Here is a 57671-nt window from a genome sequence, read left to right as displayed (position 1 = left end):
AAATAAACCTCTAGTATTTACGAACCTTCAAAAGGAGCATGGATTAGATGAAGTCATTGATTGGATTTTGAAGTCATCTTTTTTGGACAAAAAGCATGAGTGTTAAAAGAGGTGAGTTGGAGCTGTTTTTTGAGAAAAAGAAAAATAAAACGATAGCTTCTCATGTGTATTTTCACGGTGCTTTAAAGGTTATCAGACCACAATATGATAGAGGTAGTGGTCGAATCAAGTATATACTAGTTAATCTGGGTGGGGGTTATTTACAGGGAGATCAGTACACGATCCGTCTTTCATTAAAAGATAACGCGGAAGTGCATTTAACTACCCAAGCTGCAACAAAAATATATAAATCAGAAAGAGACAGTGTATTACAACAAATTGCGATACAAATGAAAAATAGCAGTATTTTGGAGTATATACCTAATCCAATTATTCCTTATAAAGATTCACATTACCGGCAGCTACAACATATTGAAATGGATCATAGCAGTGCTTTATTTTTAAGTGAGATCTTGACCAGCGGGTACGATCCAAATAATGCGAAATTTTCATTTAAACAAGTTGATTTAACGACAAAAGTGATTTATGACAACCAGCTGAGCGTTTTTGATCGCTTGCGTTTTTTTAAAGATGATCCTTTGACATCAAAGGAATTAATGGGAAACTTCACTCATTTGGGATCAATCATTGCTATATATCCCTCATTTCACAATGCTGACCTAAATGTTTTACGTAAATGGCTTCCATACAATAAGGAATTAATTAGCGGTGTGACCAAATTATCAATTCCAGGATTAATGATTCGGTTCTTAGGCTATCGGACACAAGATATAGAAGAACAAATTCAATCTGCATTAATGTTTTTTCGTCAAAAATCAGAGAAAATCAAGCAACAATAAAATATTGAGGGAAGTGGCAACAAGTCGATTTTGCTCAGAAATAATGAAGGGAAGAATAAACATGTTAAAAAAGTGTCTGCCTTATTATATAGGATCTCTAATACTGCATGTTGTTGGTTTTACGTTTCTTTTTCTCGCAGCCAGAACGAATCCGGTCATGCTTGGTCTCGGCCTTATGGCTTATACGCTTGGGCTTCGGCATGCCTTTGACGCAGATCATATTGCGGCCATTGACAATACCGTGCGCAAGCTGACCCAACAAGGACAAAATCCGATGGGTGTCGGCTTCTATTTCTCAATAGGCCATTCCTCGGTCGTATTTCTCATGGCGACTGTTCTGGCTTTGTCTGTACGCTGGGCGCAGCAACATTTGTCGCTGTTTGAGCATGTCGGCGGCTTCGTGGGGGCGACGGTTTCCGGCGTTTTTTTGATTGTCATTGCAATTATTAATTTTTTGATTTTAATGGATTTGCAAAGGTTATTTCGCCGATTGAAAAAACATGAATTCGATCAGGAAAGATTTGAACAGTTGCTTCAATCGCGCGGATTCTTGGCACGCACGTTTAAGCCTCTGTTTGCGTTTATTACTAAAAGCTGGCATGTACTGCCGCTTGGATTCCTATTTGGGCTTGGTTTTGATACTGCGACGGAAATCAGCTTGCTGGCGCTCTCGGCAGAATCCGTAAGGGCGCATATGTCTTTCCTTGCAATTATGGCGTTGCCAATTCTTTTTGCTGCAGGTATGAATGTCATGGATACGACGGATTCAGTGATGATGACACGTGCCTACCGCTGGGCGCTGGATACACCAGTTCGCAAGATCTACTACAATCTTACGGTCACGACTGTTTCAGTACTGGCGGCACTGCTGATCGGTGCTATTGAGCTTGGTCAGGTTGTCGGTGAACTTTTTCAGCTTAAAGGCCATTTTTGGAATTGGGTGCAGCAGATCGATTTGAACTGGATGGGCTATGGTTTGATTATCCTTTTTATTACGGTATGGGTGCTCGCTTACCTCATTTGGAAACTTTTCCGCATTGATCAACGATGGAGTAAGGCGATGTAAAAAGTAGTGAATCAAATAAAAATTCCGTTGAATCGTTACTTGATTCAGCGGGATTTCACTTTGTAAGTCCAAGGTTAACGGACTTTCTTAAATTTATGTTGCTTAGGTAATGATCTAAAATTTGGAGTGCAAACAGCTAAGCACTGTTCTGTATTTAGATCGACTATTTCTAATTCTGATATTCCAGTATAATTTATAGGAGAAAAATAAGGATGAATAGGAAGGGAATGTACCAAAAAAAGAGCAGCATTCTACTTGAATGAAAAAATTATTAGTGTCAAATAGCCCGCATCATTGACTAGATGTGAGCTACTTGACACTTACTTTTGAACATTCAAAGATAAAATTCCTAAAATAACAGATTTTGATGTGAACCCCAAAAGTTGGACATAGTTTTATACCATGATGGACCACACCACCATGGTTTAGTTATTAAGTTTATCCTTATATTTTTTTAACAGCTTAGTGTTTAAGTCACTAATTTCTGAGAAATGCCATTCGTAAGTGGTCAATAATCTGTGAATATCAAACAAAACTTTTTCAACTTCATCCCCATTTTTGGTGTTTATATTAGTGATTTTTTTTAATAGAGCATCGAACTGGTTTGTTAATGATTTGAAATCATCCAGGTTATCGTACTGTTCCTTTATGTCGGCTTTAGAAATAATCTCAGTCGTGGAATTAAGTTTTTGAATTAGATCAAGTACTACTTTTAATCTTTGGTACATATGTCATTGCCTCCATTTTTTATTTCCAGTTTCCTATTTTACGGCCTAATGCTTTTTTGGTTTTATCTATATTTACAGTTCCATCCAAATTCAAAACGTATTTTACGTTGCCTTTCTTGTCTATTACTTCTAGATGATCATGATGTAATGCGTCTAGATAAATGCCATACCCTTTTTTAAGATAATCATTATCAACTTTTTGAGTTATTTTATATATCGATTGTCCATCATAGTTAATCTTGGTTTTTGAGATACTATTAATAATGGATTTTCCGAAGTCTGTTCTAAATAATTCATTCATATTTGAAACAGAATTAACAAGTTTTCCATTTCCTGTAATATGTTTTTTAATTGACGCTTGCTGAATCAAATCCCGCACATGATCGATTTGATTGGAGAGCGGATCATTACGGTCGGGTAGCTGCTGCAGTTTGTTTCTTAATCCCTTGGTATCGATCACATTGTAAGGGATCGGATCGTTCGCAAATTGTGTGCGGGGGAATAGAGGCGTGCTCCACCGATTAAGTTTATTATTCACTGATTCAGCGTGTTTTGCCAGTGTTGTTTTTGTTACCATGCGCGCTTTGCTGGCGGCTTCGCCTATTTTTTCGCCTTTGGTAACTTTACCAAGTTTATCAACGCCTTTGGTGCCGACAGCACCAGATAGCAGCGTGGCGAATGCGCAGACAATCCATCTTGAGCGTGTATAGGCATTGCCGTGTATGATGTCTTTATCAAACGACTGAACCAATGCGTTTTTGATAACGTTAAAGGTTTGAATCGGGTGAGTAGATGCATACCAAGTGCTTTTAAACGTCTCGACTGGATTTGTCGTTGCATCCCATATGCCGAGGACGGTGTCTTTGACCATATCTTTTGCTCCATCACGTATGCCATACTGGATTTCTTGATCGATGATCACCGCTTTGGTTATATTTTCCAGTAAAGGATTGATGGGCTGTGTATCTTTTTTCGACACGTGACGCGCCTGTTCCTGCTGCTTTTTGATCTCCAGATACTGCTGTGTTTGCTTCCGCATTTCATCCTGAACTTGATAGATTTTGCTGTCGTGATAGGCGGTCGCGTTGAAATGCATTGGCTGTACGTCCGCACCTTGACGAGTCGCGTGAATCAGCTCTTCGTACAGTGCTTGGATGTGCGGCAGGTCTTCAGTAATTTGACGGTATTCATTCGTCAAGGATTGATCGAGATCCTGAACATCGAGTGCCATTTTTGCTCGCTTTTTGTCAGCAGCATCTAATGCTTGATCGACGTCGTGGTTGGAAAACACATTGATGGGGACAAGGTCGGAAATGCTGTTCAGAATCTTGGCGATGTCATCACGCTGCTCGCGCACCATTTCCTTGGAACGCGCGTAGCCCATGGACAGGTCCTCATTCAAAAAAGGGACGTGAACCTGTGTATCTCCGTCGAGGTTCCTGTAATCAATCGTACCAGAAACGCCCTGAAAATAAGCGGTTTTTTCATCAATCAGCCGCAACCAGGCATCGACGACATTCACTTGAGCAGCGAAAATCAGAGCCAAGTCCTGCGATCTGCTGGAATGCGGTGCGCAAGTTATGGAATTGATCACGTAACGTTTGGTAGTGTTTGGCGTACGCCTTGGCGGCTGTGATCAATGACTCGGCATCGTAGGTTTGTGTATCACCGGCTGAGCCAGAGCCCATGTTTATTCTCATTTTATCACCTTCAGATTAGGAACTAGTCAATGGGATGGAAATGCGAAAATGTGATGTGTTTCTAGAAGGAACAGGGGAAAGTCTTTTGGTTTGTTTCTAGTGTACAAAATGTGGCTAAGTGTTGAACACAGTCGAAACTCCTAAATAAGCATAGGGAATTTACTGGAAAATGGTCTGTCGACAACATTCGATATCAAATACCCTGCTGTTGGGAATAGAGACTCAATACACAATAAAATCGACTGGCTCAGCATTGTTTATGCTGCCAGTCGATTAAATGAACATTGACAAAATAAATCGTGCACTATACAATTAACTTATGAGTTAAATTAACATAAACGTTAATCAATGTGCGAGAGTAACTTGCAAAATAAGTATATTTTTTTCCTCTGGAGGGCAAGATTATGCCACTGGTTTTCAATGAGAATGGAGTTCTTAGTCCCGGAGATTATCCAATGACCATAGAGCAACTAAAAAGTTCTCTATTGGTTCAAGGACCTGGCGGAGGGGTACCTTGGAATCAACAGAAACGTTTCATGTTAGTCACTAATTTATCTATTCTTGTTGATCAATTGCACCAAGTCGGAATTGACGAAATTTTTATTGATGGTTCATTTGTTGAAGATAAGGCTAACCCAAGCGACATTGATGGTTATTTTGCAACGAGCCCTTATTATCTATTAGATATTGTGCGGGATTTAAATAAAATAGATCCTCACAAAATTTGGACGTGGGACTGGAAAAGCAGAGTATACGATCGTAATTCGTCTAAGCCTCAACTTCCTATGTGGTATCGATATAAAGTAGAATTATATCCTCATGTAGGGCAAGAGAGCGGTATTCTTGATGAATATGGACATCAGCAAATGTTTCCTGCGGCATTTAGAAAAACACGGGATACTTTTTTACCGAAAGGCATTATCAAAATTATCAAGTAATTTAGAACTCCTGGTTTTGATTGTCAATGAACAGCAGTTTATACCGATTTCAAGCAAAGGAGTGAACGAGTATTATGATTAAAAATGAAGCCGCATATCAGAAGGCTGTTGAGAAGCTGAAGCAAGATCAAGACTATATAAAAAGTGAAAAAAGTCGATTTGAGAAAATGGAGCTTAATGCCGAACAAGTTGACATGGCCGTGCAGCCGTTGATCTCATTTCATGAACAATTAAAGGCAGAAGTCGAGTATTATGAGCGAATTAAACGTGGTACCTTTAATCCGGTATATAAATTCACAGACATTGGTAAGACATTAATCGCCTATAGAATTTACTTGAACTTACCACAAGTTGAGTTGGCTCATCGGCTGAAGGTAAGTGAAGCTCAAGTCTCTAGAGATGAACGTAACGAATACTACGGTGCAACGACTGAAAAACTTGAAAACGTTATGAGAGCTATGGGAATGAAGGCTACGATCAAAATCGAGATTACCGACGAAGTAGGGGCATAGTTGCCGATAAAGTGTTCTTTGGTTTACCAAATTCTTGATGGACATAGAGCGTGTATGGATTACACGTTCTGTGTCCATTTTCTTCTTTAGAGAAATGTAACGAGTCATCCATGTTTGTACAGCTTGAATCGGTCCCGAGAGAAGCTATATAGCATATGAACAGTAAGGACGAGCATTAGGAATGACAAAAGATACCAGATGATCCAATAGGTGAGTAAAAACAACACCAAGGCGAGCGCAAAAACGATGAATGAGCAACAGTAGCAATCAAAGCTCGATAGAGAAATGAGAACAATACAGAAGTCTAAGCTTTGAACATGTAGGCATTGAAAAAGTTTCATAAAGGAAACGTCTATTTTTCCGACCATTCAGTTATAATAATAGGAAGAATAAGAAGATTGGAGGATTTGCTTGTGCTGACCAATCTATATATTGATAACTTTAAAGCGTTTAATCGGTTTAAAATTCATTTTAAACAATACTTAACGGTCTTGATTGGAACCAATGCAGTTGGAAAAAGTTCTGTTTTACAAGCTATTGATTTATTGTATTATTTTGCGACAAATAATCTTGATGGTTATTTATCAAAACATAATTGGAAAGCTTCGGAGCTTAAGGGGAAAAGTTCAAGGTCAAAACGTAATATTAATTTTTCTGTCCATTTCCGCGTTGATAATCATGAGTTAGAGTGGTCTTTTACACTTGTCGCTCGTAAAGATGAGCTTATCTGCATGAAAGAACGAGTCCTGGAAACAAAAACAAATGCAGTTCTTTTGCTTAAAGATACAAAAAATATGCGTTGGTTTGATTCTGCTAAAGGTGACTTTCAGGAATTTCCGGAAATTCAGTTGAAAGGATCGATGCTGTCTTTAATTGGTTCTTCTCAAGAGGAGTTTGTCCATCGTTTTCCACAACTCAGCTCTTTAAAAAAAAATGTACTCAGTATCAAATCCTTTGAATCGTTGTCCCCGGAGCACATGCGAAAAACAAGCAGATATGATGCAAATGATCTGGGGCTTGGCGGCGAACGGCTTGGTGCTTTTTTGCATACACTGCCAAATGAAAAAAAGTCTTTGATAAACAAGAAATTAAAGAACTACTATCCCTATTTCGAAGCCATCAATACTAAAAAAAGACAATACGGACATGTTCAATTAAACATTGGTGAAAAATTGCCAAATATCAGTGCCTATAATGTTAATGCCAATTATATTAGTGATGGTTTACTTAGAATTATTGCGTTAGTCTCCCTAGAGGCGTTGGATGATGATCACCGTATTTTGTTACTTGATGAAATAGAAGACGGGATTAATCCAAATCTAGCAGCTGAGCTCGTAGATAATTTGCGTAGGATCGGAAAAAATAAACAAATTATTGTAACAACGCATAGCCCAGTCATTTTAAATTACTTTGATAAAGAAAGCATTGTCTTCTTGTGGCGAGATCGCGAAGGGCGTGTTAAGTCTCAAAATATGTTTGAGAGTCCCAAATTATCCGAGGAATTAAAGTTTATGAATGCGGGTGAAATTTGGCTCAACTTTGATCCTGAGGAGATCGAAGACGCTTTAGAGAAGACATTAGACGATGGTGAAGACCATGACGACTAAGTGTCTAAAGGTATTGATTTATGGTGAAGGACCAACAGATATCGGCACTGTTGACCAAAGTGGCGTTTGGAAAAAAGGATGTATCGTCAAACTCATTGAAAAAATTAACTCTCATGTTCAACTAGATTTTATTAATCCCCCAGGGAAGAAAGAGATAAGCCGTATTCCGATTATACCCACAAGAGGGCGGAAGAAATTTAGAGGACACGGTGCAATTATTAATAAGCTTGTATTATACGGTAGAAAAAATCATTTTGACTATGATCTCGTAATCTATTACGGAGATACGGATAAAGAGACGGGTTCGAAAAACTCTCGATTGAATGCTAGGAGGGAGTCTAAAGAAGCTTACGATCAAGCCTTTGAAGCTTTTGAGTTCTTTCATGTGAATGGAATTCCGGTGATTCCGCTTAGAATGCTCGAATCTTGGCTGTTAGCAGATCCGAGTTCATTTGCACAGGCTTTTGGCCGGTGCATTCAATTGCCAAGTGATCCGGAATTCTTATGGGGAGACAAACGCGATCCGAGTAGCAACTATCCGAAACATGTATTAAAGAGAGTTCTTTCCCAGTTAAATCAAATCCCCTCAAATGAAACGTATTGCCAAATTGTAGCGCATTTAAATTTAGATACATTGCAAAAAAAATGTCCGATCAGCTCTTCTCCCTTTATTGATTGTGCTCAAAACAAAATAAGATGAATTGATAAGCTGACTTGACGACTTACAAGATTAATAGAGTCGTCTACAAGAGACACTAAGAGAAACAGTTGTGGTACACCGCTCTTAAATCCGTTTTTTTATCCTTGTCTATTGTTTTATAAGCAAGCACATTGATCACTTATGGACGAACAGGTGCGTCTTTTATTTCTGAGAATGGTCAGATTTCCTTGATTCATTTGGAATAGGACAAATTGGGTGCCACATAAAATCTTCCAGTAGCAATTTGGGAGTGGCGCAGATGGTGATCACATTTTCCATGATTCAAGTACCTATCGAAATGATTTATCCGACCTACTCTACACAGCCGTCAAAAAGTGAATTAAAAAAAATTGCTAAGAAACTTCGGGCGGATGTCGCACTCCCCAGAATGATCGTTGTTGAGAAGAAAGAAAACGGGGACGGGTACTGGCTCGTTGCCGGTTATGAAATTTATCTTGCCTATCAGAAGTGCGGCTATAAGTGGATCAGTTGTTTTTGCCAGTCTAGAACGGATGCTACCTATAAAAGGCTGGAACAACTGCAATGGATGTATTTGGGCAAGTCCGGATGGATGGATAAGCATTTAAAGATTGTGAGTCTTATGAGTAAAGAAAAATCGATTTCTTCTATTGCTGATTCAATCGGCGTTAAGGAATCGGATATTAAACGGTACTTAATTAATCCTGCTATTCCGGAACGTATCGTAAAAAAAGCATTAGCGAATAATTCCAGCTTTCCGCTTCTAAATGCCATCATCCGTTTGAACGTATCATGGCGGATTCGAAACCAATTATTCGAACGAGCCGTTCTCCTCAGGGGACAGCAAAATAAGTTCACACTAGATAAAATGAAAATACTGAAGTGGCTGCTTCATATTAACCGATTTGCTGAATTGGAGAAGGAAGAAGATCGCTGGGCAGTGATTCAATTAACAGTTATTAACTATAGAGAAAGACTGACTGACGCGATGAAAAAAGAGATTGATAAGCGTTTAAAAAAGAAAAATAATGACTAATTCATCTTCAAGCATTGCAAAAAACTATGTAGAATGATTTTTATGCCTAGAGACTGAAAGTAAAAAAGTGTTAATACAGCAGGTTTATACAGGAAGACCAGCCTGGAAAACTTGCAGATGGCGCGATTCATTCGAAGTCAATGAATCATCTTCCAGATGCAAACGATCAGAATCGACGAAAATTGACATTTTCCAATTTATAATTATATAATAATTCAAGTAGTTATTACCTCTCAGTCTATTTTTTTTTGAGGTAGAGGTGCGATTGTTATTAGTGTGTAGTGGAGTCCGAGAAGACGAGGAAGCTAGTACAGAAGGAACGATCGCCGAAGTAACTAATGCATTCTCACCATTAGTTGCTGGGTCTGTAATCAATAATTACAGGACTGTCTTAATAAATTTCACCGAATTTATTAAGTTGCGCTCGCTCAGGAATAGGTAAGATGATGGATTTGGGATGACTGTATGATTTCCGGGTTCTTTGTCGGAAAAGGTATATGATCTTTTATTTTTGCCTTTAAGAGATTCCTAGCATTTTGGGGGATCTCTTTTTTGTGCTGATAAGAAAGTGTATTAAAAATCAAACATTAGCAGAAATGAGTGTAAGGATCGGGAGTAGCCCTGTTTTTTATTGGGAAGGTAATGGAACACTTTTAGTGTTCGGCTTATTTAGGGGTTACGCAGTGACCCCTACTTATTTATTCATTTGCAGCCGTTGACGTTAAAAGTAGGCTTTATATGGCTTGCCATTAGCGTTGTCTATGCACTGATTACAACCAAGGGCTTTAAAAAGTTGCCGCCAAGCTTTCAAGATTTATGATTGGTTTGGTGATTAAAAGGTAAGGCATAAGGACATGAACTTGAGAGAATCTTAGGTTCATGTCTTTTTTGTATGTTCATGGCATTTTAAGTGACTAAAAGATGCCTCCTGTAATGAAAAGGAGCCATCTTTTTTGTTTTGAAATCCCTAGGATGTTTAGCGTTCAGTAGAGATTTAAAGGCTGGCGAGAATTGGCACGTCCTCACTTTTTACGCCAAACTTTTAGGCATGATGCAGAAACGTTCCAATCTTTGCGTGCGTAAAAAAAGTGCCACATACAGAATTTTGATTTTTCATTTGATTTAGAATTTGGTAAAATAAGAGACACAGAAGCATCCTTTCTTTTGGGTGGTGTTGTTACCTATATTTTTCCAAAGGAATGGGTGTTTTTTCATTTTTAATGATAACCATTCTAATCCAAACTTAGGTTCAGCAAGAGATTAAACGTTTTTTTTAACTCCGAAACTTGAGTACATAAGTGATTGACAAAATAGTGAGAGTGAGGGATTAAATCTTGGATCAACTATGGTTAAAGCGAAATGGTACATACACTAAAAGTGTTTGGGGTGGTGGTGAAACCACTGAGATCTTCATCTATCCTGAAAAGGGTGATTATCGTTTGCGCAATTTTGGTTTTAGGATCTCGTCGGCTACGGTTACTCAGGCTGAATCCTTGTTTTCAAGTTTACCTGGATTTTATCGCTATCTGATGCCCCTTTCAGGAACAATTGAATTAAACTTCGATGGGAGCAGCACGAATAAAAGCTTATCCCCCTTTGAGGTTGCCGACTTTGACGGAGGGATTGCAACGAAGTCCTATGGTACGTGCCGCGACTTTAACCTCATGATCAACAAAGATCAAGGGTGGAGCGGACAGATTGACTTGATCACAGAACCTTCGAGTAAACAGGAAAATAAATTATTTACGGGTTATTTTGCTTTGGAAGGCAAAGCTAAATTGGAAGATGCAACCGAGGGATTATCGTTAGTTTTGAATCAAGGAGACTTTCTGATGATCAAATCGGAAAGTGATTTTGAACTGTCCGTATCCAGTCTGCAACCAACGCTGAAACTAATCAAAGTAACCGTAACTTCAGATAAAACAAACTAACAGATTCGTGATTTCTATTTCTATGGATGAGGTATTTAGAATGCACAGCATGAATATTCAATCAGTATCTTAAACACACCGAAAAGACAAAAGTGCAGTCAGGCTTAATACCTGGTTATACGGTCTGCTTTTTTACGTATATAGGCACAACTAGGTGTGACGAAACACCTCATTTGTGAAAACGCTGACAAAATTAAGTGACTAAATGCTCATTTTCGTAAAGTATAAAGGATTCAACGCTATTTTTGTGGAAAATCTAGTCAACAGCCTGTCGATTAAACTCGATTGGTTGAAAACTAAAGAAGGTGAACAATGTATGCGTCGGTTTTTTGTAGTGTTTAAACGCTTTTCTCTTGTTGTGTTAATCTTGGCGCTTTACGTGTCGATGTCCGGGATCAGCCCAAGGATTGCAAAGGCTGATGGAGGTGCTGATTCTACGCCTGATTATAGCGGGCATAAATCTTGGAATCAGTTGACGACGTCGAATGGTTTGTCGGCTGCGATCTATTCTGCAGGGCAAAGAAAGCTCGTTCGGTACCAACCCCATATTTACAGTCACTATGATGATAAAAGTACAACGTTGAACTATATGTGGGACAGTTACTTTGGGTACAGTCTGAACGGGGGAAAGGGGACCTGGCTGAGTGATGTCCATTTGGATTCGGCCAAATATGTAAACGGTACCAATATTATAAACGCTGTTCAAAAAGACAACGGCTTGGCGTTTAATAGCTATTACTTTACACCTTTTTCCGGAGATAACCAAAATCAGTCAAATATGCTTGTGATGCTGATGAAGGTCACGAACACATCGGATGTGGATAAAGAGGTTTCTGTTTTCTCAACGCAGAACATGCATCTGGGGACTGATTACGGCACAAATGATGAACAGACCTCCTACAATTCAAACAAACAATATATTAAAGAGTTCAACGGAAGCAACGGGAACATCGCGATTTACAAGAATTTGAATCGCTATGGTGCTCATTATGAGACGGGTTCTTCTGATCAAACACCATGGGCAGATGTGAGAAGTAATGGCAAACTCTATGACCGCACGCAAGATAAAGGGAATGACCTTTCCGTTGGATTCGAGAACCGGAGCAATGATCTTGCGGCAGGCGAATCCAAATGGTATGGCGTAATTATCGGATTGACTGAGAAAGGTAATGAATCACAATTAGGCGATGATGTGGAAGCCTTGGCTGAACCGGCGCTCGACATCAGTCCGGAAGCCTTGTTAAATCAAGAAAAGGATTGGTGGGCTAATTGGCACAGCAAGGAGAAGATGCCGGCAGGATTATCTGACCAGGAGCAGCAAGTGTACAAACAATCAACGGCTGTCCTTAAAATGGCACAGGTTAGGGAGTCTGGAAAAGGGTATGGCCAGGTTCTGGCAAGTCTGATCCCTGGGGAATGGAGCATTGGCTGGGTTCGCGATGGCATTTATTCGATTCAGGCGCTTATTGAATCCGGTCATTATCAAGAGGCAAGAAATGCGCTCAAATTCATGTTTGAAGCGGACATGCGCAAGACTGAAGATGGGAAAGACAACTACTATCAGAAGCACTATATTGAAAGTACGGACAAGTCTGTACCGACGTACGGGCTAGGTGTTGATCTTTCCGATGACTACCTGATCTCCCTTTGTCGTTTCTTCGGTAATGGTACGGAAGATTCGGACCCTAATGAAAACGGATACAACATTGAGTTTGATGGCTGGGGTCTCGCACTCTGGGGCGCGGAACGTTATGTTGCCGAAACCGGAGATACCGCTTTTCTAAATGAATTTTGGCCGAAGCTGAAAGCACGAGATGCTAATCTGCTTGAGGAATTGATCGATAAAGATACCGGACTGATGCAACCGGATTCTTCAATTTGGGAGGAGCACTGGACACCATTCGATGTGCGGGGGAATGCGCCGGCTCGTCAGCAGTTTGCCTTTACAAATATAACGACGTATCAAGGTTTTAAATCTGCCGCCCGCCTGGCAAGCCTTGCAGGTGATCAGGAAGGTGCTGCGCGATTTACTGAAGATGCGTCCAAATTAAAAACAGCCATTTTGGATCATCTTGTTGTGGATACAAATGGTGCCAAGACCATTGCATCCTCGCTGGAACGAAAGAGTGATCCGGCGAAATTCAATGATGGGTCGACCGTTGAAGCGATTCATTTCGGCCTCGTCGATCCGTCCAGCGATCTGGCTAAGGGCATGATCAATGCTTATGATCAAAACCTGAGAATAAAAACGGGAAGTACGCCCGGCTATATGCGTAATCAGGATGGAGATACCTATGATTCCAGAGAGTGGGGCTTTATTGACTTAAGAATTGCGGGTGCATTAGCCAAGATGGGTCGGGATGACCAAAGTAAGGTCTTGCTGGACTGGATGACGAGTACTGCGACCGCAAACTATGATCTGATTCCGGAACTTTTGGACTGGACGACTCAGGATTATGCAGGGTCCGTGCCAATGGCTGGTTTTGGATCCGGATCTTATGTTCTTGGGATCAATGACTACTACGGACAACAGACAAGTAAACCTGAACGCGCAGCAACAGATGCCGTAGAAAAAGCGGAAGCAAGCAAAACTCAAGCGGATGTCGATGCCGCTCGTGCGCTGGTGGATAAACTGACCGCGGGTGATGTCAAGACCGATCTTGAGAATCGGTTAAATGCCGTGCAGAAATTAATCGATCAAGCGAAGGCTGAGGATTCAGCAACGCATGCGGTTGAAAAAGCAGAAACGAGCAAGGATCAAGCAGATGTGGACGCAGCACGAGCACTTGTTCAAAAGCTTTCTGATGGAACGGTGAAGACGGAGCTGACGAAGCGTCTCGACGTTATGCAGAATCAAATTGACGAAAGCAAGGCAGAGAAGGCAGCTGCTCAAGCGGTTGAAAAAGCGGAAAAGAGCAAAAATCAGACTGATGTGGATGCAGCGCGAGCGCTTGTTCAAAAGCTTTCCAATGAAACGGTAAAAACGGAGCTCGTGAAGCGGCTTGATGCGGTGCAGCAACAAATTGACGGAAGTAAGTCCGAAGAAGCAGCCATCAAAGCGGTACAAAAAGCAGGGGTTGTCAAAACTCAGAAATCAATTGATCAAGCCCGAACCCTGGTCGAACGTCTTCCGGACGGTAAGCTGAAGTCTAAACTAACAAAAAAATTGAACAAGATCCAAAAGATTGTCGATCGTCGTCATGGGATTGATCAAGCGACCGATGCTGTGCAGGTCGCGGCAAAGTCACTGTCCCAGAAAGATGTGAATACGGCGCGCAACCTTGTCAATCAATTGCCGTCCGGAGCTGTCAAGAAAGCACTGCTTCAGCATCTGAGCGCTATTCAGAAGAAAATTGATCGTAAAGCTGTTCTCTATACCGGTTATCTCACTAAGAAACATGCGTTGTACAAAGGCTCTTCCGTTCATGCAAAGATACTGAAAAAGCTTCCGGCAGGAACAGTGGTAAAAGTACTTAAAACCGGCAAATGGACGAAAGTCCGTTATCAAGGCTTTGAGGGCTATATTTGGGGCAAGGATGTCAAGAAGGTTGTATTTAAAGGAAAACTTGTGAATCCGTCCGCCTTCCGATCCGGCAGTTCAAAGAAGGCTCATATCATTAAGTATTTGAAGAAAAACACCCACGTAAATGTTCTGGTAAAGGGGAAATCATGGGATCGGATTGTTTATGGGGGAAAGATCGGCAGTGTCTGGAGCAAAGACATCAAGAATAAGTAAGCTCGGTGATTCATTCGCTCTTTGTACTCGCTTTTTAATTATGAACATGTGAAGGGAGTCACAATATGTTTGGGAAAAAGTTATTTAAAAGCCTGCTTTCTTTAACGTTGAGCGTTGTTCTGTTGTTACCAATCTTACTGAGTCCGATCCAGGCACAGGCTGATTCGCCTGCCGATGGCTTGTCTTTGGATGGACGGACGCCGCTGAGTGTGTCGGGTTATACCAAGGAGAATAATGGGATCAAGCTTGATCTCGGGAAAAAATATGTCGGGTATATCCGTCTCCTTTCATCGACGATGTCTAAAGTGTCGATTCTCAAAAAAGGGGACGATGAGTACAATTCTCCGGGGATTGCAAAGAAGGACTGGTCCGCGCCTGACTTTACCATCAGTGAGCAAGCGGACACTTATGTGCTCTCCACTGACAAGCTTGATATCTATATCCATAAAAAACCTTTTGGTGTGAAATACACCGATAAACAAGGCACGGTGATCAACGAAGATTACCTCGATCGAAGCAGCGGTTATGATAATGATGGCAAACCGTACGTTTATAAGAAGCTGACTGTGGGCAACCGAGAAAGCTTCTACGGTTTTGGCGAACAGGCCCGCGGATTGAATAAGTATGGAGAAAAAATGACGCTGTGGAATACGGATGCTTATGGTTATGACAACAATACAGACAGCCTCTACACCTCAATTCCGTTTTTTATCGGTTTGAAGGATCAGAAGGCATATGGCATCTTCTTTGACAACACCTACAAATCGCATTTCGATATGGCCAAGGAGAGCGGTGACTATTATTATTTTTATGCCGATGGAGGGAAGCTGACCTACTATTTCATCTATGGTCCAAAGGTGCAAGATGTATTGGCCAGTTATACCGAATTGACAGGGAAAATGAACAAGCCGCCGTTATGGTCGCTTGGCTTTCAACAAAGCAAGTACGGCTATACGCCGGAACAGCTGCTTGAGGTGGCCAAGACCTACCGTGAGAAAAAAATTCCATTAGATACGATGGTATTCGATATTAATTATATGAATGGATACCGCGTGTTCACATGGGACAATCAATACAAAGATGCATTAAAAGCATTGAAAGCCCAAGGTTTCCGGACGGTCACGATTGTCGATCCAGGCGTGAAAGCAGAGAATGGTTATTCGATTTATCAGGATGGCACAAACAAAGGCTACTGGGCGAAAAATCCAGACGGAACCGCTTTTCATGGAACGGTTTGGGCCGGGGATTCTGTTTTTCCCGATTTCTCCCGTGCAGAAGTACGTGACTGGTGGGGGGAAAATCAGGGCACCTTGCTTTCTGAAGGTGTGGATGGCATTTGGAATGACATGAATGAACCTTCTATATTTAACGGACCTGGTGGTACAACCCCGCTTGATGTGCAGTTCGGAAATCAAACGGCAGCTGAATTTCATAATGTCTATGCACATGAAGAGAATCATGCGGCTTATGATGGCTATCTCAAGCTTAAGCCAAATCAGCGCCCGTTTATTCTGACACGAGATATGTATGCAGGGACACAACGGTATGCGGCAATTTGGACAGGTGATAATCAGAGCGACTGGGAACATTTGGCCATGACCATTCCGATGAATGCGAATCTGGGTCTGTCTGGACAGCCTTTTGTCGGGAATGATATTGGCGGATTCGCCGGGCCACGGGCAACACCGGAATTGTTTGCGCGATGGATTGAGATCGGATCTCTGGTACCTTTCTCAAGGAATCACTACTCGATTGACAAACAGGATCAAGAACCTTGGCAGTTTGGCAAGCAAGTTGAGAATATCAGCCGCAAGTACGTTAGTTTGCGTTACCAGCTGATGCCGTATCTCTACAATGCGTTCATTAAAGCATCTGAGACCGGAGCACCTGTTCAACAGCCATTGGTTTATCAGTTCCAAAACGATCCGAATACGTACAACATTAATGATCAGTACATGTTCGGTGATAACCTTATGATCGCACCGATCGTCTCCGAAGGGAAAACCAGTCGCAAGATTTATCTGCCGAAAGGAACAGACTGGATCGATTATTGGAGCGGCAAGTCCTATAATGGCGGGCAAACGCTGACCTACAAAGCAGACCTGTCAACAATGCCGATCTTTATCAAGGATAATGTGATCATTCCAACGCGTGAGGTTCAGCAGAGTACGGAAGAAAAGCCGTTGACTAATCTCATTCTTGACAGCTATCTTTCATCAGAGGCTGAAAATACTTTTTATGAAGATGACGGCGAGTCGTTTAATTATGAAAAGGGTGCCTATAACACTACTCAATTTGAATTGAAGAAAAAAGGAAACACATTGACCTTTGATCAAAAGCAAACCAAGCAGGGCTATGATTCAAAAATCGCAGCCTACACACTGAAATTACATGGGGCGAACGCTCCGCACGCCATCGTTTCAGCGGGCAATCATTATAAAGCCGCTGATCATCTCGATGGTCTCGGTGAACGTACTTATTATTTTGACGCAGACGCAAACACGCTCTATGTCAAGGTTCCCGTTGCTGACCAAAAGGTGCACATCACGTATGCTTCATCGGTAAAGGAAGCCACAGATGCCGTTTCTAAAGCAGAGACGAGTAAAGTACAGAGTGATGTGGATGTCGCGCAAGCGCTCGTTGATTTGCTCAATGACGCTACTGTTCAGACTGAATTGAACGGAAGATTAAACATCGTTCGTCAAGCCATCCATACAGCGAAAGCAGAACAGGCGGCAACGGATGCGGTCAAGAAGGCGGAATCTAGCAAAACGCAGCAGGATGTTGATGCCGCGCGTGTATTGGTTCAGAAACTGAACAACGAAACGGTAAAAAATGATTTGAACTGTCGATTGGATGCTGTTCAGAAAGCCATCGGTGCAGTGGACGCTGAACGCACGGCAACAGACGCCGTGGTAAAAGCAGAAAAAAGTAAGGCGCAAAGTGACGTTGACGCTGCACGCGATCTCATTGATCCATTGACGAATGCTCGTGTGAAAAAGGAACTGGAAAAACGACTTGCCCGTGTCCAGAAAAAGATTGATAAGGCAGCGAAACAAGAAGTTGCTGTTGCTGTACGAGCGGTGGCGAAGGCGGAAAAAACAGAAAAACAGCAGGATGTTGATGCCGCACGCAGACTGGTCAATCTATTGCCTGCAAACAGCCTAAAAGCCGAGCTCTTATGGCACTTGTCTCAGGTTCAGAAACGTATTGATCGAAAAGCCGCTCATTTCGTCGGCTATCTGACGAAGAAGCAAGCGGTTCGTGTCCGGCCATCGGCACACGCGAGAAAAGTCAAAATGCTTCCGGCAGGTGCATCAGTTAACGTACTGAAGGCTGGCAAATGGATAAAAATTAGTTACAAGGGTGCAACGCGCTATGTTCAAGGCAAAGCGGTCAAGAAAGCTGCATTTACGGGCAAACTCAAAAATAAGGAGGCTTTCCGTTCCGCCTCGTCTACCAAGGCTCATGTCATCAAGCGCCTGAAAAAGAATACAAAAGTGATCGTACTGGCTAAGCAAGGCCAGTGGTACCAAGCCGTATATAAAGGAAAACTGGGCTATATCCGGAATCATGCTGTTGTGAAAATGCATCGTTCTGCTAATCACGATTGAACGATTACTAAAGCACAAAAAATCGAGAGGATGATCCCTCTCGATTTTTTTGTGCTTTTAGGAGATTCGTTCGTCAAGCGACCGGGGTAAAACGTCTGGAGACTTAGAGGGTATGTGTGGAACAGTAGAGCTAATGGTAAATCGCTTTTAAAAGATTTGCTGTAGCATTACTCTTCTTATTCTTAATGCTATAGTCACTTTTGTTCTGTCCTGCTGGGTTTACAAAAAATAAGGGTAGAAGATTAAGAAATATTTATATTTGCCAGTATGGTTTTTTTGAAAAATCACGGCAGATACTTATTCATCATTTTTGGAAGGAACAGCACTCGGCTTTGAACCGTTCAGCAAAAAGATCGGTTAACGGTATGACTGTGGAACTCCTTTTGGGGAGTGATATAGATCTATATGTTTCAGCAGTATTTTGAATCGTTGCTTGACAGTTTAACAAAACGCAGGATAAGAGTAAATAGCTGCTCCCTATATGTCTGATTCCATTTTTGATCATCAACTAGTGATCGAATTCGTGTTTCTTGTTTGTTAATAATACCCCAAAACAATGGATCATCCTCCCTCACTTTACCTACTCGCTATTAGATGGATTTCAGTTTTCTATCTGTTCTATATGAGGGGGACATCTATTACGGAGTGGCGGTTTATTCTCATTACTGAGCAAGAAAAATGGCATCCTTGGAAAGGAAGATGGAGACATGGGCCATTATTGCAGAATTTGCGGGCGAACGCGACCAAATGAAAAGTTTTCAGGGAAAGGGCATCGGAAGCATATTTGTAAAGACTGTTCGCGCAAAAAGCCTCTGAAAAAGAGTAGGAAAGAGGACGATGCTTTTTCATCCGAACTGATATCGTTGTTCGATACGATGCCGCCGCGCATGCAAGATGGTGACGACGATTTTAATTGTGATTTTGATAAACATGACGCAGATAAATCGAACGATGAGGATCTGCCTTTTTGAAAGGAGAAATTTTGAATGAGTGACAAAGTTGATCAGGAAACTGAAAAGGCGCTGCTTCATGCGGTGGAAAGTGCAAAGAATTATTCGCAGAAGCTGCGGGAGGGCAGAGATAAGCGACTGTGGCAATCGGTTGATAGTCCCATGCAGTCTTTTAGATGCGTTGAATAGGCTAACGAAGAATGAGCTGGATGAGATACGTAAAAATTATATGTTTAAAGGACTTAGTGCGCTTAAGAAAGCTGATTTGGCAGCAGAACTTGCTCGCGGCATTTCTATAGTCTTTCACACTGTTCTCAATACATTGGATCAAGGGAGATATGACCTGATTAAAGACATCGTGAACCATTCAGGCATGGTTGCTGATCGAGGACTGTCTCCCTCTAAGATCGAGACATTGATGAAGTATAGTATCCTCTTTCCCGGAAGTTATGAAAATAAAAAGGTGCTTTTCATGCCCAATGAGTTAATCAGTATTTTTGAAGCAAATGATAACGACGCGCTGCGGCAGGTTTTCCGCCGCAATACAGAGTGGATTCAAGTGACACATGGACTGCTTCATTACTTTGGCGTGATGGATACAATGCGCATCATGGATAAGCTTGAGCGTCTGATCGGTCATTCCATTGGCAGCCATGATTATCTGAGTGTGATGACTTTTGCCTGTGACTTTTACGGACAGGCAAGCTTAACCGGTACGGGTATGCGTGATTGCAGAGCCTTTGATGCAGGAAAGATTATCGAAGAATACCTCATGCGCCCGGATATCGAGGACTATCCGTTTACGAAAAAACAGCTCATAAAGGCTACTGATCCGGATTACGTTGAGCGTTCTCCACAGATGAACCACTTGATGCACCTGCTGTCGCGCAATTATCAATTATCTAAGGAAGAAATTGATGATCTTGAGCTGCAGATCAGCGCGATCCTTCAATGGTGCAAATCCCTCAAAGGTCATTCAGTTTCTGCAGATGCGGATGGAACTTCCTTCGTTTGATTTCGTGCAGCAGTTACTGGCCGAAGTAACCGAGGTTTACAATCATACACGCCAGTGGGCGCTAAAAGGGCATACACCGCATGAATTATTTCAGAACGAAAAGCGGCACCTGAAACCAGTTCCGGATCATCCTTTTGCGCCGGTTCGGTCTCAATTTTCGGCTGGCGGTAGCTCGGCAACCCACCCCAAAAAGGTCGGTCGCAATGACCCTTGCCCATGCGGCAGCGGCAAAAAATATAAGAAATTGCGGGAGGTGAGGGAACGAATTGAATATTCGGTTGTACAAAAGCTTAAATGGTAAACCATGGAATATATTGGTAACTGTTTATAACCAGTAAGCCATCGAGGCAAACATCGAAGATGTGAGCATTAAGGCTCGTGGAGGAAAAGTAGGGAAAGGCGTGTCTGGCGGAGAAGAGTCGCTCAGTTCTTTGCTCTTTGCTCTCTCACTTCTGCAGAATCTTGAGACCGTCCCTGGATTTATCTTACTCGATGAATTTGACAGTGCATTGGATGAGCAGCGCAAGTCAAAAGTTTTTGATTTATACGTTCAAATGCTTAATCGTCGGCTCATTGTGTTGACGCCAAAATCACATGAGAAAGCTTATATTGATCGATTTAAGAAAGCATTTATTGTGCAGCATGATCCGCGAATTCCCAAGAGCAAAGTTATCGGAATTAGGATGAAGGATATCGGTAACTAAGCTTTCCAGGAAAAATCGAAATGCGATATAACAAATGTTTACTACTTCTTACAGCTGAGGTTAACAATGATTAAAGACATTTCTCATTGGGAAAAAGATGAAACATTAGGCGCATCAGGAACTAAAGAAAAGTTTTGGCCCGTTCAACCGAATACAGAAGAACAATTTTTGTTTAAACTGCCGAAAGAAGGAACCGGTGAGTTTTGGGCTGAAAAAATAAGCTCGGATATAGGAAAGTTACTTGAATACGATATGATGGATACTACAATAGTGGATGCTGAATTAGGCTGGTAAAAATTCGGCACCTTCGCATGATTTATAGCTAATGGTTAGGTATGTATCCTTGATTTGTACGACGAGTAAAAGGGCAAAAGAAAAAAAGCGTAGTACCGTATCGATGTTCGCCATCGTGATCCCCATATCAATGGTGACCGCAATCGTTTCAGCGGTTTTGGCGCGCACTAAACCAAGACCGCACTTTTGCTTGATAAAAGCAAAACGACGTTCAATTTCCCCTCGACGATTCTCAGCGTCTCGTGCTGCTGCGTTGTCGGCGCGTCGCTGCTTTTCATCAACGTTCTTGGGCTTGCGCCCGAGTTTGGGTCCTATAATCGAAATGCCTCGCTCTTTGGCAAACGCGATGTTTTCACGATTGCGATACAGTTTGTCGGCCAACACTTCGTCGGGGTAATGATCGTGCTGTTCTTTATAGCGCTCAATGGCCTTTTGGAAGTCGGTACTTTCATTAAATGCGTTGAAATCAACACGTTCGATTTCGATGATCCCATCTTGAATCGAGGTATCGATTTTCGGACCAAACTCCGTGTTTTGTTTCGCCTTGCCCCGCTTGATTGGGCGTACGTATGGCTGAGACAGACTGACAATCCGATGATCCACTCGATGGGTCTTATTTCGATACATGAACTCCTGCTGCGTAAACAGATGCTGGATCGTGGTCAGTCGGCTGTGTTGCTTCTCAGTCAATTCACCGCCTTTTGCGCGCAGCTCGTCGACATAACGCAAGTCACGTCGCACGTATTGCAGTTGTGTTTTGACTTGGTGGCGCGTTTCCTTAGCGGTGCGACGGGGCTTCTTGGTGAAGGTGACATAGGCTTTATGGGCTTCTCGTTTGTACGTCCGTGGAATGGGGACGTGGAGCTGATGAGCCAGTTCCGTAATCATTTTTTCAAGGAAGGTGCGGGCTTGGTTGAGTAGCGAGTAGTCTTGTGGAAAGCGGATGTTGACCGGCATGACGGTGGCATCAAGGATCATCGTCTTCTGCTCGTCACCCAGGCTGTCTTGAAGCTGAGTTTTACACCAGACGCCCATGATTTGGCGCAACTGGGTGCTAATGGGGGCGATCCGTTTCCGAAAATGCGTGAGGGCAGAAGGGTCAAAGGGTCGGCTGACCACGTATGTGGGACAACCGATGAAGTACTGATAAGCGGGCGTATCCCGAATGGCCGTGACCAAATCAGCATCAGAAAGGCCCGTGGACTGCTTAATGAGCTGGGCGCCAAAAAGAAGCCGAAAGGGTTTGCCCGCTCGGCCAAGTGGAGACGGAAAAACGACACGATAAACCTCCTCCATCTGGGTCCATGGCAACTGATCCGCGAGCTGAACCCATTTATTTTCCGGGCTTAAGGAGACACCCAGTTCCTGACCGAAAGACTCAATTGAAAGTTGAACCGTTTTTGTCCGATAAACCATTCCAAGCACCCCATCTATTAAAAAATGCATAGAAAATCGCGTCACAGCGTATTATCCCATGCATTTATTATACAATAAATAGGGTATTAATGTTTTAAATATAAAACTTTTATAATTATTCAGTATCCACTAAATAATGCCAATTTATCTAATGAATTGCTTATTATGACAAAATACTACTAGGTCAAAAACAAAATAACAAATATGAAAATCGTATCTAAATGCATTTAAGCGAAGAAGTTTTAATTTTGATTTGCTCTGATCATGTTTCATTTATTATCCAAAATGTTCCGGGAATTTTGGTATAATTTATACAAATAGAATTCTTGGAGTGGTGACTTCAAATGAATCTAAGAAAACCTGTGGCGAAAAATAATACAGAAAAACCAGTCATTATTGGATGGCTATTATGCGATCGTCACCAGTGAAATATCAGGAAACGGACGAACAGATTATCAAGCTCTATCGAGGTTTATGGAAAATCGAAGAGAATTTCAAGGTGACCAAAAGCGATCTTGAAACACGGCCCGTTTATCTGTCGACACAAGAACATATTGAGGTGCATTTTTTGACCTGCTTTGTATCACTGGTGATTGCCCGAATTTTGGAAATCCGTCTCCACGGGACTTACTCAATCTCCACCTTGATCGAAAGTCTGAAAAAAGCATCCTGCAGTCACATTCAGGAAAATTATTACCTGTTTGACTATTATGATGACGTACTCACCGACATCGGCAAAGCATTCGGCATCGATTTTGGGAAAAAATGTCTGCCTCTCCAAGAAATTAAAAAAATTTTAGGACAGGTGAAAAAAGGCTAAATTCCCCTACAACTTTATGACAAATAAAAGCAGCCATAAACCGTATAACCGTGCGGGTTCATGGCTGCTTTTTAGTCCATTTAGCTGCAAAAGTCAGGATACAATACGGAACTGATGTAATCTCTAGAATGTGGCGTGACTTTGGAGTGAACATTCGAATGAAGAGGTGAACCATTTTGATTTGTTTCTAGTGGATAGATTGTGATCAATTGATGAACACGGTCAAAATTACCGAAAACAGAAAAAACGCCGCCCAATTCATATTTCGGTCGTCGGACGATGTTTTTTAGATGAATAGTGGGTTCTTTACCGTATCACTTTTTCTTCATCAACTCCTCTTTCAGCGGTTCTAGATTTTTCCGCAACTCTTTCTTCCACAAGCGTACGGTGTGTTCGGAGACTTGGAAGGTGGCAATTTTTTGGTGTCCCAATCGTTTAATAGTGGTTAGACTCGTTTTTGGTTTGTCAGTTATTGTTCAGAAGATTTGATTGTTAGTAGATTAAATTCGGATTTTCAAAATGTCATAAGAGTCATTTCATAATGTCGCACACTTTTTGTCTGAATAAATAATCTAGAGATTACTTGTATTTCATACGCTCACTGTTTGCTCATTTTAATGGTTGTGACAGGTTTTGTATATTTGTTATCAGTCAGTTTTTCGAAGGTGTTGGCGATCTTTAAAAGTATGTCTTCAGCTCCATGTTTGCCAATGAGCATCATGCCAACAGGTAACCCATTTTCAGAATAACCGCACGGAATGTTTAGTGCGGGATGGCCGGTTACATTAAACACACCGGTATTTGTATCCACACCAAAGGAAAGCTTAACTTGTTTTTCCAGACTTGCATCTTCGCTGGGAAGTTTGGTAGCTTTGAACGGAACGGTTGGCATGACTAAAGCATCCCATTTGCGTAAAGCTTGATCAAATTCATTTCTTAATTTCAGCGCAAGATTTTGTGCTTTGGCATAATATCTTCCGTGATAGGCTTGTTGCATATATTGCCCCGTTAAAATCGTGATCTTAGCGGCTGCTGAGAGTTCATTTGCATAGGCTTTCATCCCTTTTGCAAATGAGTCAAGCAGTTGTGTTTGGTGATAGCCCCTCCAGCTTGTTCCAAGTGCATGCCCGCGAAACATCTGAATTGCGGTTCCTTCAGTATTAATAATGTTTGCCAAGTGGATACCTTGACGGTGCATAGGTACTGAAAGATGACCTATGGTTGCTCCTGCATTCTGGAGTAAATGGGCAGCATTCAATACGGTCTGATCAACATCTTTTTCTGATATTGGCCAGTTGAACCCTTCGTCCACAATGCCAATGTGCATACCTTCGATACCGGCGGTTAAATCTTGTGTATACGATTTCTTTTGAATCGAATATTGACGAGGATCAAGTCCATCTGATCCCGCAATCACTTCAAGAAGCAGAGCTAAGTCATTAGATGTTCTTGCCATGGGTCCGACATGGTCTAACGTAACATCAACGGGAAAGATTCCCGTATAAGGGACCAATCCCCACGTTGGTTTTAAACCAAGAATACCACACCATGCGCTAGGCATTCTGATTGAACCGGTCTGATCGCAGCCGATGGCCATATCTACCTCACCTGTTGCGACTAAAACAGCACTGCCACTTGATGATCCGCCAGCGGAATAGGCGGGATTGTAAGGATTAAGAACGGATCCGGTATCAGATGTAAAACTGCTGCAGTCACAGCAGAAGCTCTCGCAAACGGCTTTTCCAGATATTTCGCCTGCTTGATCAAGGATACGCGTAACAATGGTTGCATCCACTTGAGGAATAAATCCTTCCAATACTTTAGATCCATTCATCATCGGCACTCCTGCTAGACTTATATTGTCTTTGAGTGCAATTCTTTTACCAGCCAATTTTCCATGTTCCGCATGTTCAACACTTGTTTTCCAATACCATGCATTAAGTGGATTTTCCTGCTTGGTGGGGCGATATCCTGGTGTTCGCTTATAGTTGACTTGCAGGTCCTGATCTATCATCTGATCAACGATTTCATAGGACTCAAGCATATTTTCTGTGATCAATTTCTGATAGCTCTTAATTTCTTCTTCGTCCATCGATAGATGATATATCGGTAAGATGTTTTTCAATATCCCAATGTCTGGATTTCTCAACGCTTTATCCTCCCCTAATAAAAACAAACCAGGCTGATGGCACCTGGTTTGTTTTGCTCATTTGATCTGATCAAGAAAGATCGTCCGTTATTTCTACACTTTTCCCAAATATTTTAAGAAAAATAAGGTAAACAATACCTATTGCCAGCCAAGTAAAGCCAAGCGTCTTGGCTAGAGAATCCAGGTTCCACCAAACAAAACCAATGATGAGAAATCCAATAATTGGCATGACTAGATATTTAAAATACTGTTTGCTTTGTTTCTTTCTTAAATAGAAATTGATCACTGCGATATGAAGGATCAAGAAAGAAGATAAAGCTCCGAAATTTACAACAGATGCAAGTTTGCCAATTTGTGATGCAAAGATTGTCGTTACAATGAGTGATATCACTGCAACAAGAATTGTGCTGACATAAGGTGTCTTATACTTTGGATGCACCTTAGCGAGAATGTGAGGGAGCTTCCGATCGCGTGCCATACTGTAAAGAATTCGCGAGATCGCTGTTTGTGCTACCAGTGCATCAGCAAGTCCCCAAGATACTGCTGTTGCAACAATTGTTACAATTCTCAGCCAATCTCCGCCTGCAATGCCCGCAACTTGATAAAATGCAGTATCTGGATTTTTAAACGCATTATAGTTCGGAAATATAAGTGCGGCAACCCATGTTTGGACAATAAATAATACACCAACGAGAATAAGTGAGAGGACGGTTGCACGCCCAACGGCCTTTTTTCCACCATTTGACTCTTCAGAGAGTGTTGAGATCGCATCAAAACCAAGAAAACTCAGTACAGCAATAGAAACAGCACCCATGACTGTTGGTATTGAAAATTCTGAAGGATTGAATAATGGATTAAAGCTGAACGACGCACCATTCACATGTTGCGTAATTGCTGTAATTCCGATAATGATAAAAATGGCCAGAACGATAAATTCCAAAAAAAGTATTATTTTATTGGTTTTCGCGGTAAAAACAATCCCGCGAATATTGATTAATGTATTACATCCAATAAAAATAATAAGCCATATAATAATTGGAACCTGCGGAATGATATCTGCGAGTGCAACGGCGCTGACGAGATAAAGAAGTGCTGGAATAAAAATATAATCGAGCAAAATCAGCCAGCCGGCGATGAACCCTACATTATCATTGATCCCTCTTTGTGCGTATGAATAAACGGAGCCTGCAATAGGAATTGCTTGTGACATTTTGGAATAACTCAGTGCGGTAAAGAGCATACCGATCATTCCTATTGCATAGGCAAGCGCAACCATACCGTGTGATCCTATAGCAATTTGTCCATAAATGCCGAATGGCGCAATTGGAACCATAAAAATAAGTCCATATACTAATAGATCGGTAAATGAAAGCGCACGATTCAATTCTTGTTTGTACTCGGTTTTTGCCTCAATGTTTGCTGCCAATGTATTCACCTCTTGATTTATATTGTTTTAATGCCGTATGCGTCAAGAAACCATCTAGGGACTGAAAAACGCGCTGTGCGTTTTGGATCGACAATCTGAGAAATCTGTACATCACCGATCGCGCTCATCAACATGGTTAAATCGGGAAGACTGAGGTCGACATAGTCTGAGAGAAAATGAATCATTTTCTCGACGCTTTGTTGTGCAGCCGAGTCTAAAGTACTTTCTGATGCAATGATTGCAATGCCTTTCTCATTTGAAAGCATTGGCGTGCTGAGACTGAGATCATCTCTGATTTCAAAGCGAACAGTTGCTGAACCGGCGATTTCTACTCCTGAAACGCCGATTTCACCGTCCCCCATAGCCGCATGCATATCACCGAGACCAAACAAAGCACCTTGATGGTAAATCGGGAAGTAAAGCGTTGTGTTCTCAGTAATCAGTGTTGTGTCCATATTGCCGCCATGTGCGCCCGGTGTTCCGCAATTTATCGCACCTTCTTGCGGAGCTACGCCAATGACACCAATCATTTTTCGAAAAGGAATCTTGACTTTATCATTGAAAATGACATGATCCCCTTCAATAGGAGCAATCTTGAAGGAAAGTCCGTCCAAACGGTGTCCCATTGTTCCTAAATCTTTGCCTGTTGCTAGAACGCCCTTGCTTTTTACTGCTATATTATCTATATGGACGGCCAATACTTTTCCTGGTTCTGCCCCATCAATATAGATTGGTCCGGTGGCGGGATTGACACGATCCCAATCAATTGAATCGTAACTTGTATTTTCTGACGCTACTTGGTCTTCAAAACAGTCATAGGTTTCAATGATTACTTCCTCACCAGGCTTCACATGCGCAACCGGTTTGTTATCTTTGCTGAATGCATAAATCGGTTTTCCTCTTTGAATCTGAACAACCATGAATACACCTCCAATCACTTGATACTTAAAGTATAAGAGTACAGAAGTGAGAGAAGTTACGATATATTATTCAGATTTTATAAAAATCTATCATTTGTGTAACAAAACCTGACATAACCAAATGATAGATTGCAAACAACCACTGAGAATCAAACAGGACAATATACTGATCAATAGCGATGTATGAGCGATAATCAAACAAAATCCACCAAGGAATCCAATGAGTAGGGGAGTCAAGGTCAGCATTGTGATCTTTTTTCTTGATAAGATAAGCAATGAAAAGCAAGGGATGGATACGATACATAAAATGGAAAACAGTTTGATGCTGACAAGCAGTGTGTCGTAGGAAAGCCGCAATGTGAAACATAAGAGTAAAAGGACACCTAATGTTGTCAGATGGACATTTTTAAAAAATGCAATACCCGGATGTTTCTGTTCGGGAAGTATTAAAAAAACAGCATCCATGATTGCTTTCATGCTGACCATCAAACTGATTAGTCCAATTGATAAAAGTGCTGAAATTAAGAATGTCATCGCGATATCTGAGTAATTGGATAATACATGTAAAACGCTAGTGAATGGGTACGGAGGTATGACTGCGATACTTTGCGTAAAGACCCCAATGAATAATAAAGCAGTCACTAAGCTTGTAAAACAGAAAATTGCATTTCGATAAATGCTTTTTATTCTGTTCGCTTTCATGGAAAAGTTGAGATGCCAAAGAGAAATATTGGTGAGCATATAACCGAGATAGATAAAAATCATGATAAGAAACCAAATTATTTGCTCAAGGATGTTTGAGAAAAGCTTCTGATGCAAATGATTTTGTTGAACCGTCCATACTTGATAAACCGTTTTGATCCCGTTGGTAAGATAGATATACAAGAGCAAGCAAGCAACTGTACCAAATGCAAATACAATCAGCACTCTGCTGATTTTTGATATGGCACCATAACCGCCCATTACTGAATAGACATACACAAGAAAAATCAAAGCAATGAGAATCACTACAATAGGAATCTGAAACGCATCGGAAACGATCAAAGTGATCCAAGTAAGTTCGGAAATAAATGAGAAAAAAGCGATCAATGCCATAACAATGAGCAGACTGTTATAGGCACGCCAAGTGCTCCGCTCTTTAAAAAAAGTAAGTGGAGTATGATTTGGATTACTTAAATGATCAGTCATATGGTGGTGGATCCACTTTTGAAAGTATGTAGTCACTAAAATGAGTGCAAAACAAAACCCAATAATCCAAAAAATCATTTGTTTCGAAATCATTTGGAACAGGATGAGAAAAAGATATCCTTTGAGTAAATGCGACAAAAGAAGCAATGTTCCTTCATTTAACCCGATTTTTTTTCTTGTGATTAGGTAACCTGAAATTGAATTGTTTTTTCTCAGAAATGAAAGTGAAAATATAAGCAGTAAGAGATAAACAAAAAATAGATCATTTATAGTCATTAGAACCCTATCTTTTCTCGTTTGAATTGTGTCGGTGTCATTTGTTCGTATTTTTTAAATGAGTTGGTAAAATAGTTTTGGCTGGAATATCCAACTGCATCTGAAATGTATTGTAAGGAATATTCCGGATGCTCAATCATCAAACTTTTTGCCTGATTAATTCTTAATTGTGCTAGGTAATCATTAAATGAAGCATGCAGCTCATCATTAAATTTTTTGCTTAAATAGTTTGCTGAAACATGAATATGTTCCGCTACGTCTTGTAAGTGAATATTTTTGGCATAATTATTTTGAACAAACTTCATGCCTTTTTCTAAAAGTGGGGTTACTGATGGTGAACGGCTTTTCTTTCCTAATGAATCAAGCACTTCATAAAGTTCTTTTTGAATGATTGGTTTGACAATGTAATCAATCGCATTAAGCTTAATCGCTCTTTTGGCATATTCAAAGTCTTGATAAGCCGTGATAATAACAAATTTAATGCCTTTGGATAAACTTTGAAGTTTATCGGCGAGATCCAGCCCGGATTCTCCGCTTAAATGAATATCAAGTAATGCTAAGTGAATCAAATGCGTAGAAGCAATGGAAGTCGCTTCGGTACCATCTTCGGCAGAAAAGACATTCCAGTTTGGATAGCGCTTGTAAATGAGCTGAGTCAGTTGTTCCAGTTCGAGATATTCATCATCTACCATTAAGACATTCATTGCTCACCCTCCATTGCCATATACGGCCAAACCACTTGGACAACGGTCTCGTTCTGTTTGTTTTTAGCGATGCTGATATCTGTGTAAAGATCGAAAATAAGGCTTAATCGTTTACGAATATTTTCTAGTCCAATGCCGCTGGATGCATTTACGTTCAGTGTCGTGCTCCCGTTGTCAATAACCTTTAGTTGTACCCAGTTCCCGAGCCGTTCAAAATAAATGGACAATTGTTTTTGCCCTTTTTTCTCATCAAGTCCATGCTTAAACGCGTTCTCTACAAGGATTTGCAGTGTATATGGCGGTATACCCGCAGGCATATCAATTGCTTCTACTTTAATTTTGATATCTAGTTTCTTCCCAAACCTAAGTTTTTGAATGCTCAAATAGTTCTTAACATGTGCGATCTCCTCATTGAATGAAATAAGATCCTGCTTCTCTGTATACTTATACCTCAGATACATTGAGAAACTTTCAATACTTTCAATCAGTTCTTTCTGTCGATTTAGTCGGGCGAGTGAGAGAACAATATTCAGCGTATTAAACATAAAATGAGGCTGAATTTGCCTGCTTAACTGCATTAATTCACTCTCCTGCAGACGGTTCTGTAAATGTATTTGCACATTTTCAAGTTCCAGAATATCGATTTCTTTTTCAAAAATAGGGAGAGAGAGCAACAAGAAAAATGAGAGAAAAATAATCAAGACACTCATAAAAACTAATCCCTCGAAAATCGAAAGATTCATGACACGCCTTCACCTACCCTTGTTTCTATGATAGCATTTAATAAATCCAAGGAGTAGCTAGAGGTTTGAAAGAAATGGAGAAATGGCGTTTGTAAGTCTGTGTGAATTAGTACCTTCTGTTGCGTTTAGTTTACAGGATAGGAGCGGATTTTTGTTCATTATTTTAACATATAAAATTAATGCGATTAATTTGTTAAGTGGCGGAGGGACTGGCTAAGTGAAGCTCGACAACCAGCATCTGTAATAGATATAACTTAGTATAATATTTCTTATATGCTACGATGACAAAATGCCACTGTTATTTCAATCAGATAATTTCAAAATAGCTAAAAAAGAGGCTATCCCAAAAGGTGCCTCATCGTCATTGTTCGATTCTTTCATTATATTTATTGTTTTCTCTGTTCTCGTTGCTTAAGGATGTAGCCCATAAAGTTCAACATTGTAATTGCCGCAATTCTCGTGGTGGTGCCTGTAGGATCATATTGAGGGGCCACCTCGACAAGATCGAAGCCGACAATTTCGCCTTTTTCAGAAAGGGCTTTTAAACAGTCGTCAATCTGTGTGAAGGACAATCCTCCGGGCATGGGTGAACCGGTTCCTGGAGCTGTTGAAATGTCGAAGGCATCGATGTCTATGGTTACATAGTATCGATCGGAATTTGGTACTTTATCGATAACCTTCTCGGAGCCTAGTTGATTTACCTCTTTTGCCGGAATGAGCACACTTCCATACTTTCTTGCGTCTTCAAAATCGGATTTCTTGCTGCTGCCTAGACCTCTTAGGCCGATTTGTGCCATTCCTTGTATATGTTCCATTTCGGACATACGTCGCATTGGACTGCCGTTGCCGAAACGTTGCCCACCGGGTGCGTCTGACCAGTCAAGATGAGCATCGATTTGAACGACGGTAAGCGGTCCAAGGGAATCTAATGCTTTGGTAACAGCAATAGAAATCGAGTGATCGCCGCCAATAACGACTGGCGTTGCGCCTTGAGTAAGAATTTCTCTAACTGCTTTCTCGATATTTTTTTGTGAAGCTTCAATATTTCCGTTGATGATATCCGCATCACCGTAATCGACAATTTTCCATGGGGCAGCTAGGTAGACCTCATCTCTTTCAGGATCATAAAAACCCGCATCTCCTCGGCCGTATTGTGTTGATGCTTCACGGACACGCCTCGGTCCAAGGCGTGTCCCGGACAGGAAACCGACGCCTAGGTCATAGGGAACACCTAGTATGGCCATGTCGGCATTTAATTGGTTTCGATTGGTACATATAGGGTATTTGGCAAAAGAACAGATACCGGTGATTGGTAGATCTACAGTATTGCTCAAAATAATCGCCTCCTAATTAAACATTCTCGCTCTCAAAGACTCTACTTAAGAAATCTTTGGTGATCTGCCGCGTTGGACTTTGAAAAATTTGGGCGGGAGTGCCTTGTTCTTCAATAATCCCATTGGCAAGCATGATCACTTCGTCAGATACGGCTTGTGCAAATCTCATTTCATGTGTCACCACAACCATGGTCATGCCATCATCTGAAAGCTGCTTGATGACTTTAAGAACTTCGCCAACCATCTCCGGATCAAGTGCAGAGGTGGGTTCATCAAAAAGCATGACTTTTGGATTCATGGCAAGCGCTCTGGCAATCGCAACACGCTGTTTTTGACCGCCTGACAGACTGTGTGGTTTCGCCTTTGCTTTATCAGACAATCCGACTTTTGCAAGAAGGTTCATGGCGAGATCAACGGCATCCTTTTTTTGCATATTTCTTAATGAAATAGGGGCCATAATGATGTTGTCGAGCACTGTTTTGTGCGGAAACAAATTGAATGACTGAAAAACCATGCCGACTTCATGCCTCAGCTTATTCAATTTGCTTTGACTCACTTCATGATAAACTCCATTGACTTTTGTTCGTCCCATAGGTTGTCCTTCGAAAAGGACTTCCCCTTCATCATACTGCTCAAGATAGTTCATACATCTGAGCAACGTACTTTTTCCTGAACCGGAGGCACCGATGATGGTGTAGACCTTGCTTTTCTCAATTCTTAGATTAATTCCTTTCAGGACTTCTGTACTGCCAAAAAATTTGTGAAGATTATTAATCACAATCATCGCAGTTCCTCCCCCGTTCGAAAGTGTTTCTCAAACCAGCTACCGACGAACCCGATCAGATTATTAAAAATGTAATAAAGGATCGAAGCAACGATGAGCGTTTCAAGTGTTCGATAGGTACTGCTCATGATCAAATTTGCTTCGCGGAATAGTTCAACGACTGTGATTGTCGAAAGCAAGGCAGAATTCTTGGTAACCGAAATAAATTCATTAGTCAGCGGAGCAAATGTCCTTAAAGCGGCCTGTGGCAAAATGATTTTTTTCATGGTCTGTGCATAGGAGAAACCTAATGATCGACCTGCTTCCATCTGTCCTTTTCCGATTGATTGGATTGCTCCTCGAATAATTTGGGAGGAATAGGAGCCACTATACAATCCAAGACTGAGTATTCCTGAAACCCAAGGCACAGTAGTGATCCCAAGTAATAGAGGAAGTCCATAGTACATTAAAAAAAGCTGTACGAGAAGTGGTGTTCCTCTAAACCAAGAGAGATAAAAAACAGATAACCCATGGATGACTTTTATTTTTGACATCTGACCGAATGCCACGATGACTCCGATGATGATACTGAGTGCAAAGCTGACTACTGAAAACAAAATGGTATAGCCAAGTCCACTTAGCAAAAGCAGCAGATTGCTTTTTGTAAGAATGACTGAGAAGTCCATCATATTCCTTCCTTCATTAAAAAAATAAAATTCATCTTTGATTGATTTAGAAGAATAGACAGCTCCAGTCAAGAGGAGCTAGACTGAATGCTGTCCTGTTCAAACGTTGCATCTTTTATTTTGTCTCATTATGAATTACCTATTATTCAAACCATTTTTTTTCGATTTTGCTGTATTCTCCATCTTTTTTCAGGGCCTTCAATGCTTTATTAACCGCTTTGGTCAGTCCTTTATTGTCTTTTCGAATGCCGTAGCCGTAATTTTCATTTGTTAGAGTTTCCGGCAGCACTTTGACACTTGAGTGAGATTTCGCATAAACTTTTGCAGCCGGCAGACCAGTAACAACGGCATCAACCTTCTTGGTTTGAAGTTCAAGGAACATCGCGTTATTTGTGTCTACCTGGGTAAGATTTGGCTTTTTTAAATTTTCTTTCAGAAAATCTACAGATTTCGTACCGACTTGTACGGCAATCTTCTTGCCTTCTAAATCCTTCAATGTATTAATTGATGTATTGTTCTTATTGACGAGAATGGATAATCCGCCTGGGTAATAGGAATCTGAGAAATCAATGGCTTTCTGACGTTCTGGTGTAATGTACATTGCGGAAACAATCATATCGAACTTCTTCGCCTGAAGTCCCGGTACAAGACCGTTAAATTCTGTATCAACAAATTTAACTTTATCAGCACCTAGCTTCTTTGCGACTGCTTTGACCAGGTCAATATCAAACCCAGTGTATTCTCCATTATTTTTGTACTCGAATGGAGGGAATGTCGCATCTGTACCAACGGTGAGCACCTTTGTCTTTTTGATGTTTGCGATGATTGGATCTTCAGCTTTTTTACTACTTGAAGAACCGTTTGAGCATCCTGCGAAAATAACCAATAATGATAATAAACTCAATAAACAGATAATTTTTTTCAAAGTAATACCTCCAATTTTTTATCTAAGTTCTCTCAGTGCTCGTTTGAATAATAAACACCATGAGTTTGTTCTAATTGTTCAAGTTTATCCAGTCGTATGGAAAGACCTTTTATTCGCTTTGCAACATCTCTGAGCAGCAGATTTAGAAAAATAATCGGTGCTCCGTAGATATCAAAGATTGAAGATTTTGTAAGTGGTACGGTAACAACTAAATCGGATAAGTTGGTCACTGGAGAGACAACCTTGTCTGTTACCGCAACGATTGAGAATCCTGCGTCCTTGAGTTCCCGAATCTTATCAATCAAATCAGACGGATATCTTGGGAAAGCAAGCGTAAAAATAAGCGTCCTATGTGGCTTTCGTAAGGGAAGCAGTTCCCAAGACGGATCATTATTTGTGACCACTTCTATCCCATCTCTTATTTTCTTCAATACATAAGAAAAGTAGGGCAGCAGGGTTTCCGAAAGTCTTGATGACAGTAGAACGATCTCTTTTGCCGAAACAATTCTTTCGACAAGTTCTTCATATATAGGTTCTTTGACAATGGCCTTAAGTGCCTCAATATTTTGGATTTCGCTATCGATGATATCTGATGTTTGATGGCGATCATTCCTTATATTGTTTAGTCGTTGCGGTGCGGTAATTTCGACTTTAATCATTTTCTGCAAATATTGTAAAAAGTCACTGTAGCCATCGAATCCCAATGCAACACAAAATCTTGTAACGCTAGCCTGACTTACCTGGGTATGTTTTGACAATTCAGTTGCAGTCATAAAAATAATACTTTGATAGTTCGCATCAATATATTGAGCGAGTCGATCATAAGTTAGTGACTCTTGTGCGACCAACGAAAGATTCTGACGAAATTCATATAGTGTTGATCGAGATGGTGGATTGCTATGAGTGTCGTTCTGGTTCATTTAAATAAATCACCTCACATATTAATGGAATATTTCATGAATTATATTTTATAAAATATTTAATTCATAGTATAACAAGTATCTATTCGTTCTGCAACAATTAATTTAATTGATATACACTAGTGTTTACTAGTTTTCATGAACGTTTAGAATATTTGACAGCGTACAATTTAGTGAATATAATTATTCACAATAAGTATATTGTGAATGAAGTATTTCTATTTTGGATGAATAAGTACATAGTCGTTTCATAGTAAACTCGAAAAGCGAATGGAGAAATGTTGTATGGGGAAACTGATGACTAAAAATTTATCTCCCATCTTTATAAACAAAGAGAGACTCATAAGACGATTCCATCAATTAGAAAAGTATGGTCTTAATAGGCATGGAGGAATTGATCGTTCTCTTGGAAGTGATAGTGATATACACACAAGAAAATGGCTGGTCGAGGAATGGGAAAAGGCATTTTCTGAAAAAGCATTTATTGATCCTGTAGCAAACTTATGGATCGGTGTAAGGGGGAAACAAAATTTACCTCCATTAGTTATGGGTTCCCACCATGATGCAGTGCCTAATGGTGGAAAGTTTGACGGTGCTGTTGGCGTTTTACTTGCAACGGAAGTCATGCAAACAATTGGAGAGTCAGGCCTTTCTTTGCGTCACCCACTTAAAATCGTGTCCTTTTCAGCCGAAGAACCCAACCCTTATAATGTGTCGACCTTGGGAAGCCGTACAATTACAGGAAAATTAACGAAAGAGGATATACTCCGATCTTATCATGATAAGACGCACGAACCGTTAAGTGATACATTAAAACGGTTAGGCGGAAACATTGATTATTTAGAGAATCATGTGCTTCATCCTCATGACTTTAGTGCTTTTCTAGAATGCCACATTGAACAAGGCAGACATCTCTATGACAATAGACGCTCATTGGCCGTTGTATCGAACATCACAGGCATTTATCGTGAAAAAATACAAATTATAGGTGAAGCTAACCATGCTGGAACAACACTGATGAATAATCGGCACGACGCATTGTTAGCGGGTTCAGAATTAAGCCTTTCGCTTGAAAAAATAATTAATAATGCTGGTTATCCTAATACGGTGGCTACTATTGGTAAATTTGATGTATCGCCTAATTCAGCAAATATTATCCCAGGAGAAGTGAATTTAATTGCAGAAATTCGTACCTCGGATCGCGCGACATTGGAGAATCTACTGTCTTCTTTGACAGAAGATGTATCATCCATTGAAAAGAAACGAAAAGTCATCATTCGAAGAACTTCAATTTTAGATCAAAATGCCGTTCCAATGGATGAGAAAATTAAAGAAACACTTCGCTATGTCATGAATTCTTTATCCATTCCCTTTATGGATCTTCCAAGTATGGCTGGTCATGATTCAGTTCATATGGCATCAATTGCAAAGACCGGAATGATCTTTGTACCCAGTATAAATGGCAAGAGTCATTGTCCGGAAGAAAAGACGGACTTCTCTGATATTGAAAAGGCGGGAAATGTATTAATACAAACCATTCTTAGATTGGATAAGGAGTTGGACTAAATATGGGTCAGTTATTTAAACCAGATTTTGTTTACCAAAACGGACAGTTTGTATCGAATCTAGCAGTAGCAACATCTGAAGGGAAAATATTAGCGATTGATGCCTATGATCGTCTGAGCAAACGTTATCCTGACTATGAATGTGTCGATTGGAAGGGAAAAATACTACTGCCAGGGACGGTGAATGTGCACAATCACTCTTTTCAAAGCTTGCTTAGAGGTATTGCCGTTGATAAACCCTTTCTGGAATGGCGTGATCAATCACTTTATCGCTATTCGCCTCAATTAAGTGCTAAGGATGTTTATACCGGCGCTGTTTTTGCTTTTTCAGAAATGATGAAATATGGCGTTACAACAGTTAGTGACTTTTTTTATGTGCATAACGAAGGAATTGAAAGCGATGAAGCGATTATTCAAGCAGCCAAAGATGTAGGCATTCGCTTTGTATTGGCAAGAACGATGTACGACTGGACAGGCGCACCCGATGGTTATGTTGAAGGTGTTGAAGAAGCGACAGAAAATGTAAGAACCCTTTCACTGAAGTATGCGGGCGACGAGATGACAAGTATTGTTCCTGCACCGCACAGTCTGCATGCTGCATCACCTGAAATGGTTCAGGCAGGATTTAAATTGGCACAAGAATTTGATACCAAATTTCATATTCATGTTGCAGAAGAACCGTTCGAAGTCGAACAGGTCTTGAAAGAATATGGCATGAGACCGGTCGAATTATTGAATAAGCTGGGTGTGATGAATGAATCGCGAATGGTTGCTATTCACTGTGTGTGGCTGGATGACCACGAAATTGAGTTAATGGGCAGTAATCATGCGCAGCTGGCTTACTGTCCTTCAAGTAATATGTTTCTGGCAGACGGAGTGACGAACATTCCAGCATTACTCAAAGGGAAAGTGAACATAGGTCTTGGTTCAGATGGTGCGTGCAGTAATAATCGCATTAGTGTATTTGAAGAAATGAGAGCATGTGCGCTTCTCCAAAAAGTTGATAAATTAAATTCACTTGCTGTCAACTATCGACAGGTTTTTGATATGGGAACGCGTAATGGCGGGAAGCTGCTCGATTTGAACATTGGTGAAGTGAACGTTGGTTATAAAGCCGATTTTCTTGCCATCAATAAGAATGATTTGTCTATGCAGCCAATAAGCCGTTCATTAGAACAGGTTTTGCCGAACATCGTTTATTCCATGCAGCCTAATGCCATTAGTGCAGTCGTAGTAAACGGTCAGGTGACTGTGGAAGATGGCCGAATTTTGACTGTAGCGGAAAGCAAGACCGTCAACGCAGTCCAAGAATTGATGGAGAAGCTAGAAAACATATGATCTAATTGACGCTAAGTAGATTGTTTTAAAAGTACAAAGCCTGGTCGAACGAACATTTCTCCGTTGTCGATCAGGATTTATTTATCTAGAGGGAAATGAGCTCTTATAAGGGGGATGTGTCATACATTAACGCTTGTTGTGGGACTAATGAATCTTTTGATTCAAGAAGTTCAAAACAGTTGGGAACATTAAAATTGTAGTTTCTGTGCAGTCATAAATATCCTTGTGATGCAAAGTGTTTGCATACGACGTATTCATCGAAACCTTTTGTATCCGAAAGATTTCTAAATTAGGCATTGGAACAATCTTTTCTCGATCCACTTCTCTAATTATCAAGTTGTACTCTTGAATACCTGTCGAATTTGTTACTAAACGCCCTCCCGTTAAAGCGGATGGGTGTTAGACCCATTGCAGGAAACTACAATTTAGTTTTATGTGTAATAAATAGACAACATAGTGAGAGTGGGTGATTGAACTTTGGATCAATTATGGTTAAAGCGAACCGATGCATACAGTAAAAGTTTCTGGAGTGGTGGCGAAACCACTGAGATCTTTATATATCCAGAAAATGGTGACTATCAATTACGGGAGTTTGACTTTAGGATATCTTCGGCTACTGTTACGCAAGGTGAATCTTTGTTTTCAAATCTACCTGGATTTTATCGTTTTCTTATGCCCATTTCAGGAAGTATTGAATTAAATTTCAATGGGAGCAGCACTAATAAAAACTTATCCCTCTTTGAGTTAGCGGACTTTGATGGAGGCATTACAACTAAGTCCTATGGTAAATGCCGGGATTTTAATCTCATGATAAACAAAGAACATGGATGGAGCGGGCAGGTTGAATTGATAACAGAATCCTCTATTAAACAGGAGAATAAATTATTTACTGGTTATTTTGCTTTGGAAGGTAAGGTTAAATTGGAAAATTCGACAGATGGGTTATCATTAGTTTTGAATAAAGGAGACTTTTTGATGATCAAATCCAGAAGTGATTTTGAAATGTCTCTATCTAGTTTGCAATCAAAGCTGAAACTAATAAAAGTGACCTTAGCTTTAGAGGAGAAAAACTAATACAGGTCCTTTTCGTCTAATAAAACATTTAGTATCATTATGTACGCGATTTCCCCAAAAAAGTGGTGCCTGTGCCTCCGTCGTCGGTGATCGGCATTGATGAAATTGTAGTTTGGAAAGAGCATTGCCATGAAACCGTGATTACAGATACCTTCACTGGGGATGAATGCCTTGCTTAAGCGTTAAAGCCAAAGAAGCGCTTGAGCCTTGCACCCAATCCGTAATGAGGTAGTGAGGCGAAGTTAAAAGATTGTTTGAGCTCTTTTCAATCCATCCATAATGGTTCTAGCCTCTCTAAATCGCGTACTAATGACTATAAAACTCAGTCACTGCATGATTTACGTATGGTGACTGAGTTTTTATTTATAATGGTGAAGTATGAGGAAGAACAATAGATGAAGGAATAGATTGGATAAAAAATATAGAGCCATCACTGAAATATGATGACTATGTCTATAGTAAAACCGCTTTTCGGAAGGAACTGAGAAGATACAGGGATAAAAAGTGACCACCTGATTGCAAAGATTCAAAATGGGTTATTGATCAGGAAAAATATAATGCATCTTGTTAAAAATAGATGGAGCAGAATTCAAAAAATATTTTGTCTTCAATTACCATTTGTGCGTCCCAACTTTTGGGGGAAAACGTAGAAGTTCCATTAATTAGAAAGTTTAGGAATTCCATTAACTTCGACCTTCGCCTTACAAACACCAACCTTATTGGTCAATGATTCGGATCCTTCTATTACTTTTCCATACTCTACTTAAAAGCATGGGGATTTTACTGACCAGTGGGTTGTCGACAGTATTCGACGAAAAAGCTCCTGCCGTTGGGACTAGGGGCTCAACAAAAAAATTGACCAGCATGCTTCTGCCGATCGACTTTTTTAACTTTTATGAATTCTTCTATAACTGATTAATGGATTCAAAAGAAGCCTGGGAAGAAGACATGTGACACTGCTGGTTAATCCCCTGCTTGCAAGTACAATAAAAGTGGAAATTATGATCAATAAATCCAGTATGGCATACGTGATGGCGCAAAAGAAACGATCAAAGACACCGTTGGCAATACTTACATGCGTACAAAATGGGTCTACTATGCTCTAATCATGGCGCATACCATACAATCCGCCAATCGACCGATGTCCCTGTTGTTTTTGAAGTGCCCTCTTTCTCATAATAACAGAGGACATTCCACATATATAATTGCAGTGCTTGATGATGAATCAGACATTATTTTTCTTTTTTAATCGCTTATCAATCTCTTTTTTCATTGCATCAGTAAGTCTCTCTCTATAATTGATGACCTGAAACTTTTTGTATAATAAATAAACGTTAAGCATCCCACACCCGGTCTCTTCGAAGGGGATGTTAATCGCTTAAAGCTAATTAAAAGATTAATGTACGGGCGAGCTAAGGAAGTTATTTTTGGTTTCCAAAAGGGGATAAACTCACCACCATTAGTCTATGTATCTAATACACGTACAGTTGTCAAGTTGTGTGTGCGCTAGTGACATTATTATGAATGCCGTTATTGCATCCCTTTCACTTGAGTCATTATATAATTTTGGTGAATGTGCTCTAGGATTTCTGTATGTGTAGCAGATTGTATTTAACAGCGATTTTAAACCAAAATATTCATTCCTATCATTTTGAGATTCGAGATTGTTATCTTTGATAATTATGCTTAATGATTTAAGATTAAATGCTTCATTTACTAATGAGTTTCCGTCTTTTGTTGAAGTTGTCATCATCCTAAGCCGGTCAAGTACACCTTTGCTTGCTTCAAAGATCGCATGAAAATAATTATTCTGAAGCAATTCTGGTCTACAGTATCTTAATACATCTTCATGAATAGTGAAATAATCCAACCGTTCTTTTAAATAATCACATCTTTTCTTTGCTTCAGTAAATGACTCTGCAGCTTTCACTTGCTGAATGTTGCCTCTATCATTTAACTCGTAACCATAAAATATAAGAATTCTATTTATTTTTTCACGGTTATCATACCAGACGGTGTTCGTTTCGTTTATGTAGTTTACAGGATTCATGATATCTTCAATAACAATGAATAGTGGTTGATCTGAAGAATGATCTCTGTATTCTTGATTAATTGATGCATTGAGTCTTTTCCATTTTGTACTCAATATTGGTCTTCCTGCTTGAGTATCGTGGTCGATCATCTTGTGCTTATTGAAAAGTTTTGTGATTTTACTACCGGTCGTTAGTTCCCCTAAGATCTTTGACAATTTTTCTATACAGATACTATCTATCGGCTTCATGAAAATTCCTCCCCCTTCTTAATAGGAATAGTATAATGGTTGCGAATAGGTCATGAACATACGAACAAGGTAGGGAACAAGGAGAGAATTACTATGACAAATTATAACGAACTTTGTTATTGAATATGCAGCTTATGTACTTAGCTTCGTTTGTTTTTGCTAGTGTACTTATTTTCCTTGCTGATTTGTCTATTTTTATTTAGGTTAGTCACTTTGCTGATTTAACCGTTGAGTGCTGAAATTTGCTTCTAATTTCATAGTGCAGTACTGTGCTTGTCGCAGTTTTTAGGGATCTTGAGCCATATCAATAAATCCATAAGTCATATCCTTGCTTGTATCAATTAAGCCTTGCCGTAAGCCCATGGTTAATTGGATCGTTTAAATATGCATATGAATATCGGGTGGCAGGTTGACTTCAGCATGCATTGAGTTATTGCTCGACGATTGACCTATTCCAAATTGGTCGAAATGATTTAAAACAAATGGGTGAACCCATAAAAAATGAGCAGTCGTCTCATAACAAGGGACGGCCGCTCTACTATTATTGATCCGTCGAACAAAATGTTCGTTTGAGAGATGCGTACGTACCGTGTAGATTCGGTCATTTTAGTAGAAGTGGAGGATTTTTAGATTGCTATATACAGCTTTATATCTCAATCATCTAACAGGGGGGATCAATCGCTTTTAATGAATTCGATTGATTATAACATTTCATGTGATATTTTATAACGGAAAATTCAGAAAAGTATATGGGAATCCATTGAAATATAGACATTTTGTATGATGATTTAACAAACTAAAACTATTATGATGTGAGAAAGGAGGAGAAAGAAAACTTTTTTGTTTTGCCGAGACTCAACGACAATTCGCTATAAAATAACTGAATATTCAATTGAGATTGAAAAAACTAAATTGGGGGATTAATCATGAAAAGGGCTTTTTTAATCCTTATGCTTATTGCAACCTTGGTTTTGGCATCTTGTGCAAAAAATTCTAATTCAGGGCCAAATGATGGACAAGCAGCAAAACCGTTGTATATCGCTATTGCTTCTGATCCCGGAACAATAGATCCTGCGGTATCGATGGATAACAGTTCGTGGAAGGTGGCTTATCCAGCTTATGAACGGCTTGTTGATTTCAAAGGATCAAGTACAAGCGTCAAGCCGGCACTCGCCAAAAGTTGGTCAGTCAGCAAAGATGGCAAGATATGGACATTCATTTTGAATAAAGGTCATCGCTTTGCCGATGGTTCGAAAGTAGATGCTCAGGCAGTCAAATACAGCTTCGAACGCGTTTTGAAAATCGCTAAAGGGCCTGTTGCTGTTTATGGGATCATCTCCAAAGTTGAGGCCGCAGGCTCAAGTAAGGTGATATTCACCTTAAAACAAAGCTTTCCGCCCTTCCTGTCAACGCTTGCAGCTGATTATGGCAATATTGTCAATCCTGCTGTTGAGAAGAAGGCAGCGAATGGTGATAGGGGTCAGAGCTATCTTGCTACGCATACGATGGGAAGCGGCTCATATCAACTGACTCAGTGGAAAAAGGGACAGTATATTCGGCTGAATGCCAATAAATATGCAGCAAAAAAACCAAAAACGAAGCAGGTTGTCTTTAAAATCGTTAATGATTCTTCTGCTCAGAAACTGCAGTTGCAAAAAGGTGAAATTGATATTGCAGAAAGTATTCCGAACGAACAATTGAAAGATTTGAAGTCGGCAAAAAATGTGACGATTATGCAAAAGCCCAGCTTCCTTGTTGATTATGTATACATTAACAACAGCAAAGGCAATCCGGCTTTGAAGGATGTTAAAGTCAGACAAGCGTTGAATCATGCAATTAATTACAACACATTAATTGATGCTGTTCAGCAAGGTTATGCGACTCGGCTCACCGGTCCTATTCCTAAGGGCATGTGGGGATATGATGCAACTAATCAAACGTATGCTTATGATACAGCCAAAGCAAAGGATCTGCTTCAGCAGGCAGGCGTAAAAAATCTGAAGCTTAACTTGCTTTATTCGGATAATAATCCATGGTGGTCAACTGAAGCGCTGACGATTCAATCGGATTTGAAGAAAATCGGCGTACAGGTAACCTTGAAGAAAGTTGCCTATGCGACGTCTCGCGACATGATGGACAAAGGAAAATTCGATTTAGCATTAGGCGTTTGGAGCCCGGATTTCGCTGATCCGTTTATGTTTATGAACTACTGGTACGATTCAGCAAACTTTGGACTTGCCGGGAACCGCGCGTTTTATAAAAATTCTCAAGTAGACGCATGGCTTCGCAAAGCAGCGGTTTCAAATGACCATGCGGAACGTCTGGCAATCTATGCACAAGTTCAGGAGAAAGTCATTCAGGATGCACCATATATCTTGCTCTATCAAAAAGATTTCTTGCTTCCGATGAGCACGAAGGTGAAAGGTTTTGTATTTAATCCGATGCTGCAGGGCATGTACAATCTGGCAGATATGACAAAATGATTGCTTTGAGGGTGGTTTCTTGTTAAAGATTATTCTCAATCGTTTCGGTTTTCTTATCCTTGTTCTCTTTGGGGTCACGTTAATCACATTCTTGCTGTCTCATGTCATTCCCGGGGATCCGGCAAGCTTAATTGCGGGTCAGCATGCAAGCAGTGCAACCGTTCACCGAATTCGCGCGCAATTGGGCTTAAATCAGCCAATCTGGATTCAGTATACCGATTATATTCGGCAATTGCTGGTTGGGGATTTTGGTACGTCGATCCGAACACAAAATCCTGTTCTATCTGATCTGGAGAACTACTTTCCGGCAACGCTTGAATTGGTGATCGCAGCTTTCGTTTTTGCCATTGCACTTGGCATTCCGCTTGGCATTCTATCTGCTGTAAAGAAAGGCACATTTTGGGATCAGCTGACGCGCGTCTTTTCAATAGGCGGGGTGTCGATTCCCGTTTTTTTCAGTGGTTTGCTTGTTATATTAATCTTCTATGGTTATTTGAACTGGCTTCCCTCAGGAGGGAGAATCAGTACCGACATTAATACACCGACTCATATTACCGGTTTTTACATCTTAGACAGTCTTCTCAGTGGAGACAGTATTGCTCTAAAAAGTAGTCTCAATCATATCATTTTGCCTGCAATGGTGTTATCGTATGCCCAGCTTGCAATCATTACACGTCAGGTTCGGGCGAGTATGTTGGAAGAGATCGGCAAGGAATATATCCGAACCGCAGTAGCCAACGGTATTCACGGACGCTTTTTACTCGTGAATTATGCGCTCAGAAATGCGTTGATTCCGACCATTACTGTGATTGGTACTTCATTTGGCTCATTACTTGGCGGTGCGGTGGTTACAGAAACCATATTTGGCTGGCCGGGCATGGGGAAATATGTCGTTGACTCGATCACCTATTTAGATTTTCCTGCGATCATGGGTTTTACTTTTTTTATATCGATCGGGTATGTGCTGATCAATCTTGTGGTTGATTTACTCTACTACGCGCTCAATCCGCAATTGCGGGAAAGAGGGTAAGGGGAGGCCTTTTCATTGGAACTTCAAACAGTTCAAATTCAGAAGAAATTAACGGTTAAGAAGAAGTTAAATTATGTTTATCTAATTCAAAAAAATAAAATGACATGCATTGGTCTGGGGCTTTTACTGAGTATTGTGATGCTCGCGCTTCTGGTTCCGCTAATCTCGCCTTATGATCCGACAAAGATTGATGTGATCTCTAAGTTCCAATCGCCATCGTGGAAACACTGGTTCGGAACTGATGAGGTCGGTCGTGATCTTTTAACTCGGACATTGTATGGTGCACGGCTGTCGCTCGGCGTCGGTATTGTATGCATTGCAATTGCAGGAACTGTTGGACTGATTGTCGGATCAATCGCCGGGTATTTCGGGGGATTGATTGATCAGACGATTATGCGGATTATGGATATGATGCTTGCGTTCCCGATGTTGATTTTGGCGATGGCACTAACAGCGGCGCTAGGACCTAGTCTGCAAAATGCGCTGCTTGCTCTGGCCATTGTTGAGATACCGATCTATGTCAGGCTTGCACGCGGGCAAGCATTGATGCTGCGCCGGACGCTATATGTGAGGTCAGCGGAAACTTTTGGTATACACCCACTTCGAATTATTGGGCGCCATGTGATCCCAAATGCCGTGTCACCGTTAATCATTCAGGCAACGCTTGATATTGGCGATGCGATTTTAATGATCGCAACACTTGGATTTTTGGGACTCGGTGCTCAGCCGCCGACTCCGGAATGGGGTGCAATGATCAGTGTTGGGTGGAAGTATCTGCTGGATTACTGGTGGTATCCGGTTTTTCCAGGGACTTTCCTGTTTCTGTCATCCATGGCATTGAATCTGATTGGTGATGGAATCCGTGATTGGCTGGATCCGAAAGCCAACCGCTGAGGGGGCGAAGAAAATGCTTGAAGTCAAGGACTTAAGTATCGCGTTTGACAGCATGGAGGGAACAACTCAGATTTTAAACAAAGTTCACTTCTCGCTCAAAAAAGGAGAAATTGTCGGCATTGTTGGCGAATCAGGATCAGGAAAATCGGTAACTGCCCTTTCTATCTTAGGATTACTTGATGAAAATGCAAAGATTTGCGAAGGATCCATCGTTTATAAAGATAAGCATATCCTTTCTTTAAAATCGAAAGAGCTTCAAGCTTTGAGAGGTAAAGAAATTGGTATGGTCTTTCAGGAACCGATGACCGCTTTACATCCGACGATGAAAATCGGCCGGCAATTAGCGGAAGTGATTAAGCGTCATCGTCACTTGCCGATGAAGGAAGCGAATCAATTGGCCATTCAGGCTCTGGACGCTGTCCATATTCATCAACCGGAAAAAGTGGCCCGGCAATATCCATTTGAATTGAGCGGCGGGATGCGGCAGCGCGTTGTCATTGCACTTGCAATGGCCAGTCCGCCGGAATTGCTGCTGGCTGATGAACCAACAACTGCGCTGGATGTCACGATTCAGAATGAGATTCTTAAATTATTTCAAGAATTGAATCAAAAGAAAGGGGTATCAATTATTCTCATCACGCATGATCTGGGTGTTGTCTCTCAGATTTGCGAGCGAACTTTTGTGATGTATGCTGGTGAGATTATTGAGTCCGGACCGACAAGCGAAATACTCAATCATCCGAATCATCCTTATACCCGAGCATTGCTCGATGCATTACCAGAAAATAAAGACCCAGGCTATCCTTTGAATGCGATTCAAGGTGAGGTTACTGATTTGAAACACAGACCCAAAGGCTGCTGTTTTGCTTCTCGATGCATGTATCGTATGGCGATCTGTGAACAGAGACAACCAGAGCCGGAAGAAATACAAGCGGGTCATCACTCTTCCTGCTGGATGGGGAGGAATGATTAAAGTGAAGACACTCATCGAAGTCAAAAATGTCAGTAAGGAATACGGCAAAAAAAAGGGCGGATTCAAAGCAGTCAACAACATTAGTCTGAGTATTTGCCAGGGAGAAATTCTTGGCCTAGTCGGCGAGTCCGGTTCAGGAAAGAGTACGTTAGGAAAAATGCTCATTGGTCTGGAGCAGCCGACTGATGGAACCATCTACTATCGTGGTCATCCGCTTTGGAACCGGAACGGTAAATTCAACCGTCCGGAATCTGGAGAATGTCAGATTGTTTTTCAGGACCCGCAGTCTTCGCTTGATCCGCGTATGAAAATTAAGTCAATCATACAGGAGCCATTGAGCGGAATTCGCCACAGAAAGAATGGAAAGCAATCCCTTTTTGAACTGATTAAAAATGTTGGATTAAAAGAGGATCAGTTGAATCGATTACCAAACGAATTCAGCGGCGGGCAAAGGCAGCGGATCGCAATCGCACGTGCATTGATTACCCATCCTTCATTCTTAATTTTGGATGAGCCAACTTCGGCACTGGATGTTTCTGTGCAGGCGCAGATTCTTAACCTGCTTAAATCCCTTAAAAAGGACAAGCAGCTCACTTATCTGTTTATATCGCACAACATGTCGGTCATCCGCTATATGTGTGACCGAGTAGCAGTCATGTATAAGGGGCAGATTGTCGAGAAGGGCGGCGTGCAGGAACTGTTTCATCATCCCAAACATCCGTATACGAAAATTTTGTTATCAACACTGCCAAGCGTTCATACGGTCAAGCAGATGGAATTAAAATTTGCCGAACCGGCTACGAGCATTCCTGATTCATCCTGTGTGTTTTATGATCGTTGTCCTTTTCGTAAGAAAATCTGTTTACATGCACCGGAATCTCGTCGTGCAGATCAGGAGTCTCACTACTTTTCCTGTCATTTTTCACTTTAATCGAAAGCCTAAAAGAGGTGTCCATGATTGTCAATTAGGAACAAAGATAGTGGTCGAATCTTTTTGGCTTTACAAGGTGAGCAATTGGTTTCGATGTCCGGCCGCTCTAAAAAGATTGAAATATATCCGTCCTATTTTTTGCAGGGCATGCCTGGAACGTTATCTGATCTGTTTTTACGAGAATCTGTAGCCGACAAATTAATTCGGATCGCGAAAAAATTGCCTGCGGAGATGCATCTGATCCTTATTGATGGTTGGCGTTCATTTGAGACCCAATCCTTTATCTATAATGAGACTATCAATAGGTTCGAGCACGATGGTTATTCCCAACAAAAAATTGAAGAAGAAATTGTAAAGTATGTGGCTTTTCCTGCGAGAAGCCTGGAAAATCCGGCTCCCCACTATTCCGGAGGTGCTATTGATTTGACATTGGCTGACGAAAACGGGTGGATCAATATGGGCACGAATTTTGATGATTTTACCGCCATGGCGAACTCAGGTTACTTTGAAAACAAAATGGGACTAGATACTATGGAACGTCAAATCCGTGATCACAGGAGAAACTTGAAGAAACTAATGGAAAAGGAAGATTTCGTCAACAATCCAACCGAGTGGTGGCATTACTCTTTTGGTGATAATTCCTGGGCAGTAGCCAAGCATACACACCAACTATACGGCGGAATCGAACGGAAGAAATAGTGAAGCGAGATGACCATTGAAGAAATGACTAAAATTAAGAAACACGAGCGGGTACCAAAACGAATAGTGTCTGAGATTCTTCAAATTTAGAAATGGCCTGAAACTTTTTGTATAATAAATAAATGTTAAGCAGCCCACACCCAGAAGGTGTAGGCTGCTTGCGTTTATAGAGAGAATCAGGCGTTCTTGATTATTTGTGCAATTTCCTCAATACAATCTTCTGTTTGCGGATTTTCACCGAGTCTGTCAAAGAATCCATGATCCATGCCAAGATACCTGATGACATCGATTTGTTTTCCTGCTTCTGTTATTTTCTTGGCTAGTTGATCATTGCTTAATCGAAAGTAATCAAATTCTGCTTCGATGAGCGTGACTGGCGGCAATTGATCTAGGTTATCAGCGTAAAGGGGGCAGATATCCGGATGATTTACTGAAATATTGCCGGGTATATAGAGTGCTCTCACTGCATCTGCTAAAATCCTGAAACGATTCAGGCGCGAGTGGATGAATGAACGCTGCTTGTTATCCATAGTATAGGCGCTGTAATCCCATCCGCCATAAGATGTTTCCGGTGGATTGATGTCAAAAGCACCGTAGAGCGATATGACTGATTTTATCCGTTGCTTTTGATCGTTTAGAGCACAGACAACAGCGAGATTGCCTCCTGCACTGTCTCCAATCAATACGATGTGATTTGGAACGCTATGCAAGTCCTTATAATTGCTGCTTACCCAATTAATAATGCCTAAGCAATCCTCCAGTCCACAAGGAAAGGGGGTTTCGGGAGCGAGCCGATAATCAGGCGATAGGACTAGCGCATTTGATTTTTCAGCGATTAGTTGACACTGATGGTCCAGCATGGCTGCGCTACCGCCGAAGAACCCGCCCCCGTGAAAATAGATCGCCACTTTTTTGGTTTCATTAGTCTGATTTGAGTTTGAATAGATACGGGTGTTGATATAGTGAAGACCGACCGGGATTAACTTTTCAGTAATTGTGATTTCTTGAGTAGTCAGGTCACAGCTTTTTGCACCCATTTGACTTCTCATGGAGTTCAAATGGATGGAATCACGATCAATTTCATTTTTCACTTCACTGTCTTTATACTGCTTTTTTTGTTTAATTCTTACTAAAACTCTCGGATCAAGAACACCTGACCGGTGATCATCGGGGATAGGTTTTATTTTTACAGCAATCCCGTTCTCATGACTGACTCTCGTTTTCTTCAATTCAGTTAGCAATTCCAACGGATAGCTTCTCATCATATTCCTCCTGATTATTCAAGCGTCTTGCGTGATTAATGGACAGACTCTTACATGACGAACTGCAGTAAAGGTTCCTTAGCCTTGACGTGATCATTAGTTAATATGGACAGCTTTGTATTTGCAGTGGCATTGGTCAGAACGACGATGACCGTTGGATCAAATCCGGCTGCTATGATTCCGTCAAGATCAATGTGTGCCAGTATATCACCCTTCAGGACAACATCTCCCTTTTTCACCTTAGGGGTAAAATACGTTCCTTTCAATTTTACCGTATCGATTCCTATGTGAACGAGCAGATCACTACCATCATTCGTCCTGATGCCATAAGCATGTCCGGAATCAAATGTGGCCGTCACGATGCCGCTAGTCGGGGCGACAATCTCTTCTCCGCTTGGGACAATTGCCAAGCCCGACCCTAGAGTGCCGGAAGAAAATACGGAATCATTAATTGTACTAAGGGCTTCTACTTTTCCATCAACAGGGGCTTGAATGGTCAAAGATGGATGTGCAATTGAATCATCTGTTTTCGCCGGATCCTTTTCTGTTGCTTCAATCATATCATCACTATAGCCGAATAAGTAAGTGAGTACTGCCGATATCACGAAGGCTCCGAAATAGCCGATTAGGAAGCCTACAAAGCCCTTTCCGAAATAGACTGGGAAACTTGGGACGCTTGCGACGGCAACCGCGATGGCCCGGCTTCCGGACGCACCGACAATAGCACCGCCGATACCGCCGCCAATGATCGCCATAAGGAACGGTTTTTTAAATCTCAGGTTAATGCCGTAAATAGAAGTTTCTGAGATGCCGAAGAATCCGATTAATGCGGCCGGGGAGGCAATTTCTTTGATTTTTTTATTTTTCGTTTTTAACATAACACCGAAAGCTGCTCCGGCTTGCGCGATAATACTTGGTCCGAATACGGCCAATATGGTATCGTACCCATATTTTTGGATGTTCGCAAAAATAATCGGAAAGAGTCCCCAATGGATACCAAAGACAACCAGTACCTGAGCAATTGCACCTATAAATCCACCGGCAATAGTTTTGTTAAATCCATACAAAGTCATATAGACTTGGGCAATTCCATTGCTTAGGGAGGACCCCAATGGACCAAATACCATGATTGTAATGGGTACAATGATGAGCAATGACAATAATGGAATAGTGAAATTTTTTATCGCATCAGGCAGTATTTTCTTGAGAAAACGTTCAAACCATGACAGCAGCAGAACGTTTTTAATGCATCGCGGCTGTGATTGAGTTCATTAAGATTGCGAGCAATTGCCGACGCAAATGCCTGAAATGTATTGCCGACCGTTGTGGGCAGTGCGTCTTGCAGCTGCGTCCGTCCAAGTTTGACGACGTCTTTCAGCTCGTCTGCTTTTTGAACCAAGCTATCTAGAAATTGATCGATTTCCAGGGCAAGGCGTTTGCTCAGCCGCAACAGGGCAAGCTTGCTTGCAGATGGAAAGACATCGTTTGTTGATTGGCAGCGGTTGATGTCATCATTGGGATGCACACGGGTGTAGTCACCTTTTGTTCCGCCAAGCAGTTCGATGGCGCGATTGGCGATGACCTCGTTGGCATTCATATTAATTGATGTGCCTGCACTTCCTTGAATGGCGGGCACAATGAACTCTTGATCAAATTTTCCATCAAGGATTTCATCACAAGCCCGGCTGATCGCCGTGGCTTTTTCTTTGCTGAGTGAACCATCTTCATGGTTGACGATTGCGGCAGCTTTCTTTATCAGGGCAAGTCCATGAATCAGTTCTGAATCGATCGTTTCCGCAGACACACTGAAATTTTCTTTCGCGCGCAGCGAATGTATGCCGTAATAGGCGGATTGCGGGATTTCTTTTGTGCCGAGTGCGTCAGTTTCCGTTCTCATAGGGGTGATAATTCCTCCTTGTTTATTGGATACGACTAAGATAATCCGAAATGAATGAAAAGGCGACGGCTTTCGAACAACTCGTTCGATAAAAATTTTTTTCGCCTTGATTCTTAATTAAACAATTTAATGAGTTAAAAAATATAACAAAAACAAAATGCGCATGTCATATAATCTGACAATTGTTTTTGCATTTTTTCGGAAGTTGCATATAATGAAGATCGAACAAAGAAGGAGTGACTTATCGGAATGGATTCTATAGATCGGAAGATTATTAATCGGCTCCAGCAAAATGCGCGCGTTTCCCTTAAAGCGCTGGCAAAGGAATGTTACATCTCTCCGCCAACCATCTCCGCCCGAATGCATCATCTGGAACAATTAGACATTATCAAAAATTATTATACATTGATTGATTATAAGAAAGCCGGCTTTCATATTAAAGCCTACGTTCATGTCAAAGTCGATCCTAAAGACAAATCGGATTTTTATAAATATATTGAATCAATTCCCAATGTACTTGAATGCGACTGCGTGTCCGGCGAATTCTCGATGGTGATTAAAGTGATTTTCGAAAGCACGGAATTACTGGATTCGTTTATTAATTTACTTCAGCGGTTCGGCAAAACGAATACGCAAATTGTTTTTTCAACCCCGGTGGATGTACGCGGTGTGAGTCTGAGCGAAGAGAAGGACGATCGGCTGTAATGATGATCCTCTGCGGCGGGGACTCTAAAGAGTGCTACGGGAGATTGTGAGATAAATGCGAACGAATCAAAAATTGAGCAGTCATCTCTTTACAGGGATGGCTGCTCAACTCAGTTGTTAGCAAGCGCCCATTATGTCCGCATAGCCGACTGCACTTCTGAAACAGCCGCGGCAAATAGATCTATTGCCTGATCCAGTTCTTCTTTTGTCGTTGTTTCTCCGAAAGACAGGCGAACGAGCTCCCGTGCTTCTTCGGCAGAACGGCCGATCGACAGAAGCGTCGGGGAAGGCTGATGCGTTGTGCTGCTGCATGCACTTCCTGTGGCAATTGACAAGCCGCGCTGATTGGCGGCGAGCATGATCTGCTGCCCCTCAATGCCGGGAATGCGGAGTGCGAGAATGTGCGGCAGTTGATGACGCGCGGATTCTTCAACACTAAAAGAAATGCCTTTCTTTTGAATGCCGGCAATGAACCGTTGTCGCAAATTGGTGACATGGCCAAGCATTGCTTCAGCCTGCTGGCAGGCTACCTCGGATGCCGTAACGAAGGCGGCAATGCCGGGAAGATTGACGGTACCTGGGCTAAGTCCCTGCTTAGGTGCTCCAGGCAGCTGCGGTTGAAAAGCTTCGCGCGGATGCACGTAGCAGAGTCCGACACCTTTGGGTCCGTAGATTTTATGGGCGGTGGCCGACAAAGCAGTTATATGCGCTGCTTCGGCATCAATCGGCAATTTTCCATAGGACTGTACGGCATCACAGTGGAAGGCAATTTTTTTGCTGAACAGCAGCTTGCCGATTGCGTTTAGATTATTAATGCTCCCCATTTCGTTATTGACATGGTCAACACTGACAAGGATCGTGTCTCCTCTGAGCGCCTGTTCAATTGTTGACGGGTCTACTTCGCCGTCCGCGCGGCGTTTCAGTTCAGTGACTGAGAAACCTTCCTCACGCAGCTTTTCAAAAGCAAGCACTACGGATGAATGCTGCCCCTGTACATAAATTAAATGATTTCCTTTGTTCTTTCGGGCATGCGCTATGCCGTCAATCGCCAGTAAATTGCTGTCCGAGCCTCCGGAAGTAAAGAAAATGGTGTTTGCTTCGACGTGAAGATGGCGGGCGATTTGTTCCCGACAAGAAGCGAGCAGTTGGTCTGCCGCGTCACCAAAGTCATGTGGGCTGTTGGTGTTGCCGAAACAGTGCTGAGCGACATCTGTATAAGTTTTCAAAGCTCTTGAAGACATGGGTGTTGTCGCTGCATAGTCAAGATAAATCATCGGTACTGCGCTCCTTTTATGGTTAAGCTTTTATTTTTGGTCCGTCAGCGGCTTTGTGACGGTTTTTTCTGCTAAAAAATGACGGTTTTCTTTGCGCGTGCTGCTGCTTTTTTCGTTAAAGGACTCTGGTAAACTGTTATCCTTAGTAAATTTTTAACAATATGTGTTTTCCTACTTGCTGTAAGTTTAATAATGTGACAATATAGTTGTCAAGACAAGTGTAAAGACAGGTGTAAATAATTGAAAACAATTCAATCAGATATCGTTATTATTGGAAGCGGACTGGCTGCGCTCTACACAGCAGCGAAGCTCATGAAAAAGAAGCGAGTGATCGTCCTGACAAAAAAGGAATGGCAGGCAAGCAATTCCTTTCTTGCTCAAGGCGGGATCGCAGCGGCCTACGCTCCGGATGATGACTGGCATCGGCAGCTGGAAGATGCTATGAAGGCCGGACGCTATCACAATGATGTCAATGAAACGGCTTATCTTGCACGAGAAAGCAAAGATCAAGTGGATGAGCTGATTCGAATGGGCATGAAGTTTGACCGTGATCAGAACGGGACTATTTTGCTGGCAAGAGAAGGCGGGCACTCTGCCGCTCGCGTTCTGCATGCCCACGGCGACGCGACCGGTCGCGAGCTAACGACCTTTGTTAAGCGCTACGTCGAGCAGCAGGTCACCATTCATGAACAGACGCAGGTCGTCGAATTGCTGGTACGGAACGGCCGCTGTGTCGGCGTTCTTGCCAAGGATCCGTCAGGAGAAACAGTTCTTTATCGAGCGCAGCATATCGTGCTTGCGACCGGCGGATGCGGACAGCTTTACGCGCCGACTTCTGCAGATCCTGCGGTAACCGGTGATGGGCTGGCACTTGCTTATCGGGCCGGTGCCGCGCTTAAAGATATGGAGTTTGTTCAGTTCCATCCGACATTGCTGATAGAGAACAACCACGTTTACGGGCTGGTTTCCGAGGCCGTTCGCGGCGAGGGGGCGAAGCTGATCGATCAGGATGGCAATCGGCTTCTTGCCGGAAAGCACCCACTCGAAGACTTGGCGCCTCGTGATGTGGTGTCCAAGGTTCTGTTTAAAGCGCAGAAGACCGGTCAGGTCAAAAAAGTTTATCTTGATATATCAATGATTGACCATTTTTCTGACCATTTTCCGACCATTACCGGACTTTGCCGCGAGGCTGGTGTCGATATAACAAAAGGAAGGATTCCGGTTGCGCCCGGCGCCCATTTTCTTATGGGTGGAATCGAGACGGATCATGAGGGACGTACAACGTTGCCCGGTTTGTATGCCGTTGGCGAGTGCGCATGCACCGGGGTACACGGTGCCAATCGAATTGCCAGTCATTCACTGCTTGAAGCGATCACTTATGCAGGGACGGCGGCTTCCAGCATGATGAACGAAACAGTGGTTCCTGTGGAGGATATTGCTGTTGAATCAGGCATTAAGCCGGTGCCGGCGCTCCCTGCCAAAGAGGAAATTCAGAAGATGATGTTCGCGCATGTCGGGATTTGGCGTACTAAGCAGTCGCTCACCACAGCGATCGATTGGTGCCGTTCTTGGAAGATTGACTTTAACCGGTTGGAACGGCTGGACGGTACGAAGGATGAACTGGAGAAACTGAACATGCTGACCGTCGCTTGGCTGATTGCCACCTCAGCATTGGAACGCACTGAAAGCCGTGGCGGACATACGCGGATTGATTATCCGGAGGAAATTGAAGCTTGGCGGACTAAAAACATCCTGCGCGAGGTGACTCCTGTTGAATAAAATTAAATTACGTCAAGCACTCGAATCTTTTTACAATGAAGACATTGGTCATCAGGATCTAACCAGTGAAACGATTTTTGCCGCTGAAGACACGGCGGTCGGCACATTTACTGCGAAAGCGGCGGGGATCATCTGCGGGCTGCCGGTATTGATCGAGGGCTACAGGCTGCTCGATCCGGAAATTACCATTCACTTTCACGTCTCCGAAGGCGATCACGTTCAGGCAGGTGTTGATCTGCTGACGGTCAGCGGGCCGGTGCGTACGCTGCTCAGTGCGGAACGTGTGCTGCTTAATTTGCTGCAGCATATGAGCGGAATTGCAACCATGACGTCCGCGGCTGCGGACATCATGAAGGGCAGCAGAACGCGAATCTGTGATACGAGAAAGACGACGCCCGGCTTGCGCTTGTTTGAGAAATATGCGGTAAAGATCGGCGGTGGCTTTAACCACCGGTTTGGTCTCTACGATGCGGTTATGATCAAGGATAATCATATTGTGCATTCTGGATCAATAAGCCGCGCCGTACAGAAGGTTCGTGCTGAGCTGGGCCATACCGTAAAAATTGAGGTTGAGACGACATCGCTTGAGACCGTCAGGGAGGCTGTTCAGGCAAAAGCAGACATCATTATGTTTGATAATTGTTCGCCGAGTGAGATTCGCACGTATGTTCAGGAAGTCCCGGACACTATCGTCACGGAAGTATCCGGCGGCATTGATTTAACGACATTGAAGGATTATGCCGGATGCGGCGCGGACTATATTTCACTTGGATGTCTGACCCATTCGGTCAAGGCTCTTGATATCAGCTTTAATTTACACATGGACAACCAATAAAGAAAAGGGAAGGAATGAGTGAACAGTGGGTCTGGCAGAAACCTTTTTAAAACAGACGCAGATTCCGGAAGCCTATCGAAATGCATCCAAAGATGTGTTGACCGAAGAAGGATGGCGACTCAAAGAACAGCTCGGTTCACGGATCTATATTCCCGGCCATCACTATCAGCGCGATGAAGTGATTCAATTTGCGGATGATCGCGGTGATTCACTTCGGCTGGCCCAGCTTGCAGCCGCAAAAAAAGAAGCGGACTATATTATTTTTTGCGGCGTCCACTTTATGGCGGAAACTGCCGACATACTCACGGATCAAAGGCAGAAGGTCATTTTGCCTGATCGCCGGGCAGGCTGCGCGATGGCCGATATGGCGACGATTCATCAGTTGGAGCGCGCATGGGGGCATTTGCAGACGCGCTTTGGCGATAGTATCATTCCAATGACTTATATTAACTCGACTGCGGAAATCAAAGCGTTTTGTGGCAGGCATGGCGGGGCAACACTGACTTCGTCCAATGCGGGAAAAATGATGCAATGGGCGCTGACGCAGAAGCAACGCATTCTCTTTTTGCCTGATCAGCATCTGGGACGCAACACCGGCGTCCAGCTTGGGATTCCACTGAACGATATGGTGATCTGGGATCCGGTGCGGGAAAGCTTTGAAGGCGATGCGGGCGAGCATACACAGGTCATTCTTTGGAAGGGCTTCTGTACGGTTCATGAACGGTTTACCGTACAAAACGTTGCCGACTGCCGACGTGAGGATCCGGATGTGCAGATTCTTGTACATCCGGAATGTGACTATGAGGTCGTACGTCAGGCGGATTTTGCCGGATCAACCAAATATATTATTGATGTGATTGATCAGGCGCCGAACGGGTCGCACTGGGCGATCGGTACGGAGATGAACCTGGTGAATCGTCTGAAGCACAGTCATCCGCATTTACACATTCGTTCACTGAATCCGATGATGTG

At 41.8% G+C, this 57671-nt stretch carries 47 protein-coding genes, 2 pseudogenes and 1 riboswitch (2 of these 50 only partly in view); of the genes and pseudogenes, 30 read left to right on the top strand and 19 right to left on the bottom strand.

The window, feature by feature from the left end:
- The 3 genes from ureG to ABWW58_RS15525 all read left to right on the top strand — a co-directional run.
- On the top strand, positions 1 to 106 hold the 3' portion of the coding sequence (gene ureG, locus ABWW58_RS15535; protein WP_353869976.1) for an urease accessory protein UreG. 512 nt of this gene lie to the left of the window's left edge; the window shows 106 of its 618 coding nt (coding positions 513-618); its start codon lies off the left edge, out of view; it ends in the stop codon at positions 104 to 106.
- Complete coding sequence (locus tag ABWW58_RS15530) at positions 96 to 899, top strand: urease accessory protein UreD (RefSeq protein WP_353869975.1); 804 nt, start codon at positions 96 to 98, stop codon at positions 897 to 899. Before ureG ends, ABWW58_RS15530 begins: the two co-directional genes overlap by 11 nt.
- Positions 900 to 960: 61 nt before the next feature.
- Positions 961 to 1965, top strand: coding sequence for a HoxN/HupN/NixA family nickel/cobalt transporter (locus ABWW58_RS15525; protein ID WP_353869974.1), 1005 nt, complete (start codon positions 961 to 963; stop codon positions 1963 to 1965).
- A gap of 425 nt (positions 1966 to 2390) precedes the next feature.
- On the opposite strand, the gene ABWW58_RS15520 is transcribed toward ABWW58_RS15525, so the two are convergent.
- Both ABWW58_RS15520 and ABWW58_RS15515 read right to left on the bottom strand, forming a co-directional pair.
- A complete protein-coding gene (locus tag ABWW58_RS15520; protein WP_353869973.1) occupies positions 2391 to 2693 on the bottom strand; it encodes a hypothetical protein in 303 nt (100 codons plus the stop codon).
- Positions 2694 to 2712: 19 nt separating this feature from the next.
- The gene (locus ABWW58_RS15515; protein WP_353869972.1) at positions 2713 to 4239 is read right to left on the bottom strand and encodes a T7SS effector LXG polymorphic toxin; all 1527 of its coding nucleotides are present in this window, start codon (positions 4237 to 4239) and stop codon (positions 2713 to 2715) included.
- A 558-nt stretch (positions 4240 to 4797) separates the two neighbouring features.
- On the opposite strand from ABWW58_RS15515, the gene ABWW58_RS15510 reads away from it, so the two are divergent.
- The 13 genes and pseudogenes from ABWW58_RS15510 (at position 4798) to ABWW58_RS15450 (ending at position 21409) form a co-directional block, all read left to right on the top strand.
- Positions 4798 to 5331: a DUF6932 family protein gene (locus ABWW58_RS15510; RefSeq protein ID WP_353869971.1), complete on the top strand. Its 534-nt coding sequence runs from the start codon at positions 4798 to 4800 to the stop codon at positions 5329 to 5331.
- A gap of 74 nt (positions 5332 to 5405) precedes the next feature.
- Entirely contained in the window at positions 5406 to 5843 is a 438-nt protein-coding gene (locus ABWW58_RS15505; protein ID WP_353869970.1) for a transcriptional regulator, read from the top strand.
- Positions 5844 to 6241: 398 nt separating this feature from the next.
- Complete coding sequence (locus ABWW58_RS15500; RefSeq protein ID WP_353869969.1) at positions 6242 to 7450, top strand: AAA family ATPase; 1209 nt, start codon at positions 6242 to 6244, stop codon at positions 7448 to 7450.
- Complete coding sequence (locus tag ABWW58_RS15495; protein WP_353869968.1) at positions 7428 to 8150, top strand: DUF4276 family protein; 723 nt, start codon at positions 7428 to 7430, stop codon at positions 8148 to 8150. The genes ABWW58_RS15500 and ABWW58_RS15495 overlap by 23 nt, the downstream gene beginning before the upstream one ends.
- 259 nt (positions 8151 to 8409) lie before the next feature.
- Positions 8410 to 9165 (top strand): hypothetical protein, encoded by a 756-nt coding sequence (locus ABWW58_RS15490; protein WP_353869967.1) that lies wholly within the window; start codon positions 8410 to 8412, stop codon positions 9163 to 9165.
- Positions 9166 to 9411: 246 nt separating this feature from the next.
- Positions 9412 to 9599: riboswitch (Lysine riboswitch) on the top strand.
- A gap of 900 nt (positions 9600 to 10499) precedes the next feature.
- Positions 10500 to 11096 carry a HutD/Ves family protein gene (locus ABWW58_RS15485; protein WP_353869966.1) on the top strand — a complete coding sequence of 199 codons (597 nt, stop codon included), beginning with the start codon at positions 10500 to 10502 and terminating at the stop codon, positions 11094 to 11096.
- A gap of 316 nt (positions 11097 to 11412) precedes the next feature.
- On the top strand, positions 11413 to 14832 hold the full coding sequence (locus ABWW58_RS15480; RefSeq protein WP_353869965.1) for a hypothetical protein: 3420 nt from the start codon (positions 11413 to 11415) through the stop codon (positions 14830 to 14832).
- Positions 14833 to 14897: 65 nt separating this feature from the next.
- Positions 14898 to 18446 carry a TIM-barrel domain-containing protein gene (locus ABWW58_RS15475; protein ID WP_353869964.1) on the top strand — a complete coding sequence of 1183 codons (3549 nt, stop codon included), beginning with the start codon at positions 14898 to 14900 and terminating at the stop codon, positions 18444 to 18446.
- A gap of 986 nt (positions 18447 to 19432) precedes the next feature.
- Positions 19433 to 19585 carry a hypothetical protein gene (locus ABWW58_RS15470; RefSeq protein WP_353869963.1) on the top strand — a complete coding sequence of 51 codons (153 nt, stop codon included), beginning with the start codon at positions 19433 to 19435 and terminating at the stop codon, positions 19583 to 19585.
- A gap of 40 nt (positions 19586 to 19625) precedes the next feature.
- Complete coding sequence (locus ABWW58_RS15465; protein ID WP_353869962.1) at positions 19626 to 20411, top strand: hypothetical protein; 786 nt, start codon at positions 19626 to 19628, stop codon at positions 20409 to 20411.
- Positions 20392 to 20712: an SEC-C metal-binding domain-containing protein gene (locus tag ABWW58_RS15460; RefSeq protein WP_353869961.1), complete on the top strand. Its 321-nt coding sequence runs from the start codon at positions 20392 to 20394 to the stop codon at positions 20710 to 20712. The genes ABWW58_RS15465 and ABWW58_RS15460 overlap by 20 nt, the downstream gene beginning before the upstream one ends.
- Positions 20713 to 20764: 52 nt before the next feature.
- Positions 20765 to 21115, top strand: a pseudogene (locus ABWW58_RS15455) (chromosome segregation protein SMC); the annotation flags it as partial.
- Between the two features lie 66 nt (positions 21116 to 21181).
- Positions 21182 to 21409, top strand: coding sequence for a hypothetical protein (locus tag ABWW58_RS15450; RefSeq protein ID WP_353869960.1), 228 nt, complete (start codon positions 21182 to 21184; stop codon positions 21407 to 21409).
- On the opposite strand, the gene ABWW58_RS15445 is transcribed toward ABWW58_RS15450, so the two are convergent.
- On the bottom strand, positions 21398 to 22825 hold the full coding sequence (locus ABWW58_RS15445; protein ID WP_353869959.1) for an IS5 family transposase: 1428 nt from the start codon (positions 22823 to 22825) through the stop codon (positions 21398 to 21400). The two genes, ABWW58_RS15450 and ABWW58_RS15445, sit on opposite strands and share 12 nt — an antisense overlap.
- Positions 22826 to 23218: 393 nt before the next feature.
- Between ABWW58_RS15445 and ABWW58_RS15440 the strand changes: the two are divergent.
- A pseudogene (locus ABWW58_RS15440) lies at positions 23219 to 23645 on the top strand (IS1634 family transposase); the annotation flags it as partial.
- 598 nt (positions 23646 to 24243) lie between these two features.
- On the opposite strand, the gene ABWW58_RS15435 reads toward ABWW58_RS15440, so the two are convergent.
- From ABWW58_RS15435 to ABWW58_RS15385, 11 genes are all read right to left on the bottom strand, one after another.
- A complete protein-coding gene (locus ABWW58_RS15435; RefSeq protein WP_353869957.1) occupies positions 24244 to 25794 on the bottom strand; it encodes an amidase in 1551 nt (516 codons plus the stop codon).
- A 70-nt stretch (positions 25795 to 25864) separates the two neighbouring features.
- Positions 25865 to 27220: an APC family permease gene (locus tag ABWW58_RS15430; RefSeq protein WP_353869956.1), complete on the bottom strand. Its 1356-nt coding sequence runs from the start codon at positions 27218 to 27220 to the stop codon at positions 25865 to 25867.
- Positions 27221 to 27237: 17 nt separating this feature from the next.
- Complete coding sequence (locus tag ABWW58_RS15425; RefSeq protein WP_353869955.1) at positions 27238 to 28140, bottom strand: acetamidase/formamidase family protein; 903 nt, start codon at positions 28138 to 28140, stop codon at positions 27238 to 27240.
- Between the two features lie 90 nt (positions 28141 to 28230).
- Positions 28231 to 29328, bottom strand: a complete 1098-nt coding sequence (locus ABWW58_RS15420) for a hypothetical protein (RefSeq protein ID WP_353869954.1) — start codon at positions 29326 to 29328, stop codon at positions 28231 to 28233.
- Between the two features lie 275 nt (positions 29329 to 29603).
- Positions 29604 to 30308, bottom strand: coding sequence for a response regulator transcription factor (locus tag ABWW58_RS15415; protein WP_353869953.1), 705 nt, complete (start codon positions 30306 to 30308; stop codon positions 29604 to 29606).
- The gene (locus tag ABWW58_RS15410) at positions 30305 to 31051 is read right to left on the bottom strand and encodes a sensor histidine kinase (protein ID WP_353869952.1); all 747 of its coding nucleotides are present in this window, start codon (positions 31049 to 31051) and stop codon (positions 30305 to 30307) included. The genes ABWW58_RS15415 and ABWW58_RS15410 overlap by 4 nt, the downstream gene beginning before the upstream one ends.
- Positions 31052 to 31437: 386 nt before the next feature.
- The gene (locus ABWW58_RS15405; RefSeq protein WP_353869951.1) at positions 31438 to 32385 is read right to left on the bottom strand and encodes an agmatinase; all 948 of its coding nucleotides are present in this window, start codon (positions 32383 to 32385) and stop codon (positions 31438 to 31440) included.
- 16 nt (positions 32386 to 32401) lie between these two features.
- Entirely contained in the window at positions 32402 to 33169 is a 768-nt protein-coding gene (locus tag ABWW58_RS15400) for an amino acid ABC transporter ATP-binding protein (protein ID WP_353869950.1), read from the bottom strand.
- On the bottom strand, positions 33166 to 33834 hold the full coding sequence (locus ABWW58_RS15395) for an amino acid ABC transporter permease (RefSeq protein ID WP_353869949.1): 669 nt from the start codon (positions 33832 to 33834) through the stop codon (positions 33166 to 33168). Before ABWW58_RS15395 ends, ABWW58_RS15400 begins: the two co-directional genes overlap by 4 nt.
- A gap of 142 nt (positions 33835 to 33976) precedes the next feature.
- Positions 33977 to 34759 (bottom strand): transporter substrate-binding domain-containing protein, encoded by a 783-nt coding sequence (locus ABWW58_RS15390; RefSeq protein ID WP_353869948.1) that lies wholly within the window; start codon positions 34757 to 34759, stop codon positions 33977 to 33979.
- Positions 34760 to 34791: 32 nt separating this feature from the next.
- The gene (locus ABWW58_RS15385) at positions 34792 to 35679 is read right to left on the bottom strand and encodes a MurR/RpiR family transcriptional regulator (protein ID WP_353869947.1); all 888 of its coding nucleotides are present in this window, start codon (positions 35677 to 35679) and stop codon (positions 34792 to 34794) included.
- Positions 35680 to 35964: 285 nt separating this feature from the next.
- Here ABWW58_RS15385 and ABWW58_RS15380 point away from each other — a divergent pair, with 285 nt between their 5' ends.
- The 3 genes from ABWW58_RS15380 to ABWW58_RS15370 all read left to right on the top strand — a co-directional run bounded on the left by ABWW58_RS15380 (position 35965) and on the right by ABWW58_RS15370 (position 39656).
- Positions 35965 to 37245 carry a Zn-dependent hydrolase gene (locus tag ABWW58_RS15380; RefSeq protein WP_353869946.1) on the top strand — a complete coding sequence of 427 codons (1281 nt, stop codon included), beginning with the start codon at positions 35965 to 35967 and terminating at the stop codon, positions 37243 to 37245.
- Between the two features lie 2 nt (positions 37246 to 37247).
- Positions 37248 to 38582 carry an amidohydrolase family protein gene (locus tag ABWW58_RS15375; RefSeq protein WP_353869945.1) on the top strand — a complete coding sequence of 445 codons (1335 nt, stop codon included), beginning with the start codon at positions 37248 to 37250 and terminating at the stop codon, positions 38580 to 38582.
- A 477-nt stretch (positions 38583 to 39059) separates the two neighbouring features.
- Positions 39060 to 39656: a HutD family protein gene (locus ABWW58_RS15370; RefSeq protein WP_353869944.1), complete on the top strand. Its 597-nt coding sequence runs from the start codon at positions 39060 to 39062 to the stop codon at positions 39654 to 39656.
- Positions 39657 to 41115: 1459 nt separating this feature from the next.
- On the opposite strand, the gene ABWW58_RS15365 is transcribed toward ABWW58_RS15370, so the two are convergent.
- On the bottom strand, positions 41116 to 41937 hold the full coding sequence (locus ABWW58_RS15365; protein WP_353869943.1) for a TIGR02391 family protein: 822 nt from the start codon (positions 41935 to 41937) through the stop codon (positions 41116 to 41118).
- Positions 41938 to 42863: 926 nt separating this feature from the next.
- Here ABWW58_RS15365 and ABWW58_RS15360 point away from each other — a divergent pair.
- From ABWW58_RS15360 to ABWW58_RS15335, 6 genes are read left to right on the top strand one after another with little or no spacing between them, the layout of a single operon-like run.
- Positions 42864 to 44420, top strand: coding sequence for an ABC transporter substrate-binding protein (locus ABWW58_RS15360; RefSeq protein WP_353869942.1), 1557 nt, complete (start codon positions 42864 to 42866; stop codon positions 44418 to 44420).
- A 19-nt stretch (positions 44421 to 44439) separates the two neighbouring features.
- Entirely contained in the window at positions 44440 to 45450 is a 1011-nt protein-coding gene (locus tag ABWW58_RS15355; RefSeq protein WP_353869941.1) for an ABC transporter permease, read from the top strand.
- 15 nt (positions 45451 to 45465) lie between these two features.
- Positions 45466 to 46344 (top strand): ABC transporter permease, encoded by an 879-nt coding sequence (locus ABWW58_RS15350; RefSeq protein WP_353869940.1) that lies wholly within the window; start codon positions 45466 to 45468, stop codon positions 46342 to 46344.
- A gap of 13 nt (positions 46345 to 46357) precedes the next feature.
- The gene (locus ABWW58_RS15345; protein ID WP_353869939.1) at positions 46358 to 47317 is read left to right on the top strand and encodes an ABC transporter ATP-binding protein; all 960 of its coding nucleotides are present in this window, start codon (positions 46358 to 46360) and stop codon (positions 47315 to 47317) included.
- The gene (locus ABWW58_RS15340) at positions 47310 to 48248 is read left to right on the top strand and encodes an ABC transporter ATP-binding protein (RefSeq protein WP_353869938.1); all 939 of its coding nucleotides are present in this window, start codon (positions 47310 to 47312) and stop codon (positions 48246 to 48248) included. The genes ABWW58_RS15345 and ABWW58_RS15340 overlap by 8 nt, the downstream gene beginning before the upstream one ends.
- 27 nt (positions 48249 to 48275) lie before the next feature.
- On the top strand, positions 48276 to 48947 hold the full coding sequence (locus tag ABWW58_RS15335) for a M15 family metallopeptidase (protein WP_353869937.1): 672 nt from the start codon (positions 48276 to 48278) through the stop codon (positions 48945 to 48947).
- A gap of 176 nt (positions 48948 to 49123) precedes the next feature.
- On the opposite strand, the gene ABWW58_RS15330 is transcribed toward ABWW58_RS15335, so the two are convergent.
- Genes ABWW58_RS15330 through ABWW58_RS15320 form a run of 3 tightly spaced genes read right to left on the bottom strand, consistent with a single transcriptional unit; the run spans position 49124 to position 52106 of the window.
- Entirely contained in the window at positions 49124 to 50209 is a 1086-nt protein-coding gene (locus tag ABWW58_RS15330) for an alpha/beta hydrolase (RefSeq protein ID WP_353869936.1), read from the bottom strand.
- 50 nt (positions 50210 to 50259) lie between these two features.
- Positions 50260 to 51393 carry a glucose PTS transporter subunit IIA gene (locus tag ABWW58_RS15325; RefSeq protein WP_353870023.1) on the bottom strand — a complete coding sequence of 378 codons (1134 nt, stop codon included), beginning with the start codon at positions 51391 to 51393 and terminating at the stop codon, positions 50260 to 50262.
- Positions 51390 to 52106 carry a lyase family protein gene (locus tag ABWW58_RS15320; RefSeq protein ID WP_353869935.1) on the bottom strand — a complete coding sequence of 239 codons (717 nt, stop codon included), beginning with the start codon at positions 52104 to 52106 and terminating at the stop codon, positions 51390 to 51392. Before ABWW58_RS15320 ends, ABWW58_RS15325 begins: the two co-directional genes overlap by 4 nt.
- A 249-nt stretch (positions 52107 to 52355) precedes the next feature.
- Here ABWW58_RS15320 and ABWW58_RS15315 point away from each other — a divergent pair, with 249 nt between their 5' ends.
- Entirely contained in the window at positions 52356 to 52811 is a 456-nt protein-coding gene (locus ABWW58_RS15315; protein WP_353869934.1) for an Lrp/AsnC family transcriptional regulator, read from the top strand.
- Between the two features lie 131 nt (positions 52812 to 52942).
- Here ABWW58_RS15315 and ABWW58_RS15310 read toward each other — a convergent pair whose 3' ends face one another.
- Positions 52943 to 54085 (bottom strand): cysteine desulfurase family protein, encoded by a 1143-nt coding sequence (locus ABWW58_RS15310; protein ID WP_353869933.1) that lies wholly within the window; start codon positions 54083 to 54085, stop codon positions 52943 to 52945.
- A gap of 240 nt (positions 54086 to 54325) precedes the next feature.
- Here ABWW58_RS15310 and nadB point away from each other — a divergent pair, with 240 nt between their 5' ends.
- The 3 genes in view from nadB to nadA are tightly spaced (at most 25 nt apart) and all read left to right on the top strand, a layout consistent with a single transcriptional unit that may run on beyond the window.
- Positions 54326 to 55864: an L-aspartate oxidase gene (gene nadB, locus ABWW58_RS15305; protein ID WP_353869932.1), complete on the top strand. Its 1539-nt coding sequence runs from the start codon at positions 54326 to 54328 to the stop codon at positions 55862 to 55864.
- Entirely contained in the window at positions 55857 to 56699 is an 843-nt protein-coding gene (gene nadC / locus ABWW58_RS15300) for a carboxylating nicotinate-nucleotide diphosphorylase (RefSeq protein WP_353869931.1), read from the top strand. Before nadB ends, nadC begins: the two co-directional genes overlap by 8 nt.
- A 25-nt stretch (positions 56700 to 56724) precedes the next feature.
- Positions 56725 to 57671: the 5' portion of a quinolinate synthase NadA gene (nadA, locus tag ABWW58_RS15295; RefSeq protein WP_353869930.1), read on the top strand. Its footprint extends 154 nt past the window's final position; only the first 947 of its 1101 coding nucleotides appear in the window; the start codon lies at positions 56725 to 56727; its stop codon lies beyond the right edge, outside the window.

Origin of the sequence: Sporolactobacillus caesalpiniae, from assembly GCF_040513385.1 — a bacterium.
GTDB lineage: Bacteria > Bacillota > Bacilli > Bacillales > Sporolactobacillaceae > Sporolactobacillus.
The sequence above is the reverse complement of the archived record's forward strand: the minus strand, read 5'-3'. Positions and strand labels throughout refer to the sequence as shown.

Excerpts from the sequence above, each read along its gene's own strand:
- ABWW58_RS15530 (WP_353869975.1), top strand. The coding sequence starts at position 96 with ATGAGTGTTAAAAGAGGTGAGTTGGAGCTGTTTTTTGAGAAAAAGAAA.
- ABWW58_RS15525 (WP_353869974.1), top strand. The coding sequence starts at position 961 with ATGTTAAAAAAGTGTCTGCCTTATTATATAGGATCTCTAATACTGCAT.
- ABWW58_RS15520 (WP_353869973.1), bottom strand. The coding sequence starts at position 2,693 with ATGTACCAAAGATTAAAAGTAGTACTTGATCTAATTCAAAAACTTAAT.
- ABWW58_RS15510 (WP_353869971.1), top strand. The coding sequence starts at position 4,798 with ATGCCACTGGTTTTCAATGAGAATGGAGTTCTTAGTCCCGGAGATTAT.
- ABWW58_RS15505 (WP_353869970.1), top strand. The coding sequence starts at position 5,406 with ATGATTAAAAATGAAGCCGCATATCAGAAGGCTGTTGAGAAGCTGAAG.
- ABWW58_RS15495 (WP_353869968.1), top strand. The coding sequence starts at position 7,428 with ATGGTGAAGACCATGACGACTAAGTGTCTAAAGGTATTGATTTATGGT.
- ABWW58_RS15490 (WP_353869967.1), top strand. The coding sequence starts at position 8,410 with ATGGTGATCACATTTTCCATGATTCAAGTACCTATCGAAATGATTTAT.
- ABWW58_RS15480 (WP_353869965.1), top strand. The coding sequence starts at position 11,413 with ATGCGTCGGTTTTTTGTAGTGTTTAAACGCTTTTCTCTTGTTGTGTTA.
- ABWW58_RS15475 (WP_353869964.1), top strand. The coding sequence starts at position 14,898 with ATGTTTGGGAAAAAGTTATTTAAAAGCCTGCTTTCTTTAACGTTGAGC.
- ABWW58_RS15470 (WP_353869963.1), top strand. The coding sequence starts at position 19,433 with ATGAGTGACAAAGTTGATCAGGAAACTGAAAAGGCGCTGCTTCATGCG.
- ABWW58_RS15465 (WP_353869962.1), top strand. The coding sequence starts at position 19,626 with ATGTTTAAAGGACTTAGTGCGCTTAAGAAAGCTGATTTGGCAGCAGAA.
- ABWW58_RS15460 (WP_353869961.1), top strand. The coding sequence starts at position 20,392 with ATGGAACTTCCTTCGTTTGATTTCGTGCAGCAGTTACTGGCCGAAGTA.
- ABWW58_RS15450 (WP_353869960.1), top strand. The coding sequence starts at position 21,182 with ATGATTAAAGACATTTCTCATTGGGAAAAAGATGAAACATTAGGCGCA.
- ABWW58_RS15445 (WP_353869959.1), bottom strand. The coding sequence starts at position 22,825 with ATGGTTTATCGGACAAAAACGGTTCAACTTTCAATTGAGTCTTTCGGT.
- ABWW58_RS15425 (WP_353869955.1), bottom strand. The coding sequence starts at position 28,140 with ATGGTTGTTCAGATTCAAAGAGGAAAACCGATTTATGCATTCAGCAAA.
- ABWW58_RS15420 (WP_353869954.1), bottom strand. The coding sequence starts at position 29,328 with ATGACTGATCATTTAAGTAATCCAAATCATACTCCACTTACTTTTTTT.
- ABWW58_RS15415 (WP_353869953.1), bottom strand. The coding sequence starts at position 30,308 with ATGAATGTCTTAATGGTAGATGATGAATATCTCGAACTGGAACAACTG.
- ABWW58_RS15410 (WP_353869952.1), bottom strand. The coding sequence starts at position 31,051 with ATGAATCTTTCGATTTTCGAGGGATTAGTTTTTATGAGTGTCTTGATT.
- ABWW58_RS15400 (WP_353869950.1), bottom strand. The coding sequence starts at position 33,169 with ATGATTGTGATTAATAATCTTCACAAATTTTTTGGCAGTACAGAAGTC.
- ABWW58_RS15395 (WP_353869949.1), bottom strand. The coding sequence starts at position 33,834 with ATGGACTTCTCAGTCATTCTTACAAAAAGCAATCTGCTGCTTTTGCTA.
- ABWW58_RS15385 (WP_353869947.1), bottom strand. The coding sequence starts at position 35,679 with ATGAACCAGAACGACACTCATAGCAATCCACCATCTCGATCAACACTA.
- ABWW58_RS15380 (WP_353869946.1), top strand. The coding sequence starts at position 35,965 with ATGGGGAAACTGATGACTAAAAATTTATCTCCCATCTTTATAAACAAA.
- ABWW58_RS15375 (WP_353869945.1), top strand. The coding sequence starts at position 37,248 with ATGGGTCAGTTATTTAAACCAGATTTTGTTTACCAAAACGGACAGTTT.
- ABWW58_RS15365 (WP_353869943.1), bottom strand. The coding sequence starts at position 41,937 with ATGAAGCCGATAGATAGTATCTGTATAGAAAAATTGTCAAAGATCTTA.
- ABWW58_RS15360 (WP_353869942.1), top strand. The coding sequence starts at position 42,864 with ATGAAAAGGGCTTTTTTAATCCTTATGCTTATTGCAACCTTGGTTTTG.
- ABWW58_RS15345 (WP_353869939.1), top strand. The coding sequence starts at position 46,358 with ATGCTTGAAGTCAAGGACTTAAGTATCGCGTTTGACAGCATGGAGGGA.
- ABWW58_RS15340 (WP_353869938.1), top strand. The coding sequence starts at position 47,310 with ATGATTAAAGTGAAGACACTCATCGAAGTCAAAAATGTCAGTAAGGAA.
- ABWW58_RS15330 (WP_353869936.1), bottom strand. The coding sequence starts at position 50,209 with ATGAGAAGCTATCCGTTGGAATTGCTAACTGAATTGAAGAAAACGAGA.
- ABWW58_RS15320 (WP_353869935.1), bottom strand. The coding sequence starts at position 52,106 with ATGAGAACGGAAACTGACGCACTCGGCACAAAAGAAATCCCGCAATCC.
- ABWW58_RS15315 (WP_353869934.1), top strand. The coding sequence starts at position 52,356 with ATGGATTCTATAGATCGGAAGATTATTAATCGGCTCCAGCAAAATGCG.
- ABWW58_RS15310 (WP_353869933.1), bottom strand. The coding sequence starts at position 54,085 with ATGATTTATCTTGACTATGCAGCGACAACACCCATGTCTTCAAGAGCT.